Here is a 57,671-nt window from a genome sequence, read left to right on the forward strand (position 1 = left end):
ATGTACGCAATAGTAAATATAGCAGGACAGCAATTCAAAGTTGCAAAAGACCAGCACCTTTTTGTACACCGTTTGCAAGGAGATGAAGGCGCTAGTATTGAATTTGACAATGTATTGTTGGTTGAAGACGGAGGTAATATCTCTGTTGGTGCTCCCTCACTTGCAGGCGCAATCGTTTCAGCTAAAATCGTGTCTCATTTAAAAGGCGATAAAGTGATCGTTTTCAAAAAGAAACGTAGAAAAGGTTACAAAAAGAAAAATGGCCACCGCCAGTATTTCACAAAAATCCAGATTTCTGGTATCAGTTTATAATTAGTTGTTAAACATTAGATAAGCAGGTCAAACTGTTTATTCATAAAATATAAAACAAAATGGCACATAAAAAAGGAGCCGGTAGTTCGAGAAACGGACGTGAGTCTCATAGTAAACGCTTAGGTATCAAAATTTTTGGTGGTCAGGAAGCTATTGCAGGAAACATCTTAGTACGTCAGCGCGGAACTAAACACCATCCTGATAAAGGAGTGGGTATTGGTAAAGATCATACTTTATTTGCTCTTGTAGACGGTACTGTAATCTTCAGAAAGAAACAAGATAACAAATCTTATGTTTCAATCTTACCTGTTGCTGTAACAGCACCAGTTGCAGAAACACCTGCTCCGGTTGCGAAAGCTGCTCAGGCTGAAGTTGAAATTGAAGCTCCTGTAGCTGAAGCCGCTGCTAAAAAAGCACCTGCGAAAAAAGCTAAAGTTGATGCTGAAGCTGAAACTGCTACAGAAACTGAAGCTGCTCCGGCAGAATAATTTTCTCAGATATACAAAAGGGCCGCAACGATAATCGTTGCGGCCCTTTTGCTGTTGTCCTTTTTTTAGGATATGATGATCTCATTTTTCAAATTTTCCAGCTCTTCTTTTAATTGTTTGAGGGAAGCTGAGAAGTTTTTAAGATTAGACTCCAGATCATTCGCAAGTGTAACAAAGGACAGGTTCAATTGCCTGATCTCCTTGATTTGCCTTTCTTCCTCTCCATGCAGAAGCCACTCATAACTTCTGTTATAGTGCCTTGATATGGCATTTAATGTACTATATGTTGGGTATTGATTACCCAGTTCAATTTGAGAATAGTTACTTCTGGACAAATTTAAAAGATCGGCTACATAAGCCTGGGCGTAAGCTTTCTCGAGTCTTAAAGACTTAATTCGCTCCCCCAGTATTTTCTTTGACAGAATTTCTTGCATAAATAATATTTTTTTTGTTGGTTTGTCTCTTTATTCTATAGGTGTAAAAAGGCAATTATCGATCCATTACCGTGATCATTGCTTGGTAATTACGTTGATGAGGAGTTTTTGGATTTATAAAATATGATTAAATGTTTAAGAAAAATAAAATGAATGCTTGTATTTGTGTCATACTAATGGAAATCAGCTATGAAGCTTAGTGCTCATTGTGATTGTTATGCTGATAACTCATACTTCCTGTTCAATAAAAAAAATCAGATTACTTTTTTTAAGATCCACTCCACAGAAAAGATAGGGCATTTTTTAGACAGGAATCCTGTTATTGGGGAATCATTTGTGGAATTCATATCTCAAAAATATGTAAAGGTATTTTCTGAACTGGTTGAAGAGTGCTTCGCAGGTAAATCTTTTAACATTGAAAACCGCCTGAAGGTTCAGGATGAGGAAGATGTATTGATGCAGGTTGTTTTATCGCCCGTATTTACCGGTCCGGATCAGGAGTATGTTTCCTGTACAATTATTGACAGCAACAGAAAGACCAACCAGATGAAACTGCTGGATGAATACTCACATCTGGCTTCGCATGACCTGCGGGCTCCTATCACCAATATCCTGAGTTTGTCAAGTCTGCTCAACTATCCTGAAATGGATGCATTTGATACCGCTAAGATCAGGGAACTACTGAAGGATATCAACTTCCAGGCTGAAAAACTTGATGACATCATTAAGATGCTAAACCGTTTAATCAACAAAGGGGAGGCACCTAAAGTATTTGCAGCTGACGCGACCCTGAGTGATTCCAAACACATTATGCTGGTTGATGATGATTCTTTAACCAACAAGCTGCACCACATGATCATCACCAAGCACAATAAAAATAAGCGGGTTGTACAGTTTGACCGTCCGCTTCTGGCGCTTGATTATCTGGAAAAAAATAAGCCGGATCTGATCCTGCTCGACCTGAATATGCCGGAGATGGATGGCTGGGCCTTTTTAAAGGCCCTGGAGGAGCGCAATATTACAATTGATGTAGTGATCATTTCCTCAACTATTGATCCGGCTGAGCGCATCAGGGCCCAATCCTTCAGGTCAGTTAAAGACTTCCTGACGAAGCCCTTAACCTATGATAAAATTAAACACCTTGTAGATAACTGATCGTTTTAATGTTCCCTGTTGATCAGTGATCTGGCAAGCAGGTTCAGCTCAGATTTTCTATCATCGCTGATGCTGACTTTATCCAGTGAGGTGAAAGCTATATCAGCCCTGCGTTCCATTTCTGCTGTAGCCAGTTCCCTGATGTTATAGCGGTTATAAAGTGCGGTTACTGCAGCAACTTTCTTCTGATAATCTGCTGTTGCCGAAAGATTTTCCAGGGTTTGCAGATCTTCAGTATTTACCAGCTCTTTTAGTTTAAGCAGGAGGTAAGTTTGTTTGTTGGAGATAATATCGCCTCCCACCTGTTTGCCAAATTTAAGGGGGTCGCCATATACATCCAGGATATCATCCTGCAGCTGAAATGCGAGGCCAAAGTTTACGCCGAAATCATAAAGCAGATCAGCATCAGCTTTACCGGCACCGCCAATGATGGCACCAATCTTCATACATCCTCCCACCAGGACAGCTGTTTTCAGGCGGATCATGCTGATGTACTCTTCAATACTTACATCTGTGCGCTGTTCAAATTCCATGTCCAGCTGCTGCCCTTCGCAAACACCGCTTGCTGTATCATTAAAGCAGGTGAGCACATCCTTCAATACGGGGGTGTCCAGTCTGGTCAGGTGCCTGTTTGCTTCTACCATCATTGCATCTCCACTAAGGATAGCATTGTTCACGCCCCATTTTACATGTACAGTATCTTTACCCCTGCGTATAGGAGCATTATCCATAATGTCATCATGGATCAGGGTAAAATTGTGAAAGGTCTCAATTGCCAGGGCACCTTCGATCGCTATGGTCACATCATCATTAAATAATTCACTGGAAAGCAATAACAGCACGGGTCTGATTCTTTTGCCGCCCAGGCTCATGATGTAACTGATAGGTTCATATAGCCGGGCAGGATGGCTTGGGTATTGTACTTTTGTAATTGCTTTTTCTATGATGTCTTGTAACTCTAAAATGGAATGCATTATTGTTGTGTAGTGTTTTTCTAAAATTTCAGTTAACCTGATTGTTATGCTGTGTTTAGTCTTGTACCAATGAAAAATCTATCTGTCTTTTGGAGAGATCTACTTTCTTCACTTTCACTTTTACCTCATCACCCAGCTGATATTTCTTTTTCTTACGCTGGCCGACGATACAGTAGTTTTTTTCATCCAGTACGTAGAAATCATCTGCTATATCTTTCAGTCTGATCATTCCTTCGCACTTATTCTCGATGAGTTCCACATACATTCCCCATTCGGTAACGCCGGAAATAATTCCCATAAAGAGTTTACCTACATTTTCTTCCAGGTATTCTACCTGTTTGTATTTGATGGATGCCCGTTCTGCATCGGCAGCGCGTTTTTCCATTGCTGAGGAATGAGAAGATGCAGTTTCATACTCATCTTCGCTGGCAGAACGCTCTCCGTTCAGATAAGCTGCAAGCAGGCGGTGCACCATTACATCAGGGTATCGGCGTATAGGAGAGGTAAAGTGAGTATAATGATCAAATGCCAGTCCGTAATGGCTGGTTTTTTTTGTAGTGTAGACTGCCTTTGCCATAGAGCGGATTGCAAGCTGTGTCAATACATTCTGCTCTTTTTTGCCCTCTACATCTTCCATCAGGAAGTTTAGCGATTTAGCAATGTCCTTATCGGATTTCATATTGATTTTATAACCAAAGCGAGCGGCAAAAAGCGCAAAGTTGCCCAGGTTTTCAAGGTTTGGAGAATCATGTGAGCGGTAAACAAAAGTATATTTCTGTTTGCCCTTACCTTTTTTCGCTACAAATTCGGCCACTTTTTTGTTGGCCAGCAGCATGAAATCCTCGATCAGCTTATGGGCATCTTTTCGTTCTTTTACATAAACACCAACAGGTTTTCCTTTTTCATCCAGCTGGAATTTTACTTCCGTGCTTTCAAAACTGATGGCGCCGTTTTTAAACTTCCTGTCGCGCAGGATATAGGCAAGTTCATTAAGCTTAGTCAGCTCGGTTGCGTAATCACCGGTTTTATTTTCTATAACTTCCTGCGCTTCCTCATAACTGAAACGCCTGTCGGAATGGATAGCTGTTCTTCCAAACCATTCGTTGATGATATTGGCAGCGTCATCAAGTTCAAAAACTGCTGCAAAGCAGAGTTTGTCTTCGTGGGGGCGCAGCGAACATACTCCGTTACTTAATCTTTCCGGAAGCATCGGTATTACCCTGTCTACGAGGTAAACAGAGGTTGCCCGCGAATAAGCTTCTTTATCCAGCCAGCTTTTTGGCTGTACATAGTGTGATACATCGGCAATATGGACACCAATCTCGTAATTTCCATTCTCCAGTTTTTTAAAGGAGATGGCATCATCAAAATCTTTTGCATCAGCGGGATCTATCGTGAAAGTGGTGGTCTGTCTGAAATCCCTGCGGTCCTTCAGATCGGCTTCACTGATTTCTTCAGGGATCTCATTGGCTTCTTTCTCTACTTCAGGAGGGAAGGAGAGCGGGAAACCATACTGCGCAAGGATGGCATTCATTTCCGTATCATTTTCACCCTGTGTACCCAGAATATTGATGATTTTTCCAATAGGGTTTTTAGCACCTTCAGGCCAGTCGGTAATAGCTACCTGTACTTTCTGCCCATTTTTCGCTCCTGCAAGATCACTTAAGGGTACGAAAATGTTGTGCAGCATTTTTTTGTCATCTATTGCTACAAATGCAAAGCGGTCGGATATTTTGATCACGCCAATAAAGTCGGTTTTCAGGCGCTGGATAATTTCTACAACTTCTCCTTCATTCTTCCGTCCGCTTTTTTTGGCGTAGATGTAAACCTTTACCTTATCGCCATGCAGTGCATTGTGCAGCTTGCGTGAAGATACGAACACATCTTTTTCAAATTCGTCGTCGGGGATGATGAAAGCTGCGCCGTCTGCCGTCATATCAACTTTACCCGTGATGAAGGTCTTCAGGTCTTTCAGTTTAAACTTACCTTTTTCAGGCTCAGAAAAAACGCCTTTCTGGGCTTGTTCTTTAAGGATCTCCAGAATGGTTTCCCGGGATTCGTTATCTGTAATGTTCAATTTGGCTGAAACCTGTTTGTAATTCAAGGCCTCATTATTGCTATTCTCTAAAACGTCGCTGATTAACTGCGTTAATACGAGTTTTATTTGAGAAGATTTCTTTTTTGCCATAGTATATTTGTCAATATTCCGAAGGTAACACTTTGAAATGATTTATGGGTTAAAACAAGCTAATCAACTGTTGTTCGTGGCTGTCAACTGCTGAAAAAGATATATTCTGCTAAAAATGATTGAGGAAAAACAAAGAAAAACAAAAAGTGAAATATTTGTGATTTTGGTGAAGACAATAGTTTTTATGCTGTTGATCTATGCGAAAATCAACCAGCCGTCATTCTTTATCAATTACCGTTGGATAGCAAGCGCAAACGGGGCACTGATTGTCTTCCTCGGACCAAGTACTGCTGTTTCATTTCTTCGTCTGATCATCATCTACTGGTATATCCGCAAGCACCGGTTAAAGCCGAATATCAAAGATAACTTTATCCTTGGGATCAACAGGATCGTGTCTATTCTGAACACTGCTTTCGGAATAATTGCTTTTATGATCTTTATGGGGATCGATCCGATGGAGTTTCTGACCAGCATAACCATTGTTGCGGCGGCTATCGCTGTTACGTTTAAAGACTATATTACCAATATGATCAACGGACTGATCATCATGTTTTCAGACAGGCTTTCCCTGGGCGACCATATTAAGGTGCAGGACACTGAAGGCAAGATCCTGGATATTACTTTAATCAACGTGATTCTTCAGAATGAAGATAATGATATGGTGATCGTGCCCAATTCTGTAATCTTTAGCTCCGTAATTATCAACCAGTCGAAACAGAACATCAAGAAACTCAGTATAGAATTTGAGCTGTCGCTTCAATTTGGATATTCGCCCGATTACCTTGAAAAATACCTGAATACATCTGTAGGAAAGTTTACTGACTACATCGTTTCAGGTGGTTTAACCATTAAAACACTTGCTATCAGTAAGGATGTAGCGCGGTTCAAAGTACAGGTGCTGCTGAACAACTATGATAAACTCAAAGAAAGGGAGATTAGGAGAGCGCTGAATACTGCAGTAATCAGGTTGTCTGCCCCTGAAGTTCAGTAGAAGAAGATCCAGCTTAAAGCGTGATCTTCTGCCTACCTGTGCACTAAACCCGGTGCAATTGAGTTGGTCAAACTTTTAAACAGCAGTGGCGAAGATGCTCCTACCTGCAAGGCCAGCAATCTGTTGACGGGTGATATTTCATCAAAATAGGCGTAGCCAGCAATCCCCGAGATAAACGGGAATAGTATAAAAGGTAGATAGTAAGCAAGGTCTTTAAAATCGGGTCTGTGTTCTTCTGTGAGTTTTCCGATTTCAGTTAAACTCAGTAGCTGAACGCACAGGCTTCCTGCTGCAGACATACAGATTGCCTCCGCGTTCATAAAATTCGGTTTTTAAATGCACCTATAAGTTTATTGATAAATGGCTCTTCCTTTCTGAACCTTTCCCGTGTTGTATATACCGGCATATGCATCGTATCTTCAGCACCCACAAACCGGCCCGATTGTTTGATAGTCTTTAAAATTTGAGTAACCTGAAGCCCGGTTGCGACTGCCAGTTCATCCAGATCATACCATCGTTTTTTATTATCTGAGAGTGCAGTATGAATTAAATCCTCAGCATTTAATTGATTGTTAGTTATAGCGTTCATAATCAGTTCATCTTATTTTTATAGAACAAAATTAACCATTATTTTCATAAAAACAATATTTGAGTTAATAATTTAATTAAAAATTATCTTTATGGTTTATATTAGAGAGCAATCTTGCCCGGAATAGCTGCAATCAGCTTTTTTGTGTACTCCGTCTGAGGATCGTTATAGATGATTTCCGGGAAGTTTTCCTCTTCGATTTTACCCTTGTTCATCACGATCATACGGTCTGATAAGTGTTTCACCACAGCAAGATCATGCGAAATAAAAATATACGTGAGACCGAGTTCCTGCTGCAATGCCCGTAACAGATTTAAAACCTGTGCCTGTACAGAAACGTCCAGGGCAGATACGGATTCATCACAGATGATCAGTTTAGGCTGTAAAGCTAAAGCCCGGGCTATTACTATCCGCTGGCGCTGGCCACCTGAAAACTCATGGGGATACCTGTTGAGGTGCTCTGGTTTTAAGCCTACGAGCTCCAGCAGGTGCTGAACATGGTTCAGACGCTGGGTCGCCGAGTTGAATACCTGGTGTACCTGGAGTGGCTCCATCAGGGCATTGCCTACAGTTAACCTGGGGTTCAGGGAAGAATAAGGGTCCTGAAAAATCAACTGGATTTCCCTTCTTAATTTCCTGAGTTCGCTGGTTTTTAAGTGCGTAATGTCCTGTCCTTCAAAGATGATAGATCCGGATGTAGGTTCTGCCAGCCGAAGGATTGTTCTTCCGAGGGTAGTTTTGCCACAACCTGATTCGCCCACCAGCCCGAGCGTTTCACCTGGATGAAGCTTAAAGCTGACGTCATCAACCGCCTTAACTACATCAGTAGCCTGGCCAAACAGTCCGTGTTTAACCGGGAACCAGGTGCAGAGATTCTTTATTTCAAGCAGGGGCGGGGCACTGTATAATTTTTTTCGCCGGTCGTCAATTTCTTCCTGCGTATAACTGTTGGTAACAAGTAAATGTGCAATAGGCTGTGCGGCTGATTCTCCAATAAAATCCGCCACCACCGGTAGTTTTTTTAAACGGTACAGTGGTGATGGCCTGCAGGCCAGTAATCCTTTTGTGTAGGGATGTTTGGGATGATGAAAAAGTTCATCTACAGTTCCCTGTTCCACAATTTCTCCTTTATACATAACGGCAACCTCATCGGCAATTTCACTGATAACACCCAGATCGTGCGATATAAAGATCATCCCCATGTTCCTTTCTTCCTTGATTTTAAGGAGCAGCTGCAGGATGGTCTTCTGAACCGTTACGTCCAGCGCCGTGGTTGGTTCATCGGCAATCAGCAGTTCAGGGTTGCAGCTCAAGGCCATAGCGATCATTACCCTTTGTTTCTGTCCGCCTGAAAGCTGGTGCGGATAGGAGTCGAACATTTGTTCCGGCCGCGGGAGCTGTACTTCTTTAAAAAGGGCGATTGTCCTTTCTCTGGCTTCTTCCTCTGTGAGCGACTGATGCAGGATAATTGCTTCCTGTACCTGATAGCCACAGGTGAAAACCGGATTAAGGGATGTCATCGGTTCCTGGAAAATCATGGCAATCCTGTTGCCGCGATAAGCATTCATCTCCTCTTCAGAAAGTCCCGGCAGGTTCACATCGTTAAAGATGATATCCCCTCCGATCCTTGTGTATTTGGGGTCATGCAGGCGCATTACAGAAAAGGAAGTCACTGACTTTCCTGAGCCGGACTCGCCTACTATTCCCAGCACCTTACCCTTTTCCGCATGAAAACTGATCTTCTTTACTGCGGTGATCCAGGCCCGTTCTTCCTGGTTATAAAACTGAATATTCAGATCGGTTACATTTAACATCACAAGACCAATATAGCTAAAAATATCCCTCAAATCCGGGCTTTTGTGCTATTTTTGCGGAATGGAAAGAGAAATTCTTGATACCAAGCGTAAAGCCCTGAATATTAACCTAAACCCTAATATTTACGGAACTTTTGCTGAGATCGGGGCAGGACAGGAAGTAGCCCGTAATTTTTTTACGGCGGGTGCGGCTTCAGGCACAGTTGCAAAAACCATGTCGGCGTATGACATGACCTTCAGTGACGCCATATATGGTGCAGAAGAAACAGGACGGTATGTAAGCCAGTCCCGCTTAAAAAAAATGCTCAACCATGAGTTCGATCTGCTTACAGAAAGATTATGTGGTGCAAAATATGATGAAAGAACTTTTTTCGCTTTTGCAGATACAGTTACAACCCTGAATTATAACAAATCCAATGATCCTCATGGATGGATAGGAGTAAAGTTTCAGACCGAACCGGGGGGAGAACCGAATGAAATGTTTTTCCATGTACGCTTGCTCGATACCGATGCCGCATTACAGCAGAATGTTTTGGGGATTATAGGTGTAAACCTGGTTTATGCCGCATTCTATTACCATGATGATCCTAAGAGAATGATTGAATCCCTGGTAGAAAACCTTACAGTTGGTTCTGTAGAGATTGACCTGATTTCTGTGAATGGACCGGCGTTTAAAGGTATCAATAACGTTCTGCTCAACTTATACCTGGTTGTAAAGGATTTCTCTGATGCTGCAATATTTGACTCTCTGGGTAATCCCTGTCTGGCTAAAGATCTGTTGTACAAGAAAGATATAATGATCCTGAGAACAAAATATGCACAGAAATCACTGCCCAATTTCAGTATGTTCAATAATGCTGTGGATCAGTTCAAAAGGACAGAAAACGTGAACAAGGAAAATCTCAGCGTACTGATTGAAGTATTAATGTCAAACGTGCTTACAGCAGATGACGAAGTGCCGGAAGATATTGATTTGAATGCTGTGGCCATACGTGCTGAAGAGATGTTCAAGACAGGAAATCTTGTGATAGTTTCAAACTTTGCAAGACACAATAAACTTGCGAAGTATCTGGACAGGTGCAAACCCAAAAGCGTTGGCATATCTACAAACATCAATAACCTGAAATTTGTATTTAACTCCAGTAACTTCGGGGGAAACTATACCAGTCAGCTGCTGACATACGTTAGTGACATGTTCACGAAAAATGTAAAGCTTTTTGCCTATCCTTTCCTGGATAAAAAAACGAACGAAGTGATCACCACGGCAAATATGCCTGTTACACCTGATGCAAAGCCCCTGTTTGATTTTTTAATTTTGAATGGATATATTACCGACATTAAAGACTACGTTGACACTGATGTGAAAACAGTCTGATTCTGTTTAAAAACTTATATAACCGGGCAATATGAAATTTCTGAGAACACTTCTTTTTTTTGCACTAAGCTCTGCTTCAGCTGCGATTGCGCAGCAAAAAATCAATTCCGGCAACCCGATCTTCAAGGGTTGGTATGCTGATCCTGAAGCTGTCATATTCAATAAACAATACTGGGTTTATCCGACCTATTCAGCGCCCTACAAAGAACAGGTCTTTCTTGATGCCTTCAGCTCAAATGACCTGCTGAACTGGAAAAAACATCCGCATGTGCTGGATACTGCAGGCGTAAAATGGGCTAACAAGGCCATGTGGGCACCTGCGATCGTTGAAAAAGACAGGAAATACTATCTTTTTTTTGGCGCAAATGATATCCAGAGCGACAAAGAGAGCGGTGGGATAGGTGTAGCTGTGGCTGATCGTCCCGAGGGGCCTTACAAAGATCATATAGGCAAGCCGCTGATTGATAGCTTTCATAACGGTGCACAACCCATCGATCAGTTCGTATTTAAAGATAAAGACGGGCAGTATTATATCATTTACGGAGGATGGCAGCATTGTAATATTGCAAGGCTGAGTACAGATTTTAAAACGCTTATTCCTTTTAAAGACGGGATTACCTACAAAGAAATCACTCCTGAAGGATATGTGGAAGGTCCATATATGTTTGTCAGAAACGGAAAGTATTATTTCATGTGGTCAGAAGGTGGCTGGACAGGCCCTGATTATTCCGTTGCCTATGCGATAGCAGATTCTCCGATGGGACCATTCAAAAGGATCGGGAAAATCCTGAAGCAGGATCCCGGGATCGCAAGGGGCGCCGGGCATCATTCTGTGATTTATAACAGGAAAAAGGATCTCTGGTACATTGTATACCACCGCAGGCCATTAACAGAAACAGATGGTAACCACAGGGAAACCTGTATTGATGTGATGTCATTTGATGAAAAGGGGCTGATCAAACCAGTAGTGATCACCAAGGAAGGGGTGAAAGCACAAAGATTAGATTAATCTTCGTGCTTCGTGTATGCGTTTTTGATGATAATTGCCATCATGCTTTCAGGATTTTCGAGCGGCTCGAAGCCAAACTGACTGTACAGGCCATGCGCATCCTGCGTGGCCAGCATATATCTCCTTAGCCCCTGCAGGTCTTCATGGAAGAGCATAATGGTCATTAACTTTTTTGATAAGCCCAGTCCACGGAACTCTTCTTCCACGTAAACGTCCGCCAGGTAACCGAAGGTTGCAGCATCAGTAATCCATCTGGCAAAACCTATCTGACGGCCGTCCCTGTAGATGCCAAAACATATTGAGTTGGCAATTGACCTCAGTACCGTTTCCATAGGAATTTCAAGGGCCCAGTAAGACTGAGTACTCAGGTAGTGATGTACAGCAGCAGCATCTATCAGGTTTTTGTCGTCTGAAAAGATAAATCCGCTCTCCCTGATTTCCATTAGTTACGCATGTTGATAAACTGGAGAGGCTGACCGAAATCTTCGCTTTTACACAGTGCAATCACTTTCTGAAGGTCATCAATGTTTTTGCTTTGCACCCTTACCTGATCATCCATCATGGAAGGCTGAACCTTCAATCCGCTGGCTTTGATCTTGGCAACGATTTTCTTGGCCACTTCTTTATCAATTCCTTCTTTGATCGAAATTTCTTTCCTGATCATATTGCCGGAAGCATATTGTTCCTTTCCAAAATCCAGACTTTTGGGATCCAGATTTTGCTTTACCATTCTTGAAATGATAGCATCCTCAATCGCTTTTAAACGCATATCATCTTCAGTAACAACTGTGATCACGTTGGTTTTTTTATCGTGGTCAATGGTGCTGTTAGAGGTGGAAAAGTCATAACGGTTGAGAATTTCCTTTTTTGCGTTGTTCATTGCGTTGTCCAATGTTTGCGCATCTACTTTACTTACGATATCGAAAGTGGGCATGATTATAGCTTTAGAATAAAAAAAATATTAGATTTAAATATTCATCTTTTAACGTTCAGGCTAAAAAATATATTATGAAAACCAGAAAACCAAAAGTGCAAAAAAAACTTGCTAAAAAAGCAGTTAAAAAAGAATTAGAAGTAAGTCTTGCACAAAAATTCCATGAGGTGATAACCAACCTTGGACACGATGCAGAGAAAATTGGTGGTGATGTGGCAAAGGCGGCTAAAACGGTTGCAGCTAAACTGGCGAAGAAATTTCAGACTACCAAAAAGGAAGCTGCTGTAAAAGCAGAAAAGATAAAAAAATCCGCAGTTAAAGGAACTAAAAAGGCTGGTAAAGAAGTAGAAAAGGCTGTCTCGAAACCAAATCCGGTAGTGAGCAGTATCAAGGTGCCTGCAATTGAAACAGCGGAAGATGCTATCTCCAGATCTGCTAAAAAAGTTCCTGCTGAAGCGAAAGCTGCTGCCGCTGTTCCTGTCCAAAGAGCTAAACGGACAGTAAAGACTACTGCTAATACATCAGTTACTCCTGCCGTCAAGTCTGTTGCTCCCGCAGCAAAAGTTGCTAAAACTACTGAGGTCAAAGTAGTTAAGTCTGCCGATGCTGCTGAACCAGCACCTGAGACTGCTGCGGCACCTGTGAAATCAACAACCGCGAAAACCAGCGCAGTGAAAAAAACTCCGGCGGTGAGAAAAACCAGGACCGCTGCTGTTAAAAAAGCACCCACTGCAAAAATAACTGTTCCGGAACAGGCACCGGAGGAAGCTCCTGCGGCAGAACAAACAAACGACGATCGTAAATAAAAGACGTTTCATCTGTTGTTAACATCCTAATAATTAACATGGAATTAACAATAGAATATGCAGTTTTGACCATCCGCTCCACCCAGGGAATTTTTTGATTCTGATCCATGACTAAGAAGAAGGTACCATTTTTAAATAGAGAAATCAGCTGGTTATATTTTAATGAACGTGTTTTACAGGAAGCGGCTGATGAAACTGTACCTCTGATTGAAAGAATTAAATTTCTCTCTATATTTTCCTCCAATCTGGAAGAGTTTTACCGGGTGCGGGTAGCCACGATGATGCGGCTGTCTAATTTAAACGACAAGACAAAAGAACTGTTGGGCTTCAATCCCAAAAAGATCCTCAATGAAATAAAAAATATCGTAGTCAGGCAGGAACGTAAATTTGAGCAGCTTTTCCAGGCTACCCTCATTAACGAGCTTGCCCAGAACCGTATTTTTATACTCAATGACACACAGCTCAACGTATCCAGGGGAGAGTTTGTAAGGGAGCATTTCCGGAATAAGATTCTTTCCAATCTTGTGCCGGTGATGGTAGATCCTGATAAGCCCTTTCCGGAACTGAAAGACCGTTACCTTTACTTCTTTGTGCGGTTAAAAAAGAAAACCGGCAAGAAGGATGAGAAGTATGCATTGATTGAATTGCCTCCCAATCTTCCCAGATTTCTGGTACTGCCTGAAACCAATGGACTCAAGTTTATTATCCTGGCAGAGGATATTATCAAATATTGCCTTGATGATATCTTTTATATATTCAAATATGATGAGATGGATGCTTATTCCATTCAGCTGACAAGAGATGCAGAACTGGATATTGATAAGAACGTAAGTGAGAAGTTTATTGACGAACTCAAAGCCAGCCTGGATAAACGGAAAAAAGGCAAGCCCATGCGTTTGCTGTACGATACAGCAATGCCTTTTGATATGCTGGGCGTGCTCGTTGCTAAACTGAAGATCGAGGCAGAAAGCCTGATTCCGGGAAACAGGTATCACCGCTTTGGTGATTTCATCCGTTTTCCCAATGTCGGAGATAAAAGCCTGGAATATGCAGCAACGGTCCCCCTGAAAGTACATGGTTTGCACCGTACCCAGAGTATTTTTGATAAGCTGGCAGAAAGGGATTACCTGATCAACCTGCCTTATCAGTCTTATGATTACATTATATTATTTCTTCGTGAGGCCGCGATTGATCCGAAGGTGACAGCTATCAATATTACTTTATACAGGCTTGCAGAAGATTCAAGGGTGATCAATGCACTGATCAATGCGGCCAAAAATGGTAAAAAGGTAAACTGCCTTGTGGAACTGAAGGCACGTTTTGACGAGCAGGCGAATATTTTCTGGACAAACAAACTGGAAGAAGAAGGGGTTCAGGTAAATTACGGGCTAACTGATTACAAGGTACACTCTAAAATCTGCCTCGTTACCCGCATGGAAAAAGGCAGGCCGGTATATTATGCCACTCTTGCCACTGGTAATTTTAATGAGAAGACTGCCCGTCTCTACTGTGATCACAGTATTTTTACGGCTAAAAAAGAGATCACACATGACCTGATTAAACTTTTTGCTGCCCTGAATAAGAAGACCGTAGCTACAGGGTTTAAATACCTGATCGTATCACCAATGGATACGAGAAAGAGATTTTACCAGCTGATAGACCGCGAAATAAAGATTGCCAAATCCGGCAAACCGGCATATCTCATTTTCAAGGTAAACAGCCTTGCCGACGAGGGTATCGTAGATAAATTGTACGATGCCAGCAACGCAGGTGTCAGGGTAAAACTTATTGTACGTGGAATATGCTGTTTAATCCCTGGTGTTAAAGGATTTAGTGAAAATATTACTGTCATCAGTATAATCGATAAATTCCTGGAGCATGCCCGTGTTTTTATTTTTGGAAACAGCGGTAAGGAAGAGATTTTTCTGTCCTCGGCCGACCTTATGAGCAGGAACTTTGAACACCGGGTTGAGGTGGGCTTTCCTGTGCTTGACGCGGAAGTGAAACAGGAAATCCGGGACATTATTGACTTCCAGTTGCAGGACAATGTGAAAGCGAGGGATATCACCCGGATGAACAACAATAAATACCACAAAAACCGTATCAGCACTAAGGTGAGGGCACAGGTTCAGACCTATAACTACTTAAAAAATAAACATCATTAAATTATGCTCAGATACGCTGCAATTGACGTAGGCTCCAATGCTGTTAGACTGCTTATTGCAGATATAACCCAAAGTGACAATGGTATAAGCTTTAAAAAAAATACCCTTGTGAGGGTTCCCCTGCGTTTAGGGGACGACGCTTTTTTAGATCACAAAATTTCTGAGCGTAAGATTGAAGACCTGCTGAAAACTATGTCGGCCTTCAAAAATCTGATGGATGTTTATCAGGTCACTAAATACCTGGCCTGCGCTACCTCCTCAATGAGAGAGGCTGGTAATGGTAAAGATATTATCAAGCTGATCAAAGAGCGGTCGGGTGTTGACCTGGAGATTATTGAAGGTCAGAGAGAAGCAAATATTATATATGCCAATCATATCGAAGATAACCTGGATAGCAATAAGAATTACCTTTATATTGATGTAGGCGGCGGAAGCACCGAGCTTTCAGTCTTTGTAAATAAGGCACCGGTAGCTTCCAAGTCCTTTGATATAGGCACAATCCGCATTCTGGATAACCAGGATAAAGAAGAAACCTGGGAAGAAATGAAGCTCTGGGTAAAAGAACAGACAAAATATCACAAAAACCTTGCTGGTATAGGTACAGGTGGTAATATCAACAAACTTTACAGAATGGCAAATGAAAAAGAGGGGATGCCACTGACCTTTCTCAAGCTGAAGTCATTGTTCAATCAGCTTAACAGTCATTCCCTGAAGGAGAGAATCCAGGTTTTTGGTTTAAACCCGGACCGTGCGGATGTGATCATTCCTGCTGCAGAGATATTTATTACGCTGATGAAATGGACTGGTATAAAACAGGTTTACGTACCCAGGGTAGGTATGGCTGACGGAATTATCAATCTCCTTATCGAGGAAAATCTGAATAAACAATAGCTGCATATCTGCCATGATGGCTTACTGATGCTTCGGATGTGCGGGATGCAGGGAGATAAGTAATCTGTGGCAGACCGGCCGGGGTTTTGGAAAGCAGATACTCCGGGCAAGCCTGATTGAAATCATCCATGTATCCGGCAGAATTGCTGAGAGGATAGGTTTTTACATATTGCTGCTCTTCTTTTTTCAGCACTGCAACTGAATGGATCATTTCCTCACGCAGTTCAGCTGTATTAAACATTGTGCAGTGCCCGAAAGTAATTGATGCAGAGGCCTGCGATCCATTCAGTCTCAGGTTACTGCATACGTATGAACGTGGCGAATAGCTGCGGATTCCAGTTAGCCTGTTGATCACCTTATAACTTGCTTCCTTCATCGACCAGATTAACCAAAGCATTGCTGAAGGATTGTCTGCTGTAAGGATCAGGTGCTGTTCGGGGGCTGTACAGATCTTATTCAGGTATCCTTTTCTCCGCCAGTTGCTGTCTTCTGCAGCCTTTTTAAGGTCTACAATATCATTTCCCAGCACCGGCAGCCAGTTTATCCTCGATGATCTCAATTGCAGCCTTAACAGTAAGCATTCTGGACATGGAGTCGTTGTCAATCTCAATATTATACTTTTCCTCTACATCAAGTACAACATCCACAAGGTTTGCAGAATTGATTTTAAGGTCTTTAATAAAATCAGTGTCTTCAGTGATGTTATTCAGTGCTTCAGGATCCTGAGCATAAGGCGTAACAATAGCTTTCAGTTCTGTGATGAATTCGTTTTTATTCATTTGAATATCTTTTAAAAATTATACAGGCATTGATATCTCCAAAGCCAAAGCTGGCTTTGGCGAGAATGTTAAAGTTTTGTTCCAGGCAAACTGTGGGAATACGTTTTGGATCAACTAGTTTTTCAATATCAGGATGCAGGTCTTCACAATTGATATTCGGGAAGATAAAGCCTTCTGAAAGCTGTAAGACCGAGGCCACGCTTTCGATGCTTCCAGCAGCGCTGATGCAATGCCCGATCATTCCCTTAATTGAATTGATATAGGGAAATGCCTGTCCGGAACGTCCGAGTGCGGCAACCCAGTTTTCTATTTCTGTAACGTCTTTTGAGGTGGCAGTAAGATGTGCATTGATGACATCCACGTCCTCAGGTTTTACTCCTGATTCCTTCAGAGCCATCGTAATACAGCGCTGTACACCATCACTGTTAGGGGCGGTCATGGTACCTGATCCCCTTTGTCCGCCAGAGTTGACGTGGCCGCCCAGTAATTCTGCGTAAATATGTGCGCCCCTGTTTAGGGCGCTTTCCATTGTTTCCAGCACCATTGCACCGGCTCCACTGCCTGGTACAAAACCGCGGGCTGTTGCACTCATGGGTCTGCAGCCTTTTTCGGGACTTTCATTGTACTGGTAAGGACAGATTTTCATAGCGTCGAAACCGCCCCAGATATAGGCTCCGCTGTCACTTGTACTGCCGGCAAGCATTCTTGTAGCACGACCCGTCCTGATGCGTTCATAAGCCATCAGAATGCTTTCTACTCCAGTTGCACAGGCAGATGAATTGGTACATATCTGGTTTCCCAGTCCCAGTTTACCGGACAGGTAAGCGCTTACACCACTATTCATGGTTTGGGCAACCACGGTACTTCCTAGTTTACGGATTTGCAGGTCATCAACTTTATAAATGGCTTCCCGGAACTTATCTATTCCGGAGGTTCCTGTACCAAAGACAGAACCGCTGTCCCAGTCTGGCGTACCATTCGCATCCACAGGTTTGAGGCCGGCGTCCTTCCAGGCATCCATTCCGGCAATTACGCCATATACGATACCAGTGCTTTCCAGTCCCCGGAGTTCCAGTGGCTTGAAATATTGTTTCAAACGCTCGTCGTCAATCACAGGTTTTCCTGCAATCTGGCAGGAAAAGAGCAGTTTCTCCAGTTGCAGGTCATGCTTAATTCCGGAAATGCCTTTTCTGATTGCGTTCCTGAATTGTGCCAGATCCGTTCCATTGGGGGCAACTACGCCTAATCCCGTGATGACAACCCGGTTATTCATGCAGTTTTGCGGTCACCATACCCGAGATGTTGCCTTTGCAAACAGTTTCTCCGGCTTCATTTTTCATCACTACATTACAGTTTAGCTTTTTAAAGCGGAAATATACTTTTTCTGCCGTTACCGTAACTTTCTCTCCGGGGAATACCGGTTTCATAAAATCCACTGCTACGGAAGTCAGCATTACATGTGCTTTCATATCAGCATTGCTGTTGCCGTAAAGATAAATGCCCAGACATACCAAACCGATCTGTGCCATGGTTTCCGTCATGATTACACCGGGTGTAACAGGCGAATCTTTAAAATGACCTTTGTAAAAATCAAGGTCTTTATCATAGGTGAATGTTCCAACGGATCCGTTTTCATCGATTTGTAAAAGCTCATCTACAAAAAGAAAAGGTTTGGTATAGGGTAATTTTGCTACTATTTCCTGTGCTGTCATTTGTATTGTTATCTTAAAATTTTATTTTTTGTAAAGTAAACACAAAAATCGTTTACCATCGCAATAAAAGTCGCTGTGCGGTAAAACCGGGACCAAAACTCAGCATCAACCCATGTGTTCCTGAGGCTGGTTTACTGTCTATTATCCGTTCCAGTACATACAATACTGTGGCGCTGGACATGTTTCCGTACAATCTTAAAACCTCTTTCGTTTCATCAATGTTTTTGCCCAGGTCATTAAATAATGATTCTACAAGCTGAATGATCTTTTTTCCGCCGGGATGAAAGATCAGGTAATCCATGTCGCCGACCTCAAGACCAGTGCGGGCAAGGAAAGGATGCAAGATAGCAGGAAAGTGTTTTTCAATTGCATCAGGTACGCCAATGTCAAGTACCATCTGCAGACCGGTATTGGTTGGTTTAAAGCCCATCAGACCTTCCGCATCATAGAAGTGATACATTTGTTCATCAACTATCTCCGGTCCTTCATCATCAGGATGAGAAGAAAGGAGAACGCAGGCGGCCCCATCACCAAAGATTGCAGCACTTACAATATTGGCCATAGAATAGTCTTTGAGCTGAAACGTAGCCGTAGGAGACTCCACAGCAATAACGGCAGCGCGTTTCCCGGGATTGGCTTTCAGAAAGTTTTTTGCATAGATCATTCCTGATACACCAGCCACGCAGCCCATTTCCGTTACCGGAAGCCTCACAATATCCTGCCGCAGCCCGAGCATATTGATCAGGTAGGCATCCAGAGAGGGGATCATGATACCGGTACAGCTCACTGTGATCAGGAAATCGATGTCCTGGTTCTGCCATTCTGCTTTATCGAGTGCAGTTTGTAAACATTTTGCACCAAGTTTGATTCCTTCCCTGATATAAATCCCGTTTCTTTCTTCAAAGCTGAGGTCGCTGAAGACTTCCTCGGGCGACATGATTGAATACCGGCGGTCTACCATTGCATTCTCAAATATTTTTTTCACTTTCCTGATGAACCGGTCTTCCTGTCCATGCAGCCATACATCCAGAAAGGGCATAATTTCACTAGTATCCCTTGAATAACCGGGCAGCGTCTTGCTTACAGCTTTTATTTTTACACTCATAATTTTACTATCCATTGATAGCGGAATGCCCATTTCCACCGGATTAAAGAATTTTTTAGCTTTAGTTTTTTTGAATAGGAGAGGAGGTCTGCTCTCTTAAAACCGCGGAGTATGGAAACCAGTCCATCCTCACGCGACATGTAGTTTAAACGGAATACAAAACACAACACCTGGAAGAGATGATAGGCCACAGCGCTGCGCTGTAAATCATTGACTACGAAGCCCAGTGCTGCAGCTTCCCGGAAACGCTGCAGCAAGGCGATGATCTCTTCATCGCTGAAATGATGTAAGGTGAGGGTGCAAAGTACGATATCGCAGTTTTGAAGTTGAGTTTGCTGATCAAAAACATCCGCGCATTCGTAACTTATATGCTCATAACCTGATGAGAGGCTGCGTGCATGGTTCACCGTAAACTGATTGGCATCTATACCGTTGAGTATAAAATTTAAACCATTTTTAACAGCGTAATCAGCAAGTGCCCTCAGCATATCTCCATTTCCGCAACCAATATCAGTGATACGGACAGGCTGTTGTTCAGGTTGCTCCCTGAGCAGGAACTTAACGCCTCCCAAAGTAACCTTATTCCCTCCCAGCAACTGGTTGATACTGGCTATTTTATCAAGCGCATCCCTTAATATATCTCCTTCCATCTGAAAGTCGTCCATGATTTCAGGAGCGGTACTTCGGCGCGTTGTATTTACAAACATCTACAGGTCTACAGTTAAAATCTTACCATGGGTTTTTCTGATGATCAGGGGCAGCAATGAGGGTATACGTATCATTCCGGCGATCACACCTTCTGCCAGGCTTTCTCTGCTCAAAACAGAAGAGAGGATACTGCCCATCCTTAGCCGTGATCTGAATTGCCTATCCCAGGAGGAAATATACAGTTTTTCCATCAGAGCCCTGCTGCTAATTGTTCCGCCAAATAATCCGGAAAGCAGTTCTGCGCAGATTTTTGCACTGTGTATGGCCATTCCCATTCCATTTCCGCAGAGCGGATGAATTAATCCGGCGGTATCTCCAATCATCAGGATATGGTCCGTAACGGCTTCCCTTGCTCCAAATGAAAGCTGGCTTATCGTTAGCGGGGAGTCAAACAGCAATTTTGAGTTTTCAAAAACGGCCAGAAGGTGTTTGTTTTTATAAAGCACGTTCTGCTGATAGGTATTGATATTTTTGTATGCTTTAAAACTGCGGTAATCGGCAAGGTAACAGATGTTAATCTTTTGCTCTTCTACCTTTGAAACCCCGCAATAGCCGCCGCGGAAATTATGCAGACCAACGAGGTTGTCAGGGAATTCTCCTGAATAATGCGCTTTTACAGCCAGGAATGGCGATTTGTGTTGTACAAAAGACCGTTTTAATTTAATATCGATAGCAGAACGCTTGCCATAAGCACCGATTACCTGCCTGGCAACAATCTTTTTTTCACTTATGGTAGTGACAATGAACTGTTCGTTAGTAAACTGTACTGCAGTTACCGTATCCTGAATAACGCTGCCTCCTCTGCTTTTAAAGAGCTGATACAGGAAATTATCCAGGCTAAACCTGCTGATCCCAAATCCCCCCAGCGGTAAACGTGTTTCGATATTTTTTCCTGAAAGGGTAGAAAACTGAAGCCGGGTAATTGCGGTTGCACCCAGAATACGGGGATCTGCATCAAGCCATTGCAGGTAAGGCAAAACCTCATTGGATATATATTCCCCGCATACCTTATGCTGCGGGTATGCCGATTTTTCAATCAGAATGACATTCAGCCCGTTTCGCTGGAGATGTAATGCCGCTGTTAAGCCGGCGAGCCCTGCCCCAATAATTAAAATATCTGTTTCAGCGTGCATAGTTATAAAAGGTGGGGCTTGTGCTTGTACAACAGCAGCAAAATAAAAAAGTTTATAAAAAGCCCTGTTCCGCAACATGGCAGAACAGGGCTCAATAGATATAAACCTTTTAACTAGTTTTCCAGTAATTTGGCAGCTTCACTATCAATAAAGAAGGTAAGGCTTCCATCAATGGGATCGATCAGCTGTGAAGGATACAACTGGGTATTCTTTGTCTGGTCTTCAATGACATGTTTGATTGCCTCAGCTTTGGATTCCCCAAAAACAAGGAAGGCCACATTTTTTGCTTTATTGATCAAGGGAGCAGTGAAAGTGATCCTGTAGGTATCAAGTTTTTCTACATAAACAGAATCCACAGTTACATCCTTGTTGCCCAGTACTTCAGTTCCGGGGAACAGGGAAGCAGTATGCGCATCATCGCCCATGCCCAGCAGGATCAGGTCAAATGTCAGATCAGCGCCTTTGAAATGCGTGGAAATCTCTTTTGCATATTCTATAGCAGCCTTTTGAGGAGCTTGGGTTGTATCCACAAAGAAAACATGGTCAGCAGCAACATTCAGGGGATCAATGATCGAATGCCTGGCCATCAGCCCATTGTAGCTCTCATGTCCGGGAGGAACATTACGTTCATCACCGATAAAGAAATAGACCTTTGTCCAGTCCAGTTTCTCTCTGTAATCCACAGCAAGCATTGTATACAATTCTTTTGGGGAATTGCCACCGGTAAGCACAAAGTTAAAACAACCGTTCTCGGCAATGGCCTTTTCACCAATTGTAATAATGTACTCTGCCAGGTCTTTGAGCAGCTCACTTTTTGTTTTATAGATGAGTAAATTCATGTTAATCCTTGTTTTTTAAGGGTAATGTAAACCAGTGGAAACCATCTCTTGCGATCAGCGCTTCAGCATCTTCCGGCCCCCATGAATCTGCGGGGTAGTTAGGGAAGCTGAGTGAAGTTTTGCTTTCCCAGGCATTGATCACAGGCATTAACAGTTCCCATGCACTTTCTACCTGGTCTGCACGCATAAACTGTGTCTGGTCAGCAATCATTACATCCAGTAACAGCGTCTCATAAGCCTCAGGGGCCTGAGCATTGTAAGTACCTTTGTAATCAAAAACCATATCTACCGGATTAAGCACCATATCCAGTCCCGGTCTTTTCGCCTGTACCTGTAAACGGATACTCATTTCGGGCTGTATACTGATGATCAGCCTGTTTTGTTGCCAGTGTTCCGTCACACCTGCAGGAAATACCTGGTGAGGTACATCTTTGAACTGTATAGTGATCAGAGATGAAGTCTGGAATAATCTCTTTCCTGTACGCACATAGAAAGGGATGCCCTGCCAGCGCCAGTTGTCTACAAAGAATTTGGCTGCAGCAAAAGTTTCTGTATTGGAAGCAGGATCTACATCTTTTTCAGTCCTGTAACCAGGAACTTCTTTACCTTCTACCCATCCTTTGGAGTACTGTCCGCGAACGGTGCTCATACGGATGTCTTCAGGTGAAAATGGGCGCATAGCTTTCAGTACATCAACCTTTTTATTCCTGATCTCATCAGCATCAAAATTGATGGGCGTCTCCATACCAATAAGGCACAATAACTGCAGGATATGGTTCTGGATCATATCTCTCAGGGCACCTGAACCATCGTAGTAACCTCCGCGGTCGCCCACACCCAATTGCTCCGTTACAGAGATCTGAACGTGGTCAATATAGGTACGGTTCCATAGTGGCTCCAGGAATGAATTCGCAAAGCGGAAGGCCATGATATTCTGAACAGTTTCTTTACCCAGGTAATGGTCAATTCTGTAGATCTGTTTTTCGGTGAAGATGCCTGTAAGCAATTTATTCAGCTCTTTAGCAGTTTCAAGGTCATGACCAAAAGGTTTCTCGATCACGATGCGGCAATTGTCTTCATTACCTACCAGATCGTAAGTAGCGAGGCATTGTGCAATCAGGGGGAATAGGTTTGGAGCAACAGCAAGGTAATAGATCACTTGTGTTTTAGGTCCGAAATCTGTTCTTAACTTCTCGATATTTGTTTTCAGTACTGCGAAAGTATCAGGTGCAGAAACGTCAACAGAGTTATAATATACATTTTGGGCAAAGTCATCCCATTTTTCCTTTTTTACTTTTCCGGAACGGGAGAAAGAGTTCACGCCATCCATGATCGTTGTACGGAATTCCTCATCCGTCAATTTCTTTCTTGCTGTCCCTATAATCGCATACTCTTTAGACATGAAGCCATCAGAATATAAATTGTAAATCGCTGGCGCAAGTTTGCGCAAATTTAGGTCACCAGTACCGCCAAAGATGACAAATATGGTTGGATTGAGGCATTTACTTGTTTTCATCTTGCTTGTATTTATTTAGCATTTATAGGATTCCAGATCGCATGGAAAGTTCCTTCAGCATCTGTACGTTCAAATCTGTGTGCGCCAAAGAAATCTCTTTGTGCCTGAATTAAGTTAGAAGGCATTCTTTCTGTCCTTAATGAATCGAAATAAGTAAGGGCGGATGCAAATGCAGGAATAGCCAATCCACTCTGTAATGCATGGCTAACTACCGAGCGCATTCCCGGAAGGATCTCTTTCATTTTTTCCTGGACTCCTGCATCAGCATACAGGTGTTCAAGATCCGGTTGTTTTTTGTAAGCCTGATAAATATCTTCAAGGAACTCTGCCCTGATGATACAGCCACCACGCCAGATCTGTGCGATCTCGTGCAGTTGCAGTTCATACTCATAAGAAATTGATGCCTGCCATAACAGGTGAAGGCCCTGTGCATAGGAAGTAATCACAGAGAAATATAAAGCCTGCTCTAATTCAACAATAAACTGTTCTTTATTTTCCGCTAAGGTATTGTGTTCACCGAAAGCTTTTGACAGAGACACACGCAGTGATTTGTATTTTGAAAGGTCTCGGGTGCTTACTGCTTCGTTGATTGTAGGGATAGGCAACTGCAGGTCCATTGAGACTTGTGAAGTCCATTTTCCTGTACCTTTGGATTTAGCCTCATCCTTGATCATATCCAAAAGGAAGTTACCGGTCTGCTCATCTTTAACCTTGAAAATATCCCGTGTTACTTCTAAAAGGAAAGATTGAAGACGTCCGTTGTTCCATTTCTCAAAAACGCTGTAGATCTCTTCATTAGAGTAATCCAGCGCATTTTTCATGATATCATAACTTTCAGCCAGTAATTGCATCATGGAATACTCGATACCGTTATGCACCATTTTTACAAAGTGACCTGAAGCTCCGGGGCCAATATAGGCCACACATGGATCACCGTTCACTTTGGCTGAAACTGCCTCAAGGATTTCTTTCATATTGCCATAAGCCGTTTTATCACCACCCGGCATAATGCTCGGGCCGAAACGGGCACCTTCTTCGCCGCCTGAGATTCCCATTCCGAAGAAATGGATGCCAAGGTCAGAAAGTTCTATTGCTCTTCTGCTCGTATCAGTGAAGTGTGAATTTCCGCTGTCAATGATCATATCGCCTTTTTCGAGCAAAGGCTGGAGTTCTTTAATTACGCTGTCAACGATTGGTCCCGCAGGTACCAGAAGCATGATCCTTCTTGGTAATTCCAGACTTGCCACGAAATCTTCTAATGAGGAATAAGCTGTAAGATTATGTTTTGAGCCATCTTCCTTCAGTTTCTCGATCATTTTTGGGTCCTTGTCGTAACCGGTAACGGCGAAGCCGTTATCAGCCATGTTCAACAATAAATTGCGCCCCATTGTGCCGAGGCCTATCATTCCTAAAGTGTATTTACTTTCCATTTGATGAATTTAATTTTGGATAGGTTGTGAAAACGTGATATTTTTCCTGGGCAGCCCATAATTTGGCGCCACCTTTTATTCCATCCCTGTTTGAGACAATGTGTATATTATGATCTAATTCGAATTCGATTTGTTTGGCATTTCCTCCGCCAAGATAGAGTGTATCATAGTTAAATACAGTTTTGTAGATCTGTATAACGCGTTCCACCCTTTCGTTCCAGTCTTTTTTTCCTTCCTTTACGTAAGCTTTGTCGCCCACGTAGTCATCATAATCTTTATTTTTCGTTACCGGAAGGTGGGAGAGTTCAAGATGTGGCAGCAATTCGCCGTCAAAGGTCAGCGCTGTACCGAAGCCTGTTCCCAGGGTCAGTACAATTTCGAAACCTTTACCGCTGATGATACCCAATGCCTGCTGATCTGCATCATTAATGAGCCTTACAGGTTTTTGCAGCAAATCGCTAACCTCTTGTGCCAGCGGAAAACCAGCCCATCTGTTTTTTGCCAGGTTAGGGGCAGTTTCTACAATTCCGCATTTTACGTAACCGGGAAAGCCAATAGCTACTTTGCTGTACGGTGCCAGTGGCGTAACGAGTTCATGGATAACCTTGAGTACTGCTTCGGGGGTTGAGTTTTTAGGCGTAGGGAGTTTAGTGTATTCGGAGAATAAATCACCATCTTCTGTTAAGATACAAGCCTTGATACTTGTACCGCCAATATCAATTGATAGGATATGGGTGTTTTCTTCTGTTTTTGCTACGCTTGACATGTTTCGTTTTTAATGAGCATTACTTCAAATATATGACGGTTCAAAATAACAAATTTTCAGCCATATAACCCCCGCATCCTGTCTAATTTGTCCAAATGTACATCTCCATAAATGAAAAGTGGAATAATGGCCTTCTCAGGGCCAAGATCGGGGTTAATTTGATATCTGTATGACTTTATTCACTTTTGGAAAAGGGACAGTATTTTGGGCTTTATCAATTTAGCCGCATAAAAAAAGAGAATGTAGTATCAAAACTACATTCTCTTCTCAAAAAATTGATAATTCTATCTGAATATTACTTCGTAGCCTTTGCATTCTGCATCGGGTTGCCACCGGCAGATTGTCCGCGGATAACATTGCTTTTTTGTTTAAACAACTGGAATTTGGAAGCCTGGGCTTTACCGCCCCATGTATTGTTGCTTTCATCAATATCTGCTGTTTCACGCATAGGATCAAGTTTAATCGACGCAACTTCTTTGTCCTGAACATAGAACTTAGTTACATGCTGCTCATTGTGTCTCCAGATCTGTGCAGGGATCCTGTCAATAGCCTTTGTTCCGTCAGCATAGGTAAATTCGACAATAACGGGCATTATCAGTCCGCCTTTGTTGCTGAAAGAGAGTTCGTAAAAGAACTTGCCCGCATATTTTGCCTGATCTTCGGATGATAAGGATTCATATGGAGTTTTTGCTTCTCTCTTATATTCTTTATCATCATATTTCTCTAAGCCACGGTCGTATCTCCAGTAAAAATCCTGTGTAGCTTTATCCTTATCCGTATAGAACTGGATAGTTTTATCCTCCCTGTTTCTCACTTTTGATATATCATCAAATGCATTTACCAAAGGAGGATCCATTTTAGTCATCACCACTTTAGAAGCCGGAACCTTGGAATTTACATCAGCTTTGGCATATTTAACGGCATCCAGGGAGATGTCACATGCATCAGTGCTGTAAAACCAGCCTCTCCAGAACCAGTCAAGATCTTCTCCGCTGGCATCTTCCATTGTTCTGAATAAATCGGCTGGAGTAGGGTGTCTGAAAGCCCATCTTTTTGCATATTCTTTGAAAGCATAGTCAAATAACTCTCTGCCCATAATGGTTTCTCTCAGGATATTGAGGCCTACAGCTGGTTTAGCATAGGCATTCGGGCCAAAACGCTCAATGTTTTCAGAGTTGGTCATAATTGGTTCCAGCTCATCTTTAGGCAGCTTCATATAATCAACGATAGAATAGGCAGCACCTCTTTTTGTAGGAAATTTATTGTCCCACAGTTCTTCAGTCAGGTATTCCACAAAAGAGTTTAAGCCTTCGTCCATCCAGGTCCACTGACGTTCATCGCTATTGACAATCATCGGGAAGAAGTTATGTCCTACCTCATGTATGATTACACCCAGCATTCCATTTTTAGAGGTCTCAGTATAGGTTCCGTCTTTTTCTGTCCGTCCGTAGTTAAAGCAGATCATCGGGTATTCCATTCCGTTTGAAGCCTCGATACTTTGGGCTACAGGATACGGGTAGGGAATAGTGAAATGTGAATATGTCTTGATCGTATGGGCAACAGCTTTGGTAGAGTAATTTCTGTATAAGTTATAAGCTTCTTTACCATAGAAACTCATGCACATGACCGTTTTGCCTTCAATCTTCTGGCCCATTGCATCCCAGATGAATTTTCTTGAGGAAGTCCATGCAAAATCCCGCACGTTATTCGCCTGGAATACCCAGGTTTTTGTCGCTTTGCTTTTCTCTGTTTCAGCTTTCTTAGCCTCATCAAGCGTTACAATTTCTACCGGTTCAGCTGATGTTTTCGCCTGGTTGTATTTCGCCAGTGCAGCAGGAGAGAGCACTGCACTGTAATTGATACATTCACCTGTCGAGCCCACAACATGATCCGCAGGAACTGTCATTTGTACCTTAAAGTTTCCGAAGGTAAGCGCAAACTCGCCCCTGCCCGCAAACTGGTGGTTCTGCCAGCCCTGGAAATCACTGTACACACATAACCTCGGGTACCACTGAGTCATGGTAAACAGGTAATTGCCATCTTCCGGGAAGTACTCATAACCCCCGCGACCGCCTTCTTTCAGCCTGTCTGTTATTTTGTATTTCCAGTTTACGTTGAAAATGAACTGCTGGCCTGATTTCAAAGGTACAGGCATCTCCACGCGCATCATTGTTTTGTTTACTGTATATTTTAACTCTTTACCGAGAGCATCTGTGATTTTAAGCACTTTAACCCCGTTACCGTTATCAGTATCGCTGATAACTGCATTGTCTATAGTACTGGTAGTCGCGATCTCAGGAAGAGTGGTGCTGCTCTGGTAATTCGCGTTTGTCAGGTTATTGTGCTGATTTTCATCAAGCTGTAACCAGATATAGGTAAGCACATCAGGTGAGTTGTTGAAATAGGTAACCTTTTCAGATCCTGTCAGCTGTTGATTTTGCTCATCCAGGCTGCACCTGATGTCATAGTCGGCGCGCTGCTGCCAGTATTTTACTCCGGGGGCGCCGCTCGCTGTGCGCTGTTCATTTGGGGTAGTAAGAATAGTTCCTAACTGCTCGAACTTGTTTCCGTGATTACTGCCGGGATTGTTCTGGATATTCTGAGCGTAGGAAAACTGCAGGGCGGAGCCCAGCAGCATTAAGATAGGTAGAGCTTTATTCATTTGAAACTTTTTTGTTGGAAGTCTAAATTTAAACGTTTTTTTGCAGGGAAAAAATAAAATATCGCCATGATGCCTTTCTTACACCAATCTCTATTAATTTGTTACTTAATTTTTGGTTCAGCAAAACCGGAAACCATCAACTTAAAAGAAAGTGCCGGCCGGCATCCCTTGCATCTCAGTTCCACGGAGCTGAACTGCAATCCTAAAACCAATACGGTGGAAATCAGCTGCCGGATCTTTACCGACGATTTCGAGGAGGCGCTGGATAAAAAATATAAAGTAAAACCAGATCTTTCTTCTGCTGCAAGGCATAAGGAAATGGAAGTGCTTGTCGGCAAATATATGGCTGCACATTTTCAGCTTGCTGCAAACGGTAAAGCTGTAAACCTGAACTATCTGGGCTTTGAAAATGATAAAGAGGCTGTGGTCGTTTACCTGGAGTCGGCAGTAATCAAAGGAATCAGAAAAATGGAAACTACCAGTACAGTGCTTTATGACCGCTTTGATGACCAGACCAATATTTTTCACGTTACTTTTAACGGCAACAGGAAGAGTTCTAAATTAACTTATCCCGAAAACAAGTTGCTATCTTCTTTTTAATCCTTAAATTCCCGTTTCAAATTTATTTTAAGCTGTATGAACAAATTAGTACAAACCATGCGCTGGTATGGTCCCAATGATCCCGTTAGTTTAGCTGATATTTTACAGGCCGGCTGCAGCGGAGTAGTGTCTGCCCTGCACCATATTCCAAATGGAAAGGTCTGGAGCACTGCAGATATTCAGAACCATCAGAAACTGATCAGGGATGCCGGCCTGGAATGGTCTGTGGTAGAAAGTCTTCCGGTGCACGAAGATATTAAAGTTCGAAAAGGTAATTATGAGCAATACATAGAAAACTATAAAATATCCCTTGCAAACTTAGCCGCCTGCGGGATTACAGTAATCACCTATAATTTCATGCCTGTGCTCGACTGGACCAGGACTCACCTGGACTACAAGTTGCCTAACGGTGCCGAAGCTTTGCTTTTCAATAAAGCAGCACTGGTAGCTTTCGATGTTTTCATCCTTAAACGCGAAGGCGCAGCGGGCGAATACGCTGCAGAAGAACTGGAACGTGGCGAAATTTATTTCAATGAGCTGAATGAGGCAGAAAAACTAAAGATAGAACGTAATATTATTGCCGGTCTGCCGGGAAGCGAAGAAAGCTTCGGACTGGCAGAATTTCTCAACGCACTGGCGGCTTACGACGGAATCGGTGAAGAGCAGTTGTTCGCCAACCTGACTACCTTCCTTGCAGAAATTATGCCTGTGGCAGAAGCCAATGGGATTAAAATGGTGATCCATCCTGATGATCCTCCCTATGCCATCTTTGGCTTGCCAAGGATTGTAAGTACCGCCGCCCAGCTGGAAAAACTTTTCACTAAAGTACCTTCATTGTCCAACGGACTATGTTATTGCACAGGTTCACTCGGTGTAAGAGCAGACAACGATCTGGTAGCCATATTGGAGCAATTCAAAGACAGGGTCAATTTTGTGCATTTACGCAGTACAAAAAGAAATGAATTCGGAGACTTCTTTGAGGACAACCACCTGGAAGGTGATGTAGATATGTTTGCCGTAGTACAAAAACTGGTGGAGATCCAGCAGGAAAGAAATCTGAGTATTCCGATGCGTCCTGATCATGGACACAGAATGCTGGATGACCTGAAGAAAAAGGTAAATCCGGGATACTCCGGTATCGGCAGGTTAAAAGGCCTTGCAGAACTCCGCGGACTGGAACAGGCAATTGTAAGAATGTACAATAAATAGGCAATTATCTCTTTGCTGATGAATTTTGAATGCGCTTATCCTGCCGCCCGGCAAGATAAGCGCTATAGGCAAAATGCTATAAAATGAAGAGAAAATGATATAAGGAAAGCTGTGTTCAGTCGGATAGATTTGCAATGCGGCGCTTAAATTGCAAATATGAAAAGTTTACCTGTATTGGATCTGGCAGTCATTGCAATTTATTTAGTCAGTATGATCCTGGTGGGTTTTTATTTTTCCAGGAAAAACAGAAGTTCTGAGCAGTTCACCAAAGCTGCAGGTTCTATACCGGGCTGGGCGATAGGCCTGTCTATTTACGCTACCTTTTTGAGCAGCAATACCTTTTTGGGCGTGCCGGGCAAAGCCTTTGGCTCCAACTGGAACAATTTTGTCTTTAGCCTGGCTATGCCCCTGGCGGCCTGGATCGCCTCTAAATATTTCGTTCCTTTTTATCGGAGAACAGGAGAGGTGTCGGCATATACGCATCTGGAGAAACGATTTGGCCCCTGGGCAAGAACTTATGCGGTGGGCTGTTTTTTACTTACGCAGCTGGCACGGATGGGTTCCATATTCTTTGGTATCGCCCTGAGTTTACAGGCACTCACAGGTTACAGTATGCAATCCATTATGATAGTTGTGGGTACCTGCATCATTATCTATACTGTACTGGGAGGCATTGAAGCCGTTATCTGGACAGAAGTTGTGCAGGCTGTAGTTAAAACACTTGGAGCTTTCCTGATCCTTTATCTGATCGTGAAAAACATCCCCGGAGGGGCAGGTAAGATCATTGAGATCGGCCGCGCTGATCACAAATTCAGTCTGGGCAGTTTATCTCCAAACCTAAAGGAGTCTACCTTCTGGGTTGTCCTTTTTTACGGTTTCTTTATCAATCTTAATAATTTTGGTATTGATCAGAATTATGTTCAGCGATACCATACGGCAACTACTTCCAGGCAGGCGTCGCGCTCACTCTGGATTTGTGTAGTCTGTTATTTGCCGGTATCCCTGTTGTTTTTTATTATAGGATCTTCTCTTTATGCCTACTACCAGGTAAATCCCCAGCTGATCGAAAGCGTAAAACACCAGGTAGCCATAGAACGTTTGCCGCTGCAAGCTACTGCGGCTACGGTTAAAGCTACTATGGATGGCTTGCTTCCGGCAGATTACGGGGACAAGATCATGCCTCATTTTATGGTCAATGAAATTCCCACGGGTCTTGCCGGTCTGATCATTTCCGCTATCATGTCGGCCGCAATGAGTACCATCAGTTCGGGGATGAATTCTTCCGCTACCGTGTTCTCCGTCGATATCTATAAGAGATATATTAATCCTGCAATGAACGAAAAGCAGCTGATGAAGCTGTTGTATATCAGTACTGCGGTTTTCGGACTGATGGGAATGGCGACAGGGATACTGATGATCGGGATTAAAAGTATCCTGGACATCTGGTGGCAGCTTTCAGGCATCTTCTCCGGTGGGATGCTGGGTTTGTTTCTGCTGGGGATGATCAGCAGGAAAACGGGGAATGCAGAAGCACTGACTGCCACCTGCATTGGCGTATTGGTGATCCTGTGGATGACTTTTTCTGCAGCACTGCCCCAAGACTTTGATTTTTTAAGAAATATGCTGCACAGCAATATGATTGTTGTGATTGGTACACTGACCATATTTTTATCAGGCCTGGTCCTCACCGGTTTTAAAAGGAGAGTGGCTGCTGAATAGTTTTAATAAACCTATAACAGAGAATAATACGATGGAAAAATCAGAGAAAGGTTTTATCCCTGTCATGCTTACGCCTTTTAGTGACGATGGAAAAATAGACTATAAGGCCCTGGAACTGCTTACAGCACATTACCTTAGTGCTGGAGTGAAGGGTTTATTTGCCAATTGTCTGTCCAGTGAGATGTTTGAACTCAGCAATGAGGAAAGGATTTCCCTGACGGCCAGGGTAGTGAAAACAGCAAATGGACTGGTCCCCGTAGTGGCTACAGGTACTTTTGGCGGGTCAATTGCTGAGCAGGCAGAATTTGTTAAAAGGATTTATGATACGGGGATCGACGCCGTAATCCTGATCACCAGCCTCATTGCAGGAGAAACTGAAACCGAGGAGCAGTTCAATGAAAAGGTGATGCAGCTGCTGCAGCTAACACCGTCTGTCCCCGTAGGCTTTTATGAATGCCCGGTGCCTTTTAAAAGAGTGCTGACGGCTGAGCAGCTTGGAACATTTGTTTCTACAGGTAGGGTTACCTATCATAAAGATACCAGCCTGGATATTCATCAGGTTAAAGCCAAGCTGGCTGTAACAAACCGCAGGGGTTTTGGTTTATATGATGCTTATATGGTACACGCACTGGCCTCGCTGAGGGCTGGTTCTGCAGGGCTCTCCTGTATACAGGGGAATTACTTCCCTGAACTGATCGTCTGGCTCTGTGAAAACTATAACAATCCTGATTTAAATACAGAACTCACTGCCTTGCAGGAATTCCTTATCCTGAACATGGATGTAATGCATGACGTTTATCCCTATGCTGCAAAATATGCCCTGCAAAAGCAGGGATTAAAGATATCCACATTCACGCGCCGTGAAGTCGGACATTTTTCTCCGGCCAATGCAAAAGGGATTGAGCAGCTGTACGCAGACTATAGCAGGCTTCAGCAGCAGATCGGCTTCTGATGCTGAAACCTGTGCTTATAACAATCAATTTAGCAGGTACTTTCTTTTATAATCCATCGGTGTCATGCCGGCAATCTTTTTAAAGTGCCGGTAAAAATTTGATACATTATTAAATCCACAGTCAAAACAGATCACCTCTGTGGGGATCTTGTCTTCCACCAGTAAACGGCAGGCATGGCTGATGCGTATTTCGATCAGAAAATCATAGTATGTTTTCTTGGTCATCAGTTTAAAATACCGGCAGAAGGAAGTAATGCTCAGGTGGCTGATCGAAGAAATTTCCTCCAGGCTGATCTCTTTTTTATAGTTAGTCAGCGTATAAGAGTAAATCTTGTTCAGGCGGATGGTGTCTGACTCATTGGACCTGTAGAAAGCATAGGCAGAAGTGATCGGTTCATACTCATCGGTTTCTGCAAGCAGGTTCAGTATCGACAGGAAAAGAATCACTTTTTCCATTTGTGAAGCTACTGTTGCCTGTTTCATCAGGTCTGCCAGTTTATTCCTGGTAGCACCGGAGATCACCATTCCCTTTTTGGCTTTTTCAAATAGTTTGGGAATAAGATAAGCTTCCGGCAGATTAAAGAGCTCCCTCCCGAGGCAGTCGGGCAGAAACTGCATGACGATAGCTTCTACTTCCAGTTCATTGGAATTGATGTAGTATTCATCACTGCACCTGAAGGTATGTGGCAGGTTTTCTCCCAGGAGAATAATCTCTCCTGACGAAAAATTACTGATATTGTCTCCAATAAACCTTACCCCCTCACCGCGAACTACATAATGAAGTTCGAGTTCCGGATGGTAATGCCATATCTTGCCGAAATTTGATTCAATATTGTGTTTGATCCCGAAGGAGCTTTGTATATTGATCGGGACTTTATGAAAAAGTGGTTTCATATCCTGTTCTGTTTTTTCTGGAATTATATTTGGTTTCTAGCGTGTTAAGCTGCACAATAATACAAATTGTGAAGATAACATGGTATAAAAAGTTGATAATAATTGGTAACAATCATGTGAGGGTATTGTACATATTTGTATTGATATGTACCATGTTATCATTTGATATGAACCAAATAAAAACCTTTTTGATCAGTGCCGGGATTGCTTTAATCTCATTTTCATCAATGGCACAAACAAAAAATGAACCGGAAGCCTACCATAAAATGATCCAGGGCAGGTCCTGGAAAATTGTGCAGAAACTGAATCTGCCGGACAGTAATGTAGCCCATAAGGTCAGTGATATAGTTGCCGCTCATTATATAGATCTTAATAATATATACACACAAAGAGACAGTGCCAAACTAAGCGCTGCTCTGGCGGATTCTGCCGTAAATAAGCTGCATGCCCCTTTTTTAAAACAATTATCAGTTTATCTCAATCCGGCTCAGGTCATACAAATAAAAGATGGGCTTACCTACGGAGTACTGCCGGTTACCTATACAGCTTACCTGGACATGCTACCCCAGCTAACTGAAGCACAGAAAAAACAGATCATGATCTGGCTTACGGAAGCCCGCGAAAGAGCTATGGATGCAGAATCTTCAGAAAAAAAACATGGCTGGTTTAAAAAATATAAGGGAAGGATAAATAATTACCTGTCGGCTGCCGGTATTGATATGAAAAAAGAAGGAGAAGCATGGCAGGAGAGGATTAAAGCCCGTGGAAAAAAATCGTGATACAAAGCTTAATTCCTTTAAGATAATATCATACAACAGCTAGGGAAAATGGTATATAAAAGAGTTTTATCCTAACGATATATTTGGCTTAATAATATCGTACCCGGCAACAATTAACTAAAAGCCTGAATACCGTATGATTTATTATAGAATGGTGAATATGATATTTTATCACCCGTTCTTATGTAAAAAGCCAGCTATGCTGCTGTAGCCTGGCCACCAGAATACCAAATATAAATTAAGTATAAATATGAAGTCACATTTCAAGACGCAAAATTATTTGGGTAAATGGCCGAAAATCGCCTGTACTCATGTAATGATCGCTTTGACTTTAACGGGCTCTGCTGCATTTGCAGAAGATGCGCCGAAGGAATCAACTAAAGCGTTAAAAGCAATGTCTTCCAGAAAAAATATCATTGGCACGGTAAAAGACGCACAAGGCAAACCTCTGCCGGGAGTTATCGTAAAAATAAAGGGAACCAATACCGCGACATCAACAGATACTGAGGGTGTGTTCCGTCTTAATCTTCCGCTTGGAAACGAAACTTTAATTGTAAGTTACCTTGGTTATAAAACTCAGGAAGTTGCTATGAACGGCAGGAACCAGATAGAAATACAACTGCAGGAATCAAGCTCAGATTTAACAGAAGTTGTTGTGGTAGGTTATGGTACACAGGAGAAAAAACATCTTACAGGCTCTATTGCAACTATTGATGTGAAAGCCATTGAGGATATCCCTGTTGGTAGTTTAACCGCCGCACTAAGAGGACAGATCCCCGGGGTAAGTATTTCAGGCGGCTTTGCCAGGCCGGGAGATAATGCCGTTCTTACTGTCAGGAACCCAACCTTTGCGGTAAAAGACGGAGGCCGGACTGAGCCACTGTATATCATTGATGATATTTTTAGAACATCTGACGATTTCAATACACTTGATGCTTCCGAAGTAGAAAATATTTCGATCCTGAAGGATGCTGCCGCCGCGATCTATGGTATTCAGGGATCAAATGGTGTGGTAGTAGTAAGAACAAAGCGAGGTAAAGCCGGTGCGCCAAAAATTAATTATGGTGTATCTGTCGGGGCTGCCGACGCAACCATGCTGCCGAAAATGATGACAGGTATACAGCAGGCTACCTACCTGAACGATTATACACGTGCATCAAAAAATTATGTAGCCGATGGCAACAGCGGTTATCTGGCGGATGCGGCCTGGTATTCTCCTGATGAACTGGAGTATTTTAAGAATAACAGCACCAATTGGCTGGAAAAAGCATGGCAGACTGCCTATACTGTCCGGCACACGCTAAACGTAAGTGGCGGCAGTGAAAGGGCAACCTATTTTGCTGGTGCATCCTATATCGACCAGAGTTCAAATTTTGATGGCATCAATACAAAAAAATGGACTTTCAGGGCCAGTTCTGATGTTAAACTGAACAAGGGACTTACGCTTGGTTTCTCTCTGAGTGGCGACCTGAGCAAGAACAAGCGTTTCTGGTTTAAACAGGGATCTGAAAGCGCTGATAATGATGTGAAATCACTGATCGGAACGCCGCAGTTTACTCCCTATTATGTAAACGGCCTGCCTACGCTGCTTACCACCGGAAACACCGGAACGATTGACGGTACCCATTTTTTTGAAGTACAGCGGCTGGATAACTTTACTGATACCCGCTCAAATGGCCTGAATGTACAGGCTACCTTAAATTACGAAGTACCTTTTATCAAAGGCCTGAAGGCCGGACTCAACTACAGTAAAAACCTGGATAACACCTTTGGCAAACAGTTTGGTACCCGGTATAATGTTTACCAGTTCAGCATGCTGGGCGATAAAAAGCATATTTACGGTGGTGATGTAATCAAAACTGTCAGTATAAGCAACGGAGATAAGGTGAGGATCAGTCCTTCATACCGGGACAGCTATCAGATGAACGGTACGTTAAATTATGCCCGCAAGTTCGGCAAGCATGACATCTCTTTACTGGGTGTATATGAGCAGGTAGAAAGCGAAAGCGATCTGGTAAATGCTGCCCGGGAAGGTGTACTGCTTGGAGGTTTGCCAAACCAGCAATATGCCACAGGCACCAACCTCTCTGATGAGACACAGACAGAGTTCGGGCGTCTGGCTTTTGCCGCCAGGGCAAACTACAGCTATGCTGATAAATATCTGCTGGAGTTTTCCTACAGGGGTGATGCCAGTGTTTACTTTGCGCCAGGTAACAGGTGGGGTTACTTTCCTTCCCTGTCATTGGGCTGGGTAATCTCAGAAGAATCTTTTTTTAAAAACAAAGTAAAAGCAATAGACTATCTCAAGTTCAGGGCTTCGGTGGGCTTACTTGGAATCGACAATACCAAAAGTTTCCAGTATAACAGGAACTTCTCACTGTCTACCGGAAAAGGCGCAGTATTTGGCGGAAACTCTGATCGCCCGCTTTCAATCAACCCCAACATCGCACTTGCCAATAACAACATGAAATGGGACGATGACACAAAATACAACATAGGTATTGATGCGCAGTTCCTCAAAAGCAGGCTGTCATTTACAGCAGATGGTTTTCTGGACCACAGGTACAATCAGTTAACAACGCTGAGCTCGTCCGTATCGCTGCTGATCGGTGCAGCAATTCCTACTGAGAACTATGGTATAGCCAATAACTTCGGATATGAACTGTCACTGGCCTGGAAAGATAAGATCGGTAAGAACTGGGGATACAACGTAAATACTTTCCTTTCCTGGAGCGACAACAAACTTATTCGTCTCGACCAGCCTATAGGTAACATCGGGACTTTTCTTGATAACACAGGCTTGTCCAGCGACAGGGGTGTACTTGCCTACAAAAGCCTTGGCATCTTCAGAACGCAGGCAGAGGTGGATGATTTTATGGCAAAGAACCCCAATTACAGGGCCTTTGGCGAAATTCCAAAACCAGGTATGATCAAGTATCAGGATATCAGAGGGCCCAAGGATGCCAATGGCAAGTTTACTGCACCTGATGGGGTGATCACGGAGAATGTGGATTATGAATACCTGACGCCAAAATCAAGCAACCATTACGCTCTTGGATTCAATTTCGGCGGAAACTACAAATCACTTAGCCTCTCTGTAGTGATGGGCCTTTCATGGGGTGGCCAGTCAACCATTGAAAGTGCAGCTGTTAAAAGAGCAACTGCCACCTCAAACCGACCGGATTTCTGGGCGGATCACTGGACCCCTGAAAACACGGATGCCAAATATCCTAACCCGTATTATACCAATAATTACGACAGGACAACAGATTTCTGGTTCGTCAGCGCCTTTACATTCAGGATGACAAACTTTAATCTTTCCTATGGCCTGCCGGAACAATGGGCAGCAAAAGCCGGATTGAAATCAGCTAAAATATTCCTGGTAGGAACCAATCCGATCAATTTTTACAACCCTTACGGATACAAGGACAATACCAGCGCATTTGACGTGTACCCGCAATTAAGGACGTTCTCACTTGGTTTAAATATTGGTTTATAATTTGATAACGATGAAATTAAAAATAAACTTATACATAGCCTTTTGCAGCATCGCTGTTCTGGCAGGTTGTAAAAAAGTACTGGATAAAGGCGATCTGGGCAGTATACCAACCGATCTTGTCTACAACGATTCCACCCTGGTTAATCTTAATGTAGGATACATCTATGATCAGAACCTGCCCAGCTGGGGAGGAAATTCCGGAGTGAACACACTTACAGCTACAACAGCCGGCGGTACACTGACGGATGAATCATATGGGGAGAGCAAATTTCTGGAGGGAACGCTTACTGAGAGTGACGTTACTGATTTTGGAACCACATTAAGTGCGACCAATAACTATGGCAAAATCCGCACCATCAATATGATGATGGCCGACGTAGATGCGGGAACACTTCCTCTGGGTACAAAAAACAGGCTGAAAGCACAGGTCTATTTCTTCAGGGCATGGAGGTATTTTGAATTGGTACGTACTTATGGTGGCGTTCCGCTGGTACTTACGCCGCTTGATGGTGTAGGCCAGGAAGCCAAAGATCTGGCCCTGCTGCCCCGAAACAGTACTTCGGAATGTATCAGACAGATTACAAGTGACCTTGATACGGCCATTAAGTACCTGCCGGGAAAATGGCCGGGATCAGCCGATTGGGGAAGGATTACAAGGGGAGCTGCGGCAGCCTTGAAAGGACGGGTCCTGCTTACCTATGCAAGTCCGCAGTTCAATCCGGACGATCTTCAGGACCGCTGGCAGGCGGCATACAGCGCTAACCTGCAGGCACGCGATCTGTTAACTGCTGCCGGATTTGGCCTCAACGCTTCTTATGCAGATATGTGGTTTACAGAGGTAAATAACCCTGAAGCAGTAATGATCACCGGTTTCAATACGGCAACGGGCGATCAGACCAAAAAGAACAATGGTTATGACAATGCGACGAGGCCATCGTACACAGGTACCGGCGGCGGATCTAATCAGCCCTCATGGGACCTGGTCAAATCATATCCGATGAAAGATGGTAAAAGACCTGGCAGTTCAACGGTATACACGTATGCCGATCAGACATTCTATAAAAACAGAGACCCGCGGTTTGAACAGACGATCGGCTACAACGGTTCTCTCTGGCCTTTGAACAACAATACCACATACCGCCTGTGGACATACTTTGCTGCTGGCAAAACCACAGAGGTTAAGGCTTCAAATACAGGTTTCTATACCCGTAAGGCGATTAACCCAACAGTGCTTACCAGTGATGTGCAGTTTTCGGGTACCGACTGGATGGAGATCCGCTACGCAGAGGTGCTGCTCAATCTGGGCGAAAGTGCAGTGGGGATCAATAAAACAGGTACTGCAGATGAGGGTTATGCCAGTATTATTGCTGTCAGAAAAAGAGCTGGCATCGAAGCAGGTGCAAATGGTTTGTACGGACTTAGTTCGGGCATGAGCAGGGCCGATCTCTTCACAGCATTTTTATATGAAAGACAGATCGAATTTGCCTTTGAAGGGAAACGGTTCTGGGATCTCAGACGCTGGAAGAAGTTTGAAAGCACCATTAACGGTATAAAAAGGAGAGGGGTGGTCATCAACCTGAAAACAGGCAGCGGAATACCAACGGCAGCACAATTTGCTGACCCCAATAATGCAAATTACAGGGATAAAGTGAACCTCGATGTGGCCTATGCCAACTACTTCAGTGTAGAATTCAAAGACCTTGATACACGCTATAGCCCTAACTGGAAACCAGCATACTATTTCTTTGGTATACCGAACTCCACTATGGCCAACAATCCTAAAATTACACAAAATAACACCTGGGGCGGACCATTTGATCCCCTGAAGTAGGGAGCTGAAGCCCACCCGACATAAACTATACAGACATGAAAAAAACCTTGCCATTTTTATTTGCCATTTTACTGACCTACGCTCAAGCCTCATTTGCGCAATACCCTGATATCCCGAAAGATATCCAGGAGCAAACTAATGCACTCATGAAAGAAACCATGAGGTTATCTGATATTGCATGGCTGAAAGCTGTTCCGGAAATTGAAAAAGAATCAAGAGAAGGAAAACCGTATATCCCATGGGCAGCCCGTCCCACAGATCTTCCGCAATCACCCCTGCTTGCCTTTCCGGGCGCTGAAGGTGGTGGTGCACATTCTTTTGGCGGCAGGGGCGGTAGGGTGATTGTTGTTACCTCACTGGCGGACAGTGGTCCGGGAACGTTGAGGGAAGCATGTGAACAGGGCGGCGCAAGGATTGTGGTCTTCAATGTCTCAGGTATAATCCGAATCAAAAGTCCTCTGATTATCAGGGCACCTTATATTACTATTGCCGGACAAACTGCTCCCGGTGACGGGGTATGTGTAGCGGGTGAAAGCGTTTGGATCAATACACATGATGTGATCGTGCGCTTTATGCGCTTCCGCCGGGGAGAAACCAATGTTGGCCGCAGGGATGATGCCATCGGTGGAAATCCTGTAGGTAATATCATGATCGACCATGTTTCTGCCAGCTGGGGACTGGACGAGAATATGTCGATGTACAGGCACATGTTCAATGACAGTACCGGAAAGACAGAGCAGAAACTGGGTACGGTAAATATCACTATTCAGAATTCCATCTTTTCTGAAGCCCTGGATACCTGGAACCATGCTTTTGGCAGTACGCTGGGCGGAGAGAACTGTACATTTATGCGGAATTTGTGGGCCAATAATGCCGGCAGAAACCCCTCTATAGGATGGAACGGGATCTTCAATTTTGCAAATAATGTCGTTTTTAACTGGTATAACCGTTCTACAGATGGTGGCGATTATACCGCTTTGTATAACATTATCAATAATTACTACCAGCCAGGACCTATTACCCCAAAAAATGAACCTATCAGGTACCGTATCCTCAAACCTGAGTCGGGCAGGAGCAAGCTGAAATATGTTGTTTTCGGACGCGCTCACGTAGAAGGCAACATTGTGGAAGGGAATGAGCAGGTAACAAAAAATAACTGGGACGGAGGTATCCAGATTGAAGGGAAAGACGGAAAGGTATTTGAAGAGAAAGAAGCAGAACAGTACTTCGCGGCCATGCGTGTGAAGGAGCGTTTGCCAATGCCTGCAGTCACTATCATACCAGCGCTTGAAGCCCGTACCTACGTCCTGGCCAATGCTGGAGCAACACTTCCGTTGCGGGATCCTGTAGATACGAGAGTGATAGAACAGGTAAAAACCGGTAAAATCAATGCGAAAGAGAACGTGAAACTTCCGGAAACCAATTTCAAGCACCGCCGTATGCCGGTTGATTCGTATAAAATGGGAATCATCACTGATATCAGCCAGGTTGGAGGATATCCCGAATATAAAGGTACGCCCTATAAGGACACTGATAAGGACGGGTTGCCTGATGCGTATGAAATTAAAAATGGCCTTAACCCTAAAAATGCTGCTGATGCTGCGGCAATCACAAAATCGGGTTATGCAAACATAGAGGTTTACCTGAACAGCGTTGTACCTGTAAAGACCGTAAAACCTTAAAAATATTATTTGGTTACAGTGTGAATGGGGGGCGCCGCTTGGACACGGTGTCCCCCTTATTTAGCTTAAGAAACAAAGCTTGTACGCTTTACCGAATTGCTGAATTAAACAGGTATTTTAGTATCAGTTAACCAGTATAAATTTAGAACCAAACGTTTTGATCAGATACTTTTTCAAATCCGGCTGTCGCATCCTGTATAAACAGATTTTCCTGTTATCAGTCATAACTGTCTGTACTTCTTTTATTGCTTTGGGGCAAAAGAAAGTGATACCCAAAGCTCCGGTATACCTGGAGAAAGATGGCAAGCTGGCCTACACACCAGACGCTATGGGAAACAGGATCCCTGATTTTTCTTATTGCGGATACAGGGCGGGAGAGGTTCCCATTCCTGATGCGGTAATCAAAGTTGTTGTGCCGCCCAGAAATGGTGATGCAACAAATGCGGTTCAGTCGGCTCTCGATTATGTTTCTGGGCTGCCGCCAGGAAAGGACGGTTTACGTGGTGCGGTACTCCTACAAAAAGGACTGTATGAAATCAGTGGTACCCTGTCTATTCATGCCTCTGGCGTGGTCCTGCGGGGATCCGGAACAGGGCCGGCAGGAACAGTGATCATGGGAACGGGCACAAGTCGTGAGACTCTGATCAGTGTTGCCGGAACAAACAACAAAAGAGAAGATAAAGAAGTGAAAATTGATGAAGCCTATGTAACTGTAAACTCTTCGGGGTTTAAAGTGCCGGATGCTTCAAAATTCAGGCTGGGTGATCAGGTAACTGTCCGCAGGCCTTCAACAGCAGCCTGGATCAGCCAGATTGGTGCTGATCATTTTGGCGGTGGAATTACCGCTCTGGGATGGAAGGCAGGCACGCGGGACCTGTTCTGGGACAGAACAATCAAAGAGATAAAAGGCCAGCTGATTATCCTGGATGCCCCGTTGACAACTGCTTTGGATAGCAATTACGGTGGTGGATATATATCCGTGTATCAATGGAAAGGCAGAATTGCCAATACCGGGATAGAAAACCTGGAACTGGCTTCTGCTTTTGATGCCGCAAATGTTAAAGACGAAGCCCATCGCTGGATGGCAATTACTATAGAAAATGTAAAGGATGCCTGGGTAAGGCAGGTGAATTTTAAACATTTTGCCGGTTCAGCAGTAGAAATACTCGCCAGCGCCAGAAGAATTACCGTGGAAGACTGTAAATCACTTGATCCCGTATCTGAGATCGGAGGCCAGCGGCGAAATACATTTGTAACTACCGGGCAGCAGACATTGTTCCAGCGGATTTATTCTGCTTATGGCTACCATGATTTCTCTACAGGTTTTGCAGCTGCAGGACCCAATGCCTTTGTAGAGTGTAAAGCATATATGCCGTATAGTTTTAGCGGGGCAACCGATAGCTGGGCATCAGGGGTTTTGTTTGATATTGTCAATATCGACGGACAGGCGGCATTGAGTTTTATGAACCGCGGACAGGAAGGTATGGGGGCAGGATGGGCAGCGGCTAACAGTGTGTTCTGGCAATGCTCAGCATCCAGAATTAATTGCTACCAACCGCCGGGTGCCCAAAACTGGTCGTTTGGCAGCTGGGCAGAGTTTGCTGGAGACGGCTATTGGGACAGTTCAAACGAACAGATTAAACCACGGAGTCTGTACTACGCGCAGTTACAGGACCGCCTGGGAAAAACACCTGCTGTTTATCTGATGCCCACACCAACCGAAGCTTCCAGCAGCCCTACGGCAGAAGCGGCTGCACAGCTCATAAAATTGTCTGTCAAACCAGCTTTCACACTCGAAGAATTTATAGACCAGGCATCCGCACGTACATCAATACCTGCTGAGGATAAAGGTGCAAAATCAATCGATCAGATTGGGCTGAAGAAAGTTGCTTCCAGCCCTGGAGCACCGGCAATGGCTGTCAGAAATGGCTGGCTGGTACGCGGACAAAGCATTATCAGCGGCAGACGGCAGGATGTGCAATGGTGGACAGGCAGTGCCCGTCCTTATGCATTGAAAGGCATGAAAGCACATATAACCCGCTTCGTACCGGGGCAAACCGGTACAGGGCTAACAGATGATCTGAATGCAGTAACAGATAGTATGCGGGCAGATCATGTTGTGGCGATAGACCATAATTATGCATTGTGGTATGAGCGCCGGCGTGATGACCATGAAAGGATCAGAAGAATAGACGGGGATGTATGGCCGCCTTTTTATGAGTTGCCATTTGCCAGAAGCGGGCAGGGTACAGCCTATGACGGGCTCAGCAAATATGACCTCACTAAGTATAATAAATGGTACTGGGCAAGGTTGAGGCAGTTTGCCGACCTCGCCGATCAGAAAGGCCTGCTGCTGCTCCACCAGAATTATTTTCAGCACAATATTATCGAAGCCGGTGCGCATTATGCAGATTTCCCATGGCGCCCGGCCAATAACATAAATGACACAGGGTTCCCTGAACCTGTTCCCTATGCCGGTGATAAACGGATATTTATGGCTGAGCAGTTCTATGATATCAGCAATCCTCAGCGCCGGAAGATACACGAAGCCTATATCCGCCAGTGTCTGGAAAACTTTAAACACAATACAGGAGTGATCCAGTTTATTGGCGCAGAATTTACCGGCCCGCTGCATTTTGTACAGTTTTGGATCGATACGATCAAAGCCTGGGAAAAGGAAAGCGGAAAGAAAGCGCTGATTGCCCTGAGCACCACAAAAGATGTGCAGGACGCTATTCTTGCGGATCCGGACAGGGCTGCGGTGGTAGATATGATCGATATCCGTTACTGGCATTACCAGACTGACGGGAAGGCGTATGCTCCCCCCGGAGGACAAAGCCTGGCACCCAGACAACAGGCGCGATTGTATAAACCCAAAAAAACATCGTTTGAACAGGTTTACAGGGCGGTAAAGGAATACAAACAAAAATTCCCGGATAAGGCGGTCACTTACTCAGGTGATAATTTTGATCATCTGGGCTGGGCTGCCCTGATGGCCGGAGGATCTTTGTCTGTAATACCGGAAATAGGGAACGCAGGTTTCAGTGCTGAGCTTGCTGCAATGGCGCCGGAAAATGAATACATGCTTGCCAGTAAAGGTAAATCGTACCTGATTTATTTATTTGGAGGTAAATCCGCCAGTTTGAATCTCCCCGCAGGAAATTATAAGCTGAGGACAATCAACCCGGTAGACGGCAAGATCGAAAAGAAGGAACGACAGATCAAAGGGAATACCACGTTTGACTATCAGAATCAATCAAAGATTGAGCAGGTAATATGGATTTCAAAAAACTAAGTTTATGAAGATGAATAAGTTTATAAATGCCCTTCTTCTATTGTGCATCACTGCCTGCCAGGTTGAAAAAAAACCGGATGGAATGCAGAAACTGGCTGTCTCAGAGAATAAAAGGTTCCTGATGACTGCTGACGGAAAGCCTTTTTTCTGGCTGGGTGATACCGGCTGGTTGCTGCTGAATAAGCTCGACCGCAAAGAGGCAGATCAATACCTTGAAGACCGCAGAAAAAAGGGATTCAATGTAATCCAGGTAATGGTGCTCCATACCATACCTGAAAAAAATATTTATGGCAGAAGAGCATTGATTGATGGGGATATAAGTAAACCAGATACTACAAAAGGCAATCTGCCGGCAGATTCAACACAATATGACTACTGGGACCATCTTGATTATATGGTAGCAACGGCAGAAAGGAAAGGCCTGTATATGGCGTTGGTCCCTGTATGGGGATCTCCGGTTAAAAGTGGTAAGGTAAATCCTGAACAGGCAAAACTATACGCAGCATTCCTTGCAAAACGTTACCGGGACAAAACGAATATCATCTGGATGAACGGTGGCGACATCAAGGGTAGTGATTCTATCAGGGTATGGCAAAATATCGGGCAAACACTAAGGGCCAATGATCCAAACCATCTGATCACTTTTCACCCCCGGGGAAGGTCACAATCCTCATTCTGGTTTCAGTCGGCCCCATGGCTCGACTTCAATATGGTACAATCAGGCCATCAGCGGTACGAACAGGATACCTCCAGAAAAGAGACCCTGCATTACGGAGAGGATAACTGGAAATATATAGAGGCGGATTACAAGCTGAAACCCATTAAGCCCACAATAGATGCAGAGCCCTCTTATGAGGGTATTCCACAGGGATTACATGATATTACACAGCCACGCTGGACTGCTGCTGATGTGAGAAGGTACGGCTACTGGTCGGTCTTTGCAGGCGCATTTGGCTATACCTACGGGCAGAACTCTGTCATGCAGATGCACAGAAAAGAAGATAAGGAAAGTGCTTATGGATCAGATGAACTCTGGACCTCTGCAATCAATGCGCCCGGTGCTTCTCAAATGCTTTACCTGAAAAATCTGCTGCTGTCACGTTCCTTTTTTGACAGGGTACCTGATCAATCGCTGGTTGCGCCGGAGGCAGGGAAACTGCTTTCAGTTGCACAGCCTGAAAAATATGACCGGATCGCTGTGACCCGCGGAAAGAATTATGTGATGGCTTATACCTATACAGGCATAAATTTCTCCCTCATTATGGGGAAAATTCCGGGTGAGAAGGTCAAAGCATCCTGGTTTGATCCCCGCAGCGGAAAAACAAGGGTATTTGGGGAGATCTCCAACAGGGGAACTGCCCGGTTTAATCCTCCGGGGGAGAAAAAGGACGGAAACGACTGGGTACTGATCCTCGATAGTATTTAAGATGAGAAACCTTCTTTACATATTGATCCTGTGCTGCTGTTCCTGCTCAAAAGAGGTATATCTTTTTACTTCTTTTCATGAGCCGGCCAACGAAGGGCTGCGTTTTTTATATAGTGATGACGGTTACAAATGGAAAGACCTGGGGTATATTTTTTTGAAACCGGAAGCAGGTACTCAAAAAGTAATGCGGGACCCTTCGATTGCGGTGGGACCGGATGGGGTATATCACCTGGTGTGGACTTCCAGCTGGAAAGGCGACAAAGGATTTGGCTATGCATCTTCAAAAGATCTTGTACACTGGTCGCCACAAAAAATGATAAACGTGATGGAACATGAAACCGCAACGGTGAATGTCTGGGCACCGGAAATCTTTTATGACGGTAAGGGTAAACAATTTATCATCATCTGGGCATCAACCATCCCAAACCGCTTTCCAAAAGGCACCGAGGAAGAGAACAATAATCACCGGATGTATTTTACGCTGACTAAAGATTTTGAACATTTTTCTGAGGCACAGCTTTTTCTTGATCCGGGTTTTAGTGTGATTGATGCGGTTATTGTGCAAAAGAAATCAAATGATTATGTGCTGGTATTAAAAGATAATACCCGTGCAAACAGAAACCTGAAAGTTGCTGCTGCCACTGATGTACTGGGACCATACAGCAACATATCTGCCCCATTCAGCGGCAATCTGACGGAAGGACCGTCGGTTGTAAAAGTGCGAAAGGACTGGCTGATCTATTATGATGCCTACGGAGAAAAACGTTACGCTGCCTATCGCACGCGTGATTTCAAAACTTTCACTGATAGCTCTGCTGAGATCGAAGTCCCCGCAGGGCATAAACACGGGACGATTTTCAAATCTACCAGAGGCATCCTTAAAGGATTAAAACAGAAAGCAGCAAATGTGAATACCATTGTGCAACCAACAGGAAAAGAATAAATAGCATGAAAAGAATTTTAAAAGTGGTTTTGATGGTATCTGCCTGCATGCTCCAACGTAATGTTCATGCGCAGGATACTGTACGTTATACTGGCAGTACACTTTCAAATGTAGATTACCACCACGGGCAGCTGAGCCTTGCTGTTGGGGTACATAATATCCAGGCCTTTCGCGCCAACAGGGAACACCCTGAACTTGCAGGTGGCCATAACTGGACATACAATCATGCGCCTATGCTGGCGTACTGGAATAATACTTTTTACCTTGAATTTCTGAGTACTCCGGCGGGGGAGCACATCCCGCCGGGAAAAACCTTAATGATTACCTCTAAAGATGGCTATCACTGGTCGGCCCCCGAAACGATCTTTCCGCCATATAAAGTGCCTGATGGCTTCACAAAGAAAGATTACCCTGGAGTCGCCAAAGACCTGTATGCCGTGATGCACCAGCGTATCGGCTTTTATACTGCAAAAAATAAACGTCTGCTGGCGCTGGCGTATTATGGCGTGGCCATGGATGCAAAAGATGATCCCAACGACGGTAACGGTATTGGAAGGGTAGTAAGGGAAGTTTATGCCAGCGGAAAATACGGACCTATCTATTTTATCAGGAACAATGCATCCTGGGATAAATCCAGGTCAGCCTATCCGTTTTATACGAGCAGCAAGGACAAGGGCTTTATTGCCGCCTGCAACGAACTCCTTGCACAGCCGCTGATGATGCAGCAATGGGTAGAAGAGGCCGACCGGAACGATCCGCTTATCCCCTTAAAAAGACCTATCAAGGCATTTAGTTTTTATCACCTGGCCGATGGCAGGGTAGTAGGCTTATGGAAAAACGCATTGACCTCGGTAAGTACAGACGAAGGAAAGACCTGGGTTTTCAATCCCCTGCGGGCGCCTGGTTTTGTGAATAGCAATGCGAAAATCTGGGGACAGAGAATGCCCGGCGGAGGTTATGCTACGGTATATAATCCATCAGAATTCCGCTGGCCTCTGGCAATTTCTACCAGTGATGACGGATTAAATTATAAAGATTTGCTGCTGCTGAATGGCGAGATTACGACCATGAGGTATGGCGGAAATTTCAAATCCTACGGCCCCCAATATGTCCGTGGGATCCAGGAGGGCGATGGCGATCCCGGAGATGGAAACATGTGGGTGACCTATAGTATGAACAAAGAGGATATCTGGCTGGCAGCTATCCCGACTCCGGTTATTTCTACAGTTGCTGAACCCGTAAATGAAGTGTTTGCAGAAATGAAAGCGGGTACAGAATTACGTTACTGGAATTTATTCAGCCCCCTCTGGGCTTCTGCCCAGATTGAAAAATTACCTGATGGTAAAAGGGCATTGGCGCTGCGCGACCATGATAAGTTTGATTATGCGAAGGCTGAGCGGGTAATCCCGGCAGCAAAACATGTTGCTGTTGAATTCAGCGTCATTCCCGCACAGTCGGACAAAGGCGTGTTGCATATAGAATTTACCGATAGCCGGGGACAGGCCGCTGTGCGGCTGGTATTTGATGCAGAGAGCCTGTTGAAAACCAAAGCAGGTTATCGCTATTCAGGGATTACCCGGTACGAAAAGAACAGAAAGTATACAATTAAAGTGGAATTGAATACCACCAGCCGGTCATACGATGTAACTGTAAACGGAGAAAAAAAAGGAACCAAAATATTTTTTGCTCCTGTATCCGAGATTGCCAGGGTAACTTTCAGAACAGGTGAGGTACGCCGTTTCCCTGATGCTGACACTGAAACAGATCAGGACTTTGATCTGAAGGATGCAGGTGCGTCTGATCCCGAAGCGCTTTATTTTATCGAATCATTTAAAACCCAATCCTTTTAAAATGTTGAGGAGAGCTATATTATTCTTGTGTATTTTGCTATACGGCTTGCAACATGGCTATGCGCAGCAAATAAAAACTGCTGCAGCCAGCGAAACCGAAATACTCTTTCTTTCAGGAAAAGGAAATGACGATACCATTAAATGGGATTTCTTCTGTACTGCCGGCCGCAATTCAGGCAAATGGACAAAAATTGCAGTTCCTTCAAACTGGGAGTTACAGGGGTTTGGCAAATATGACTATGGTTTCAGGCCAGACAGTCTGCGTGGAAAAGAAAAAGGATTATATAAACGCACATTTAAAATACCAGCTGCCTGGAAAGGTAAAAAGATCAATCTCGTTTTCGAGGGATCGATGACGGACACGGAAGTGAAGATAAATGGCACTGCTGCCGGAGCAATTCACCAGGGATCATTTTATGCTTTTAAATATGATATCAGCAAGCTGGTTACCTTTGGCAAAACAAACCTGCTGGAAGTGACAGTTTCAAAACACTCTGCAAATCCATCAGTGAATGCAGCAGAGCGCAAAGCCGATTTCTGGCTGTTTGGAGGGATCTTCAGACCTGTGTTTCTGGAAGCATTACCTGTTGACCATCTGGAAAGGGTAGCGCTTGATGCAAAAGCGGATGGAACATTAAAGGGCAGAATCGCCTTCAAAGGAGAAGCAAATCAGCTTTCCATAGCTCTTTATACGGCTGATGGTACTCAACTGGGCAATATATATAAAAAAGAGTGGGGGTCAGGTGTTTCCGAAGTCCTCTTTCAAACACAATACACCGGCACAAAGCAATGGTCTGCCGAATCACCTGTTTTATATACTGCAATTATCAGCCTCTATAAAGATGGCAAACTGCTGCATAGCCTGCGGCAAAAAACAGGCTTCCGCAGTATTGTTGTAAAACAGCGTGATGGTCTGTATGTCAATGGTGCAAAAATCAAATTCAAAGGGGTAAACCGCCATTCTTTCTGGCCAACATCGGGCAGAACCACCAGCAAAAAAATATCTGTGGCAGATGTGCTGCTGATGAAAGATATGAACATGAATGCGGTAAGGATGTCGCATTACCCGCCTGATGCACACTTCCTGGATGTCTGCGATTCACTGGGGCTCTATGTGATGGATGAACTCGCCGGATGGCATGGGCAGTATGATACACCAACCGGTTCAAAACTGGTTCCGGAAATGATTGCCCATGATGAAAATCATCCCTCAATAATTTTCTGGTCGAACGGGAATGAAGGGGGGCATAACCTGGAACTCGATACTTTATTTGCAGAGCAGGATCTGCAGCACAGACCTGTTATCCATCCATGGATGGCATTCGGAGGTTTTGATACCCAGCATTACCGCGAATACAACTATGGAATAGGCAACTATGACCATGGGCATAATATTGTCATGCCTACAGAATTGCTGCATGGGCTCTTTGACGGTGGCCATGGTGCCGGACTCGAAGATTACTGGAAAGCGATGTGGATAAATCCGTTATCTGCCGGGGGCTTTCTCTGGGATTTTGCCGATCAGGGTGTGCTACGTACCGATCAGAAAGGCAGAATAGATACTGATGGAAACCATGGCGCGGATGGGATAGTAGGGCCTTTTCACGAAAAGGAAGGCAGTTATTTTGCAATCAAAGAAATCTGGAGCCCGGTATACGTAGAACACAGAGAATTGAGCAATGATTTTGACGGTACCTTTAACCTGGAAAACCGCTTTGACTTTACAAATTTAAAAGACTGCAGCTTCAGCTGGAAGCTGGAAAATTTGGCCCGGTATAACAGCGGGACCAGTGCTCTGGTCAAAAATACTGATGTATTACGCGCAGATTCCGGTAATGCGGTAGCTCCGGATATTCTGCCCCTCGCGAAAGGAAAGCTACAACTGGATTTGCCCAAAAACTGGAATACATATACAGTCTTATACCTTAAAATCAAAGGTCCTGATGGCAGGGAACTGTTCACCTGGAGTTTCCCTGTGAAAAGACCTGATGAAATTGCCCGCCTGCTGGTACCCGAAAATGGTAACGGAAAAGTAGTAGTCAGGGCAACTGATAAACGTTTTGAGGTATCAGTTAAAGATCTCCGGATATCTGTCAGCAGAGATTCGGGAATTCTGGAAAAGCTGAGTAACGGAAAAGGGGATATTCCTTTTACAAATGGACCAATATTACAGGAGGGACTGAATAACTTCCGGAATTTCAGTTCCCGCAGAGAGGGTGAGACAGTAGTGATTTCCTCGGAGTTTAACAGAAAGACTGCCTATAATACCCTGAAATGGACAATTTATCCTTCAGGATGGGTAAAAATGGAAGTTGTTTATTTCCCGGGTGCCTACTTTACCAACTTTGCCGGGGTTAACTTTTCCTTCCCGGAAAAGCAGCTCAAAGGAGTGCGCTATATGGGTAACGGGCCTAACCGCGTCTGGAAGAACCGAATGAAAGGAAACCTTTTTGGTGTTTGGAACAAAGCTTACAATGATGCAGCAACAGGAGAATATCCCAGTACCTATCCGGAGTTTAAAGGCTACCATTCCAATATGTACTGGATCACCTTTAATACCACTGGGCAGCCATTTACCGTGGTAACTGACCAGGAGGATATGTTCTTCAGGTTGTTCAGTCCAAAGAAATCAGATGATCAGTATGATAATCTGCAGCCTACATTCCCATCGGGGGATATATCTTTCATGCAGGCGATCTCCGGTATCGGAACCAAAACCCAGAAGCCCGAAACTACCGGCCCAATGGGGATGAAGAACATCTTTTATGATTATGAGAAGGAGCCTCTAAGAGCCAAACACCTGGTTTTATATTTCGATTTTACTGGAAAGGAGCTCAGGAATGACTAAAGCTGCAATAGGTTTGTTTATTATTTTAACCCTGGCTGTTACTGCTAAAGGACAGGTACAGCTAAGTTTTCCGCGTTGCGAAATGAGGGAAAACCCAATGGGAATTGATGTACTCCAACCTGCGCTCAGCTGGAGAATAGAGAGCAATTCAAGAAGCACGGTGCAAACGGATTATCAGATTCTGGTTGCCTCTTCTCAGGAGAAGCTTGCAGTAAATAAAGGGGATCTCTGGGATTCAGGAAAAATCAGGTCCCCGGAATCGGCAAACGTAGTTTACCAGGGTTTAGCCTTAAAGAGCAGAACAAAGTGTTACTGGAAGGTGAAAGTTTGGACAAACAAAGGTAGCAGTGAATGGACTGCCCCGGCATTCTGGAGCACGGGATTACTCAACGGGGCTGATTGGAAAGGTCGCTGGATCGGGATGGACCACGCTGCAAAAGGAGACAGCGAAACGCAGTTCTCCAGACTCTCCGCCCGGTACTTCCGAAAAGAATTCAAAGCAGCAAAACAGGTTAAATCTGCTACAGCGTATATCATTGGCCTCGGCTTGTACGAGTTGTATATCAATGGAAAAAAGATGGGCGATCAGGTGCTGGCTCCCGGACCTACAGATTATAATCAAACCGTAAAGTACAATACCTTCGATGTCACAAATTACCTGAAGCAGGGAAACAATGCCATTGGAACAGTTTTGGGAAACGGTCGTTTTTATACCATGAGGCAGGCCTACAAGCCCTATAAAATAAAAACCTTTGGCTATCCGAAAATGCTGCTGAACCTTGATATTGAATACAGCGATGGTACAAAAGAGGTAGTTGGCACAGATGATAGCTGGAAGATGACAGCCGAAGGGCCAATCCGGAGTAACAATGAATATGATGGGGAAGAGTACGATGCTACGCGGGAAATGCCGGGCTGGGCTGATGCAGGCTATAATACCCAAAGCTGGCAGAAAGCACAGTTTGTTCAGGAAGCCATAGGTATGCCTGTAGCCCAGATGAATGAGAATATGAAAGTCATGGAGACTATAAAACCTGTCTCCCTCACTCTGCTGAAACCCGGGGTGTACATAATGGATATGGGCCAGAATATGGCGGGCTGGATCAGGATGTCCGTAACAGGCAAACGCGGGCAAACCGTAAAACTGAGGTTCGGAGAAACCTTACAGGGCGGCGGGGAATTATTTGTCCGTAACCTGAGAGATGCAAAATCTACAGACAGTTATACGCTGAAAGGCGCTGTCAGGGAATCCTGGGAGCCATCCTTTGTCTATCACGGTTTCCGTTATGTAGAGATCAGCGGCTATCCTGGCAAACCCCTGTTAAAAGATTTTGAAGGAAGGGTAGTTTACGACGATATGCAGAGCAGCGGACAGTTTCTTTCGTCCAGCGCGACGCTGAACAGCATTTACAAAAATGCTTACCGGGGAATCAGGAGCAATTACAAAGGCATGCCGGTTGATTGTCCGCAGCGCAATGAGCGGCAGCCCTGGCTGGGCGACCGTACCACAGGCGCCTATGGCGAAAGTTTTTTGTTTGATAACGGCAGGTTATATACCAAATGGCTGGATGATATCCAGCAGTCGCAAAAGCAGGACGGGAGCATCCCTGATGTAGCCCCCGCATTCTGGCGGTACTATAGCGACAATGTAACCTGGCCGGCAACCTATTTTACCATTGCAGCTATGATATGGCAGCAATATGGCGATCTCCGCCCGATTGTAAAACACTATCCTTCGATGAAGAAATGGATGAACTACATGGAAGGAAAATATATGACGGACTATCTGCTGACCAGGGACAAATATGGAGACTGGTGTGTGCCGCCAGAATCAAAGGAAATGATTTTTTCCAGGGATCCGCTGCGTAAAACGGATGGGGTATTACTGGCTACTGCTACCTATTATAAACTGCTGACGCTGATGAAGGAATTTGCATTGCTGCAAAAACTGGATGGAGACGCAGCTGCGTTTGATAACCTTGCAGAGAAGATCAAAAACGCTTTTAATCAAAAGTTTCTTCATGAAGGGCAGTACAGCAATAACAGTGTAACGGCAAACCTGCTGCCCCTGAGTTTTGGGATGGTTCCTGACAAAGACAGGGCAGAGGTGTTCAAGAACCTGACAAATAAAGTAGAGATTGGCAACCAGAGCCACATCAGTACTGGCGTGATTGGTACCCAATGGCTGATGAGGGGTCTGTCATCCAATGGCCGGCCCGATCTGGCTTACCGGCTGGCCACAAACCGTACTTACCCCTCATGGGGTTATATGGTGGAAAATGGTGCCACAACCATCTGGGAACTCTGGAATGGCAACACTGCAGATCCGGGTATGAACTCCCAGAACCATGTGATGCTGCTGGGCGACCTCCTGATCTGGTATTATGAAAACCTGGCTGGTATCAAAGCTGCGGCACCAGGATTCAGGGAACTGATTATGAAGCCCGATTTTGTGCAGGACCTATCACATGTGGATGCCGGTTACCAATCTGTTTACGGCACAGTAAAAAGTAAATGGACAAAAAGCGAAGGCCACTTTGAATGGAATATTACACTGCCTGCCAATACTTCTGCAAAAATTTATATCCCGGTAAAGAACATCAGCCAGCTCCGGGAGAGTGGCAGTGAGCTAAAAGATGCCGATGGTGTCCGGCTGATCAGAATGGAGGGGCAGCAGGCCCTGATTGAAATCGGTTCAGGTGAATATAAATTTGTGTTGAATTAAACCTTGGGTATGAAAAAAATTGTGTGTTTATTGCTGCTGTTGCTGAGCATTATTAACAGCTTTGCGCAAGTAAAAAAATGGCAGAAAGGCTTATTGAAAGAAGAGTTTATCTATGATAAGGCCAGTTTCCCTTCCTGTCATTCTGCTACGATTGCTGAAACTCCTGCAGGATTGGTAGTCTCCTTTTTTGGAGGAACAAAAGAACGTAATCCTGACGTGGAGATTTATGTAAGCAGGCTTGTGAATGGGAAATGGACGGCACCTTACAGTGTTGCTGATGGCGTTTCATCAGCAGGGCCGAGATTGCCCACTTGGAATCCGGTGCTGTATCAGGTGCCTGGAGGGGATTTATTGCTGTTTTATAAGATTGGCCCCAAACCTTCGGAATGGTGGGGGATGATGAAAACATCTTCAGATTATGGCAAAACCTGGTCAGAAGCCCGCCACTTACCGCCAGGATATATCGGGCCGGTAAAAAACAAACCGGTTTTACTGAACAATGGAAACCTGTTCTGCCCCTCCAGTACCGAAGGTGAGGGAGGATGGAAGCTGCATTTTGAAGTGACAGCAGATCAGGGAAAAACCTGGAGAAAAGTTTTTCTGCCTGATGCAGGGAAAACAATCGGAGCTATCCAGCCCAGTATTTTAGACCATGGCAATGGGCAGTTGCAACTAATAGCCAGAAGCAGAAACAGAGCTTTGATTACTTCGTATTCTAAAGATTATGGTGAAAGCTGGTCTCCCTTAACTAAATCAAATCTGCCAAACAACAATTCCGGAACGGATGCGCTGACCATGAAAGATGGAAGGGATGTGCTGGTATATAATCATGTGCTGCCCCCTGGCGACTTGGCGAAAGGTGCAAGAACGCCGCTGAATGTTGCTGTTTCTAAAGACGGCACAACCTGGGATGCCGCCCTCATCCTGGAGGATTCACCCATCAGCCAGTACTCTTATCCCTCCGTAGTCCAGACTGCTGACGGAATGCTGCATTTCGTGTTCACCTGGCGCAGGGAAAAGATCAGGCATGTAGTTGTTGATCCTTCGCGGTTACAGTTAAAAAGAATTGAAAATGGACAATGGCCGGCACTGAAGGGTTATGCTGCGCCTGTAATTACAGAAGGCAAATCTGAAGAACCATGAGAAGAGGGATAAAACTATTCTTAACGGCAATGCTGATGCAGACTACGTTTGCAGCGTTGTTTCCCGACTATACTTTTGCGCAAAATTCCGATACTGAATATGCAGAGCCTTTAGCGAATGTACTCCGGCAGATCGAAGCGCATTTCAAAGTGAAGATCAAGTTTACTGAAGAGCAGGTAGAAGGCCGCTACGTAAAATACGCGGCCTGGAGGTTCAGGGAAACACTCGCTGAAACATTTACCAATGTGCTAAGCCCCCTGGATTTAAAAGTGAACCAGGAAAAAGAAACAGTATACAAGTTAAAGCCTTATGAATACTTCCGCTGGAATGTGGCAGACGGATGGGCAAAACTCGACAAACTTGCATCGGCAGTGCCGGATAAGACCAGCTGGGAGCAACGTAAAAAGTTGCTGCGGCCGCAGTTGTTCAGGGCATTGCAATTATCACCATTGCCACCGAAACCCAATTCAAAACCTATTATAACCAATCACAGGGTGATGGATGGGTATACTATAGAAAATATTGCACTGGAAATCCTGCCGGGATTGTACATCAATGGTTCTTTATACCGGCCACAGAAATTCCGGGGAAAAATCCCTGTAGTCCTTAGTCCGGATGGGCACTGGGCAGAGCAGCGCTACCGTGCCGACTGCCAGATCCGTTGCGCAATGATCGCAAAGATGGGCGCAATTGCTTTTAGTTATGACCTGTTTGCCTGGGGCGAATCCCTGCTGCAGTTTAAAGAAGAGGACCACCGCAAAAGCCTGGCGCAAACTGTACAAACGCTGGGTGCAATCAGAATACTGGATTATCTGCTGGCTTTACCAGAAGCGGATACTGCCAGAGTGGGCATCAGCGGAGGCTCTGGTGGAGGAAGCCACACGGTACTGATGGCAGCTTTGGATGAGCGGATCCGTTTATCCGCACCGGTAGTTGCCCTGTCATCCTACTTTTATGGGGGCTGTCCCTGCGAAAGTGGAATGCCGGTATACTCCTGTGGCAAAGGTACCAATCCGGTAGAGCTGGCAGCGATGGCTGCACCGGCACCGCAACTGGTAGTTTCTGATGGAAGCGACTGGACAGCACAATTCCCGGAACATGATTTTGCTTATCTGCAAAAAATCTATGGGTTTTATGGCGCAGTGCCCCGGATTCGTAACGTACACCTGCCCAAAGAGGGACATGATTTTGGATTTTCTAAAAGAAAGGCCCTTTATGACTTTATTATACAGGAATTTAAACTGAATGGAGCTAAGCTGAAGGATGATGAAGGTAAATATGATGAATCTTCGGTTAAGGTAGAAGCGGCAGCTGAATTATATGTCTTTGGAAAAAAAGGTGAGCACCTGCCTGCGAACGCGATCAAAGGCTTTGATCAGCTCGAAAAACTATTCACAGTATACAAATGATTGCTATATGGATAATTTAAACAGACGTTGTTTTATCAGAAATTCTGCACTGCTGACGGGGGCATTTTTACTGCCTGATTTTTTAAATACAG

General features: G+C 44.2%; 47 protein-coding genes (1 of these 47 running past the window's edge). 26 read left to right on the forward strand and 21 right to left on the reverse strand.

The window, feature by feature from the left end; genetic code table 11:
- The coding region (gene rplU, locus ABWY16_RS13015; protein WP_265792608.1) for a 50S ribosomal protein L21 at positions 1-312 on the forward strand (312 nt) is incomplete at its 5' end.
- A 59-nt stretch (positions 313-371) separates the two neighbouring features.
- Entirely contained in the window at positions 372-800 is a 429-nt protein-coding gene (gene rpmA, locus ABWY16_RS13020) for a 50S ribosomal protein L27 (protein WP_353905079.1), read from the forward strand.
- 65 nt (positions 801-865) lie between these two features.
- On the opposite strand, the gene ABWY16_RS13025 is transcribed toward rpmA, so the two are convergent.
- A complete protein-coding gene (locus ABWY16_RS13025; protein WP_353905080.1) occupies positions 866-1,234 on the reverse strand; it encodes a helix-turn-helix domain-containing protein in 369 nt (122 codons plus the stop codon).
- Positions 1,235-1,423: 189 nt separating this feature from the next.
- On the opposite strand from ABWY16_RS13025, the gene ABWY16_RS13030 reads away from it, so the two are divergent.
- Positions 1,424-2,389, forward strand: a complete 966-nt coding sequence (locus tag ABWY16_RS13030; RefSeq protein ID WP_353905081.1) for an ATP-binding response regulator — start codon at positions 1,424-1,426, stop codon at positions 2,387-2,389.
- A 5-nt stretch (positions 2,390-2,394) separates the two neighbouring features.
- On the opposite strand, the gene ABWY16_RS13035 is transcribed toward ABWY16_RS13030, so the two are convergent.
- Complete coding sequence (locus ABWY16_RS13035) at positions 2,395-3,363, reverse strand: polyprenyl synthetase family protein (RefSeq protein WP_353905082.1); 969 nt, start codon at positions 3,361-3,363, stop codon at positions 2,395-2,397.
- A gap of 55 nt (positions 3,364-3,418) precedes the next feature.
- Entirely contained in the window at positions 3,419-5,551 is a 2,133-nt protein-coding gene (rnr, locus tag ABWY16_RS13040) for a ribonuclease R (protein WP_353905083.1), read from the reverse strand.
- A gap of 166 nt (positions 5,552-5,717) precedes the next feature.
- On the opposite strand from rnr, the gene ABWY16_RS13045 reads away from it, so the two are divergent.
- Positions 5,718-6,542, forward strand: coding sequence for a mechanosensitive ion channel family protein (locus ABWY16_RS13045; RefSeq protein WP_353905084.1), 825 nt, complete (start codon positions 5,718-5,720; stop codon positions 6,540-6,542).
- A gap of 32 nt (positions 6,543-6,574) precedes the next feature.
- On the opposite strand, the gene ABWY16_RS13050 is transcribed toward ABWY16_RS13045, so the two are convergent.
- The 3 genes from ABWY16_RS13050 to ABWY16_RS13060 form a co-directional block, all read right to left on the reverse strand.
- Positions 6,575-6,862: a hypothetical protein gene (locus ABWY16_RS13050; RefSeq protein WP_353905085.1), complete on the reverse strand. Its 288-nt coding sequence runs from the start codon at positions 6,860-6,862 to the stop codon at positions 6,575-6,577.
- Positions 6,859-7,131 (reverse strand): hypothetical protein, encoded by a 273-nt coding sequence (locus ABWY16_RS13055; RefSeq protein ID WP_353905086.1) that lies wholly within the window; start codon positions 7,129-7,131, stop codon positions 6,859-6,861. Before ABWY16_RS13055 ends, ABWY16_RS13050 begins: the two co-directional genes overlap by 4 nt.
- 101 nt (positions 7,132-7,232) lie before the next feature.
- Entirely contained in the window at positions 7,233-8,945 is a 1,713-nt protein-coding gene (locus ABWY16_RS13060) for an ABC transporter ATP-binding protein (RefSeq protein WP_353905087.1), read from the reverse strand.
- Between the two features lie 61 nt (positions 8,946-9,006).
- On the opposite strand from ABWY16_RS13060, the gene ABWY16_RS13065 reads away from it, so the two are divergent.
- Entirely contained in the window at positions 9,007-10,320 is a 1,314-nt protein-coding gene (locus tag ABWY16_RS13065; RefSeq protein WP_353905088.1) for a nicotinamide mononucleotide adenylyltransferase, read from the forward strand.
- Between the two features lie 31 nt (positions 10,321-10,351).
- Complete coding sequence (locus tag ABWY16_RS13070; RefSeq protein ID WP_353905089.1) at positions 10,352-11,329, forward strand: glycoside hydrolase family 43 protein; 978 nt, start codon at positions 10,352-10,354, stop codon at positions 11,327-11,329.
- On the opposite strand, the gene ABWY16_RS13075 is transcribed toward ABWY16_RS13070, so the two are convergent.
- Together ABWY16_RS13075 and ABWY16_RS13080 are read right to left on the reverse strand one after the other, a co-directional pair.
- Positions 11,326-11,772: a GNAT family N-acetyltransferase gene (locus ABWY16_RS13075; protein ID WP_353905090.1), complete on the reverse strand. Its 447-nt coding sequence runs from the start codon at positions 11,770-11,772 to the stop codon at positions 11,326-11,328. The two genes, ABWY16_RS13070 and ABWY16_RS13075, sit on opposite strands and share 4 nt — an antisense overlap.
- On the reverse strand, positions 11,772-12,263 hold the full coding sequence (locus ABWY16_RS13080; RefSeq protein ID WP_353905091.1) for a YajQ family cyclic di-GMP-binding protein: 492 nt from the start codon (positions 12,261-12,263) through the stop codon (positions 11,772-11,774). Before ABWY16_RS13080 ends, ABWY16_RS13075 begins: the two co-directional genes overlap by 1 nt.
- Before the next feature lie 74 nt (positions 12,264-12,337).
- Between ABWY16_RS13080 and ABWY16_RS13085 the strand changes: the two genes are divergently transcribed.
- The 3 genes from ABWY16_RS13085 to ABWY16_RS13095 all read left to right on the forward strand — a co-directional run bounded on the left by ABWY16_RS13085 (position 12,338) and on the right by ABWY16_RS13095 (position 16,125).
- On the forward strand, positions 12,338-13,069 hold the full coding sequence (locus tag ABWY16_RS13085) for a hypothetical protein (protein ID WP_353905092.1): 732 nt from the start codon (positions 12,338-12,340) through the stop codon (positions 13,067-13,069).
- Between the two features lie 107 nt (positions 13,070-13,176).
- Positions 13,177-15,234 carry a polyphosphate kinase 1 gene (gene ppk1, locus ABWY16_RS13090; RefSeq protein WP_353905093.1) on the forward strand — a complete coding sequence of 686 codons (2,058 nt, stop codon included), beginning with the start codon at positions 13,177-13,179 and terminating at the stop codon, positions 15,232-15,234.
- Between the two features lie 3 nt (positions 15,235-15,237).
- A complete protein-coding gene (locus ABWY16_RS13095) occupies positions 15,238-16,125 on the forward strand; it encodes a Ppx/GppA phosphatase family protein (protein ID WP_353905094.1) in 888 nt (295 codons plus the stop codon).
- On the opposite strand, the gene ABWY16_RS13100 is transcribed toward ABWY16_RS13095, so the two are convergent.
- The 12 genes from ABWY16_RS13100 to ABWY16_RS13155 all read right to left on the reverse strand — a co-directional run bounded on the left by ABWY16_RS13100 (position 16,097) and on the right by ABWY16_RS13155 (position 28,775).
- Positions 16,097-16,654 (reverse strand): 4'-phosphopantetheinyl transferase family protein, encoded by a 558-nt coding sequence (locus tag ABWY16_RS13100; protein WP_353905095.1) that lies wholly within the window; start codon positions 16,652-16,654, stop codon positions 16,097-16,099. The genes ABWY16_RS13095 and ABWY16_RS13100 overlap by 29 nt on opposite strands.
- Complete coding sequence (locus tag ABWY16_RS13105; RefSeq protein ID WP_353905096.1) at positions 16,641-16,904, reverse strand: acyl carrier protein; 264 nt, start codon at positions 16,902-16,904, stop codon at positions 16,641-16,643. The genes ABWY16_RS13100 and ABWY16_RS13105 overlap by 14 nt, the downstream gene beginning before the upstream one ends.
- Positions 16,897-18,177, reverse strand: coding sequence for a beta-ketoacyl-[acyl-carrier-protein] synthase family protein (locus ABWY16_RS13110; RefSeq protein ID WP_353905097.1), 1,281 nt, complete (start codon positions 18,175-18,177; stop codon positions 16,897-16,899). Before ABWY16_RS13110 ends, ABWY16_RS13105 begins: the two co-directional genes overlap by 8 nt.
- Positions 18,170-18,616 carry a 3-hydroxyacyl-ACP dehydratase FabZ family protein gene (locus ABWY16_RS13115; RefSeq protein ID WP_353905098.1) on the reverse strand — a complete coding sequence of 149 codons (447 nt, stop codon included), beginning with the start codon at positions 18,614-18,616 and terminating at the stop codon, positions 18,170-18,172. The genes ABWY16_RS13110 and ABWY16_RS13115 overlap by 8 nt, the downstream gene beginning before the upstream one ends.
- Before the next feature lie 52 nt (positions 18,617-18,668).
- Positions 18,669-19,721: a type III polyketide synthase gene (locus ABWY16_RS13120; RefSeq protein ID WP_353905099.1), complete on the reverse strand. Its 1,053-nt coding sequence runs from the start codon at positions 19,719-19,721 to the stop codon at positions 18,669-18,671.
- The gene (locus ABWY16_RS13125; RefSeq protein ID WP_353905100.1) at positions 19,718-20,428 is read right to left on the reverse strand and encodes a methyltransferase domain-containing protein; all 711 of its coding nucleotides are present in this window, start codon (positions 20,426-20,428) and stop codon (positions 19,718-19,720) included. The genes ABWY16_RS13120 and ABWY16_RS13125 overlap by 4 nt, the downstream gene beginning before the upstream one ends.
- Positions 20,429-21,562 (reverse strand): NAD(P)/FAD-dependent oxidoreductase, encoded by a 1,134-nt coding sequence (locus ABWY16_RS13130; RefSeq protein ID WP_353905101.1) that lies wholly within the window; start codon positions 21,560-21,562, stop codon positions 20,429-20,431. It lies immediately after the preceding gene.
- A 113-nt stretch (positions 21,563-21,675) separates the two neighbouring features.
- Positions 21,676-22,401, reverse strand: a complete 726-nt coding sequence (gene pgl / locus ABWY16_RS13135) for a 6-phosphogluconolactonase (protein WP_353905102.1) — start codon at positions 22,399-22,401, stop codon at positions 21,676-21,678.
- A gap of 1 nt (position 22,402) precedes the next feature.
- Positions 22,403-23,917, reverse strand: a complete 1,515-nt coding sequence (zwf, locus tag ABWY16_RS13140) for a glucose-6-phosphate dehydrogenase (RefSeq protein WP_353905103.1) — start codon at positions 23,915-23,917, stop codon at positions 22,403-22,405.
- A gap of 11 nt (positions 23,918-23,928) precedes the next feature.
- Positions 23,929-25,347 (reverse strand): NADP-dependent phosphogluconate dehydrogenase, encoded by a 1,419-nt coding sequence (gene gnd / locus ABWY16_RS13145; RefSeq protein WP_353905104.1) that lies wholly within the window; start codon positions 25,345-25,347, stop codon positions 23,929-23,931.
- Entirely contained in the window at positions 25,337-26,113 is a 777-nt protein-coding gene (locus ABWY16_RS13150) for an ROK family protein (RefSeq protein WP_353905105.1), read from the reverse strand. The genes gnd and ABWY16_RS13150 overlap by 11 nt, the downstream gene beginning before the upstream one ends.
- 295 nt (positions 26,114-26,408) lie before the next feature.
- Positions 26,409-28,775: a M1 family metallopeptidase gene (locus tag ABWY16_RS13155; protein WP_353905106.1), complete on the reverse strand. Its 2,367-nt coding sequence runs from the start codon at positions 28,773-28,775 to the stop codon at positions 26,409-26,411.
- A gap of 66 nt (positions 28,776-28,841) precedes the next feature.
- On the opposite strand from ABWY16_RS13155, the gene ABWY16_RS13160 reads away from it, so the two are divergent.
- The 4 genes from ABWY16_RS13160 (at position 28,842) to ABWY16_RS13175 (ending at position 33,255) form a co-directional block, all read left to right on the forward strand.
- On the forward strand, positions 28,842-29,375 hold the full coding sequence (locus ABWY16_RS13160; protein ID WP_353905107.1) for a DUF6702 family protein: 534 nt from the start codon (positions 28,842-28,844) through the stop codon (positions 29,373-29,375).
- 36 nt (positions 29,376-29,411) lie between these two features.
- Complete coding sequence (gene uxuA / locus ABWY16_RS13165; protein ID WP_353905108.1) at positions 29,412-30,584, forward strand: mannonate dehydratase; 1,173 nt, start codon at positions 29,412-29,414, stop codon at positions 30,582-30,584.
- A gap of 156 nt (positions 30,585-30,740) precedes the next feature.
- Positions 30,741-32,303: a sodium:solute symporter family protein gene (locus ABWY16_RS13170; protein WP_353905109.1), complete on the forward strand. Its 1,563-nt coding sequence runs from the start codon at positions 30,741-30,743 to the stop codon at positions 32,301-32,303.
- A 31-nt stretch (positions 32,304-32,334) separates the two neighbouring features.
- Entirely contained in the window at positions 32,335-33,255 is a 921-nt protein-coding gene (locus tag ABWY16_RS13175) for a dihydrodipicolinate synthase family protein (RefSeq protein WP_353905110.1), read from the forward strand.
- A gap of 24 nt (positions 33,256-33,279) precedes the next feature.
- Here the strand turns inward: ABWY16_RS13175 and ABWY16_RS13180 are convergent, their stop codons facing one another.
- Positions 33,280-34,149 carry an AraC family transcriptional regulator gene (locus ABWY16_RS13180; RefSeq protein ID WP_353905111.1) on the reverse strand — a complete coding sequence of 290 codons (870 nt, stop codon included), beginning with the start codon at positions 34,147-34,149 and terminating at the stop codon, positions 33,280-33,282.
- 167 nt (positions 34,150-34,316) lie between these two features.
- Here ABWY16_RS13180 and ABWY16_RS13185 point away from each other — a divergent pair, with 167 nt between their 5' ends.
- From ABWY16_RS13185 to ABWY16_RS13245, 13 genes are all read left to right on the forward strand, one after another.
- Positions 34,317-34,928: a DUF3826 domain-containing protein gene (locus ABWY16_RS13185; protein ID WP_353905112.1), complete on the forward strand. Its 612-nt coding sequence runs from the start codon at positions 34,317-34,319 to the stop codon at positions 34,926-34,928.
- A 250-nt stretch (positions 34,929-35,178) separates the two neighbouring features.
- A complete protein-coding gene (locus ABWY16_RS13190; protein WP_353905113.1) occupies positions 35,179-38,427 on the forward strand; it encodes a SusC/RagA family TonB-linked outer membrane protein in 3,249 nt (1,082 codons plus the stop codon).
- Positions 38,428-38,437: 10 nt separating this feature from the next.
- The gene (locus tag ABWY16_RS13195) at positions 38,438-40,258 is read left to right on the forward strand and encodes a RagB/SusD family nutrient uptake outer membrane protein (protein WP_353905114.1); all 1,821 of its coding nucleotides are present in this window, start codon (positions 38,438-38,440) and stop codon (positions 40,256-40,258) included.
- A gap of 35 nt (positions 40,259-40,293) precedes the next feature.
- Positions 40,294-41,940, forward strand: a complete 1,647-nt coding sequence (locus ABWY16_RS13200; protein ID WP_353905115.1) for a pectate lyase family protein — start codon at positions 40,294-40,296, stop codon at positions 41,938-41,940.
- 250 nt (positions 41,941-42,190) lie between these two features.
- Positions 42,191-45,235, forward strand: a complete 3,045-nt coding sequence (locus ABWY16_RS13205) for a DUF6298 domain-containing protein (RefSeq protein ID WP_353905116.1) — start codon at positions 42,191-42,193, stop codon at positions 45,233-45,235.
- 10 nt (positions 45,236-45,245) lie between these two features.
- Positions 45,246-46,661: a glycoside hydrolase family 140 protein gene (locus ABWY16_RS13210; protein WP_353905117.1), complete on the forward strand. Its 1,416-nt coding sequence runs from the start codon at positions 45,246-45,248 to the stop codon at positions 46,659-46,661.
- A 1-nt stretch (position 46,662) separates the two neighbouring features.
- Positions 46,663-47,604 carry a glycoside hydrolase family 43 protein gene (locus ABWY16_RS13215; RefSeq protein ID WP_353905118.1) on the forward strand — a complete coding sequence of 314 codons (942 nt, stop codon included), beginning with the start codon at positions 46,663-46,665 and terminating at the stop codon, positions 47,602-47,604.
- Between the two features lie 5 nt (positions 47,605-47,609).
- Entirely contained in the window at positions 47,610-49,454 is a 1,845-nt protein-coding gene (locus ABWY16_RS13220) for a sialidase family protein (protein WP_353905119.1), read from the forward strand.
- A gap of 46 nt (positions 49,455-49,500) precedes the next feature.
- Positions 49,501-52,302, forward strand: a complete 2,802-nt coding sequence (locus ABWY16_RS13225) for a glycoside hydrolase family 2 protein (RefSeq protein WP_353905120.1) — start codon at positions 49,501-49,503, stop codon at positions 52,300-52,302.
- Entirely contained in the window at positions 52,295-55,027 is a 2,733-nt protein-coding gene (locus ABWY16_RS13230; protein WP_353905121.1) for an alpha-L-rhamnosidase, read from the forward strand. The genes ABWY16_RS13225 and ABWY16_RS13230 overlap by 8 nt, the downstream gene beginning before the upstream one ends.
- A gap of 9 nt (positions 55,028-55,036) precedes the next feature.
- Complete coding sequence (locus ABWY16_RS13235) at positions 55,037-56,170, forward strand: sialidase family protein (RefSeq protein ID WP_353905122.1); 1,134 nt, start codon at positions 55,037-55,039, stop codon at positions 56,168-56,170.
- Entirely contained in the window at positions 56,167-57,579 is a 1,413-nt protein-coding gene (locus ABWY16_RS13240) for a dienelactone hydrolase family protein (RefSeq protein WP_353905123.1), read from the forward strand. The genes ABWY16_RS13235 and ABWY16_RS13240 overlap by 4 nt, the downstream gene beginning before the upstream one ends.
- Before the next feature lie 7 nt (positions 57,580-57,586).
- Positions 57,587-57,671, forward strand: the beginning of a protein-coding gene (locus ABWY16_RS13245) for a sugar phosphate isomerase/epimerase family protein (protein WP_353905124.1). 815 nt of this gene lie beyond the right edge of the window; 85 of the gene's 900 nt are visible here — the first part of the coding sequence; it begins with the start codon at positions 57,587-57,589; its stop codon lies beyond the right edge, outside the window.

The sequence above is a fragment of the Pedobacter sp. genome, from assembly GCF_040513095.1.
Taxonomy (GTDB): Bacteria; Bacteroidota; Bacteroidia; order Sphingobacteriales; family Sphingobacteriaceae; genus Pedobacter.

Excerpts from the sequence above, each read along its gene's own strand:
- ABWY16_RS13095 (WP_353905094.1), top strand. The coding sequence starts at position 15,238 with ATGCTCAGATACGCTGCAATTGACGTAGGCTCCAATGCTGTTAGACTG.
- ABWY16_RS13210 (WP_353905117.1), top strand. The coding sequence starts at position 45,246 with ATGAATAAGTTTATAAATGCCCTTCTTCTATTGTGCATCACTGCCTGC.
- pgl (WP_353905102.1), bottom strand. The coding sequence starts at position 22,401 with ATGAATTTACTCATCTATAAAACAAAAAGTGAGCTGCTCAAAGACCTG.
- ABWY16_RS13130 (WP_353905101.1), bottom strand. The coding sequence starts at position 21,562 with ATGCACGCTGAAACAGATATTTTAATTATTGGGGCAGGGCTCGCCGGC.
- ABWY16_RS13080 (WP_353905091.1), bottom strand. The coding sequence starts at position 12,263 with ATGCCCACTTTCGATATCGTAAGTAAAGTAGATGCGCAAACATTGGAC.
- ABWY16_RS13060 (WP_353905087.1), bottom strand. The coding sequence starts at position 8,945 with ATGTTAAATGTAACCGATCTGAATATTCAGTTTTATAACCAGGAAGAA.
- uxuA (WP_353905108.1), top strand. The coding sequence starts at position 29,412 with ATGAACAAATTAGTACAAACCATGCGCTGGTATGGTCCCAATGATCCC.
- ABWY16_RS13105 (WP_353905096.1), bottom strand. The coding sequence starts at position 16,904 with ATGAATAAAAACGAATTCATCACAGAACTGAAAGCTATTGTTACGCCT.
- ABWY16_RS13185 (WP_353905112.1), top strand. The coding sequence starts at position 34,317 with ATGAACCAAATAAAAACCTTTTTGATCAGTGCCGGGATTGCTTTAATC.
- ABWY16_RS13055 (WP_353905086.1), bottom strand. The coding sequence starts at position 7,131 with ATGAACGCTATAACTAACAATCAATTAAATGCTGAGGATTTAATTCAT.
- ABWY16_RS13125 (WP_353905100.1), bottom strand. The coding sequence starts at position 20,428 with ATGTTTGTAAATACAACGCGCCGAAGTACCGCTCCTGAAATCATGGAC.
- ABWY16_RS13175 (WP_353905110.1), top strand. The coding sequence starts at position 32,335 with ATGGAAAAATCAGAGAAAGGTTTTATCCCTGTCATGCTTACGCCTTTT.
- ABWY16_RS13035 (WP_353905082.1), bottom strand. The coding sequence starts at position 3,363 with ATGCATTCCATTTTAGAGTTACAAGACATCATAGAAAAAGCAATTACA.
- ABWY16_RS13070 (WP_353905089.1), top strand. The coding sequence starts at position 10,352 with ATGAAATTTCTGAGAACACTTCTTTTTTTTGCACTAAGCTCTGCTTCA.
- ABWY16_RS13085 (WP_353905092.1), top strand. The coding sequence starts at position 12,338 with ATGAAAACCAGAAAACCAAAAGTGCAAAAAAAACTTGCTAAAAAAGCA.
- ABWY16_RS13075 (WP_353905090.1), bottom strand. The coding sequence starts at position 11,772 with ATGGAAATCAGGGAGAGCGGATTTATCTTTTCAGACGACAAAAACCTG.
- ABWY16_RS13160 (WP_353905107.1), top strand. The coding sequence starts at position 28,842 with ATGATGCCTTTCTTACACCAATCTCTATTAATTTGTTACTTAATTTTT.
- ABWY16_RS13240 (WP_353905123.1), top strand. The coding sequence starts at position 56,167 with ATGAGAAGAGGGATAAAACTATTCTTAACGGCAATGCTGATGCAGACT.
- ABWY16_RS13115 (WP_353905098.1), bottom strand. The coding sequence starts at position 18,616 with ATGACAGCACAGGAAATAGTAGCAAAATTACCCTATACCAAACCTTTT.
- rpmA (WP_353905079.1), top strand. The coding sequence starts at position 372 with ATGGCACATAAAAAAGGAGCCGGTAGTTCGAGAAACGGACGTGAGTCT.
- ABWY16_RS13030 (WP_353905081.1), top strand. The coding sequence starts at position 1,424 with ATGAAGCTTAGTGCTCATTGTGATTGTTATGCTGATAACTCATACTTC.
- ppk1 (WP_353905093.1), top strand. The coding sequence starts at position 13,177 with ATGACTAAGAAGAAGGTACCATTTTTAAATAGAGAAATCAGCTGGTTA.
- ABWY16_RS13200 (WP_353905115.1), top strand. The coding sequence starts at position 40,294 with ATGAAAAAAACCTTGCCATTTTTATTTGCCATTTTACTGACCTACGCT.
- gnd (WP_353905104.1), bottom strand. The coding sequence starts at position 25,347 with ATGGAAAGTAAATACACTTTAGGAATGATAGGCCTCGGCACAATGGGG.
- ABWY16_RS13215 (WP_353905118.1), top strand. The coding sequence starts at position 46,663 with ATGAGAAACCTTCTTTACATATTGATCCTGTGCTGCTGTTCCTGCTCA.
- ABWY16_RS13180 (WP_353905111.1), bottom strand. The coding sequence starts at position 34,149 with ATGAAACCACTTTTTCATAAAGTCCCGATCAATATACAAAGCTCCTTC.
- ABWY16_RS13230 (WP_353905121.1), top strand. The coding sequence starts at position 52,295 with ATGACTAAAGCTGCAATAGGTTTGTTTATTATTTTAACCCTGGCTGTT.
- zwf (WP_353905103.1), bottom strand. The coding sequence starts at position 23,917 with ATGAAAACAAGTAAATGCCTCAATCCAACCATATTTGTCATCTTTGGC.
- ABWY16_RS13195 (WP_353905114.1), top strand. The coding sequence starts at position 38,438 with ATGAAATTAAAAATAAACTTATACATAGCCTTTTGCAGCATCGCTGTT.
- ABWY16_RS13050 (WP_353905085.1), bottom strand. The coding sequence starts at position 6,862 with ATGAACGCGGAGGCAATCTGTATGTCTGCAGCAGGAAGCCTGTGCGTT.
- ABWY16_RS13220 (WP_353905119.1), top strand. The coding sequence starts at position 47,610 with ATGAAAAGAATTTTAAAAGTGGTTTTGATGGTATCTGCCTGCATGCTC.
- ABWY16_RS13155 (WP_353905106.1), bottom strand. The coding sequence starts at position 28,775 with ATGAATAAAGCTCTACCTATCTTAATGCTGCTGGGCTCCGCCCTGCAG.
- ABWY16_RS13235 (WP_353905122.1), top strand. The coding sequence starts at position 55,037 with ATGAAAAAAATTGTGTGTTTATTGCTGCTGTTGCTGAGCATTATTAAC.
- rnr (WP_353905083.1), bottom strand. The coding sequence starts at position 5,551 with ATGGCAAAAAAGAAATCTTCTCAAATAAAACTCGTATTAACGCAGTTA.
- ABWY16_RS13065 (WP_353905088.1), top strand. The coding sequence starts at position 9,007 with ATGGAAAGAGAAATTCTTGATACCAAGCGTAAAGCCCTGAATATTAAC.
- ABWY16_RS13025 (WP_353905080.1), bottom strand. The coding sequence starts at position 1,234 with ATGCAAGAAATTCTGTCAAAGAAAATACTGGGGGAGCGAATTAAGTCT.
- ABWY16_RS13110 (WP_353905097.1), bottom strand. The coding sequence starts at position 18,177 with ATGAATAACCGGGTTGTCATCACGGGATTAGGCGTAGTTGCCCCCAAT.
- ABWY16_RS13150 (WP_353905105.1), bottom strand. The coding sequence starts at position 26,113 with ATGTCAAGCGTAGCAAAAACAGAAGAAAACACCCATATCCTATCAATT.
- ABWY16_RS13170 (WP_353905109.1), top strand. The coding sequence starts at position 30,741 with ATGAAAAGTTTACCTGTATTGGATCTGGCAGTCATTGCAATTTATTTA.
- ABWY16_RS13190 (WP_353905113.1), top strand. The coding sequence starts at position 35,179 with ATGAAGTCACATTTCAAGACGCAAAATTATTTGGGTAAATGGCCGAAA.
- ABWY16_RS13120 (WP_353905099.1), bottom strand. The coding sequence starts at position 19,721 with ATGAGTGTAAAAATAAAAGCTGTAAGCAAGACGCTGCCCGGTTATTCA.